This is a genomic window from Shewanella sp. 10N.286.52.E4 (genome assembly GCF_041468785.1).
Classification (GTDB): domain Bacteria; phylum Pseudomonadota; class Gammaproteobacteria; order Enterobacterales; family Shewanellaceae; genus Shewanella; species Shewanella electrodiphila.
This window is the reverse complement of sequence record NZ_JBFRJJ010000018.1, coordinates 1-57671: the sequence shown is the minus strand read 5'-3', so window position 1 is coordinate 57671 and position 57671 is coordinate 1. Positions and strand designations below refer to the sequence as shown.

Here is a 57671-nt window from a genome sequence, read left to right as displayed (position 1 = left end):
GCTGCTTCAGTATTGTCATGACTTCAGCAAAGTAAGGAGATGACAATAATTCTTGAGGGTTGAGCGGAATGGCTCCTGCAGCTAACACATCAACATTAGGCTTAACATCTCTCACAATGCAGGAATTAATATCATCAGCACCTGATAGCACATTTGATAACCCAGGTTGATAGTTTGGTAAACCAAACCGGCTGCCAATATTGGGCTTTCTCATATCAGCATCAATTATCAGCACTTTTTCCATACCTGAAAAAGCAAATGCTAAATTCATCGCTACTGTAGTTTTCCCTTCATTGGGAAATGAAGATGAGACTTCAATAATCCGAAGTTCTTGCCCCAACGCCATTAAAGAAAGCGATGTTCTAATCGTTCGTACTGACTCAGCATGCATCTTGGCGTTACTGTCAAAAAATGCAAAATTAACTTCATCATAACTGGCTTTCTTATCCGCTTTAGGGATATAACCTAACGCTCGCTGCGATAGTACTTTTTCAACATCGTCAGTTGTTTTGATTGTATCGTTTAACGCATCAAGCACTAAAACAACCACCATAGCAAAAATAAAGCTGGCTAAGAAAGCAGCCACAACAATGAGTTTCTTGTTAGGTTTAATAGGGTTGTAAGGTGTTACTGCCCGATCGGTAAAGCGTGCGACAGGCGAGTCAAAATCACCTGTCACTTCTGTTTCTTTTTGGCGAGAAAGAAAGCTTTCAAATAATTGTTGATTAGTATTAACTTCACGAACCAAGCGTTTGTATGTGGTATCAATGGTACTTAAATCCTGAAAGTCACCTTTAGAACTATTAAACTGTTGCTCTAACGCTTTTAGGTTTTGAGTCGCTGTTTGCGCTTCATCTTCGATACCCTGCACCAAACGGCCAATTTGTATGCGCAAGTTTTTTTCAACTGTGGCTAATTCTGCGTTAGCTGCAATTAACTTTGGATGTTTAGGGCCATATACTTGCTTTAATTCAGACACTTTACGTTCGACAATACTGACTTCACGTTTGACATTTTGAATAGAAAGATGAGAAGTGACTTCTGGTAAACTTTCTAATCTGCCAATGTCATTTGCACCATACTTCTTAACAACGGCCATGAAACTGTCAGCTTGCGCTTTACGAGATCTCGCAACGGTAATCTCATCACTCAAACGCTGCAACTCTTTTGCATCTAGCGCTGTAACCCCTTCAACATCCACTAGGCCGTTTTTAATTCTAAACTGCTCTAAACGATGTTCTGATGCATCAAGATTGACACGTAGGTCTTCTAATCGTCCACCTAGCCAAATATTGGCTTTTTGAGTCATCCCAGCTTTAGCTTCTAATTGACTCAAAATGTACGCATCGCCTACAGCATTGGAGACTAAGGATGCGAGCTCTGGGTCGGGGGTTTCGTAACTAATATTAACTAACTGAGTTTTACGAATTGGTCTAATAAAAATGTTACTTGCAAAACCACTCACTCTTTGTTGATACACTTTATTGTGATCAACTGGGGCACTTTCTTCTTTTGGCAGAAAATCAAAGTTATTTTTAAATTGCTTGAATAACGATGGCTGTGGCTGAAATTGAGGATGATTCTCCAAATCTAGTTCGTTAAAAACCCTTTCAGCAATGGAGCGGGATTTAAGGATTTCGAATTGAGTTAAATAATATTCCCGTTGCCCTGAATTAATGCCATACACTTCATCAATTTTAATCGCACTCGCTTGTTCAGACTCTATCAATAGCGTCGATGTGGCTGAATAAATAGGCTTCATACTCATCACCACAAACACTGTCAGTGCGGTAACAAGAATAGAAAAAGCTAGAATGCGCCACTTAAAATACAGTAACGGCTTAAAGAGTTTTTTAAAGTCAATTAACTGCTCAGGAATAATAGGTGATGTTTTTTCGATAGGTGTTGTTGATATCATTAAAAGAATCTCTGTTCTATGGTTACCGTATCACCAGCATTGATTTTAGTTTTAATCTCCGCACTTTCAGACTGAGTTTTGGTCCCTTCACGAGAGATAAAGATTTTATCTGTTGAAGCTCTCTCTGTTAATCCTCCAGCCAATGCTACAGCTTGGTTTATTGTCATCCCTGGTTGATAAGGATACCCGCCAGGTTTTTTTACTTCGCCATGAATGTAAAATGGACGGTAATGCACAATACCTACATAAACACTAGGCTCGACAAAGTAGTCACCTTTCAATCCAGAATAAATTAAATTCTCAACTTCTTTCACTGTTAAGCCTTTAAGTGCTAACGTACCTAAAAATGGATAATTAACCGTACTACTGTTGGTCAATCTGGTTTCTAACGTTAGCTTTTCTTCACCATAAACTTTTATTACGATCGTATCGCCAGCCGATAACCTATGATTATCTTCATCATTTTCGGCAAAAGCATTAACGCTTGTAAACACAAGCGCTAATAACAACAGAACTAATTTCATAACCTTCCTTTACAAAGTCATTTCAGCATTGATGTAATACACATTTCTATCAAATTCGTATATATCACTCGATGAACGACTTTCATTAATATCAACGCCTGCTCTTAACATTAGCCAACGCGCGACTGAATATCCTATCGCGGCTTGGTACGTTGATGTTTTATCTTCCCTAATAATGCCAGTAAAGTCGTCCTCTACTCTTTCATAACCTAGTTTAGTTGAAAAAAGTTCTGTCCAATTATGTTCCCATGAAGCCCCGTAACTTGTCTCACGTACATAGTCTCCCAAAAGGTTAGGATCTTTACTGCTCTGCCCTGTTTTTAGCGTCAATGCACTATAAGTTAATGGCCTCCACGTGATATCTACATCCCAGGTTAAACCGCTAAAGTCATCACGAATACCATTATCAAAACTTTTCTGCTGATAACCTACTCTCACTTTACCTTCTGTAGAGGCCGTAGCTTCCCAGTCTGCTCCGAGTAAATAATTGGTCGTTACACTGTCTCGATTTTGTAATTCAATGTCTTGTGGACTCTTTTTATACTCAGTATCAATGCTTTGAATGCTTGCAACTAAGCTCGCTGTAGGACTCACATCGTAATAAAATGAACCACCGAAAGTTACATCAGTGTAGTTTTTATATTGAGTTAGCTCTTCATATCGCTTGTATTCTTTTTCTAAGTATTTAGCATTAATTCTTAATCTTGCTGGCGTACTTCTTGCGCCATACTCGTAATAACCGCCAATGGCATATACATCATAGGTATTAGGTTCTACCTGCAGGTTACCTGCACCTTCGAAAATACCTGTACCCCTATCTTCATGACCCGCAATGTATGAACCAATGATATTAAACCGATTGGACTGGTTAAGTTCCACATCTGCTTTTAATCGAAATAAACCATCTAAATAGTTATCGTCACTGCTGCTGAAATATTCAGCATATTCAATACCAGCTTCGGCGGTATAAGAACTATTGCCACTAAGAAGTTCAGCTTTAAGAGCAGGAGTTACCACTAAAATCATACTGTCTTCAGTATCAAGGTTTGCACTTGCGATGTTGTCATCATACTTCACACTCGCATTTAACCCTGGGGTGAAGTCGATCCCTGAATCAGTTTTAATCACGACGGCATTTTCAGTGTTCTGAGCCTGTGCAACAGGGACAAATAATGCACCAACTAACACTGCTATTATATTTTTATTGCCTATCAAGGTTCTCATTTTACTCTCCATGTTAGTAAGCATTATTTCCAGTAAAGCCTTTAAAAATTGTTTTAAAAATTATTTTAACGTCCCACCAAAGAGACCAATGGCGTATGTATGCCAAGTCGTATTCGACACGTTTTTCCATTTTATCAATCGTGTCTGTTTCACCACGCCAACCATTAACCTGTGCCCAGCCTGTAATGCCGGGACGAACTTTATGGCGCAACATGTAATAAGCAACCAGCTGGCGGTATTCTTCATTATGAGCAACCGCATGAGGCCTAGGCCCAACAACTGACATAGTGCCTAGTAAAACATTAAAAAACTGAGGAAGTTCATCTAGTGAAGTTCGCCTTAGGAACCCCCCAATAGAAGTCAGACGGCTGTCATTTTTCGTCGCTTGGGTGACCTTGGCTGCATTTTCAGTCACCGTCATTGATCGGAATTTAAATACTTTAATCCTCTCACCACCAAGACCATACCTATCTTGTTTAAAGATCACAGCTCCCGGGGAGGTCAATTTAATCGCTATTGCTATCACCATTAAAACAGGCGAAATAGCAATAATCGCCAACGAACTAAATAGAATATCAAAAGTTCGTTTATAGAAGTTTTTCATCCCGTGTACTGGTGATTCAAAAACACTAATCGTATCTAAATCACCAACATGGCCTATACGTGCATGCATCAAATTTTTAAGTAAAAAGTCCGGTAAAATTAAAACATCGACTGTCGAATCGCCCAATTGATGAATAATATTTGAAATTCTTTTTTCTGCTAACATAGGCAAACAGATATAAAGCTTTTTCACTTCACCTTTTTTAGCCATTGCTACTGCTTTATCAATAGAGCCATTTAGCAAATTTAAATATTCACCGTTAATTCTATCTGGCTCTCTATCATCGTAAAAACCTACGCACTGAAGACCCAACTCAATATTTTCATTAAGTTCTTGGTATAAGTTGGTGCCAGATTGAGTCATGCCGATAATGGCAACTTTCTGTAAACTATAACCATTACGTCGCATACTTCGCTTAACAATTCGAACTAATAATCTCCAACCAACAAGAAGGATCATTGATAAGCTAAACCAACCAAACATCACTACTCTTGAGTAGTAGTCTCCTTGTTTAAATAAAAAAACAGCTGTGATTAGTATAAAAAACGAAACGACTAATACTGTGGACATCAATCCAAGGACGTAAAGAAAACTACTTAATCGCCAAGAACGGTATATTGATATCGATTCTGCTAGATACAAGTAGAAAAAGAGTTCTGCCATCAGTAGCAAAAAATACTCTCTATCAAATGCAACTTCGTGAAAAGAAAGCATGATAAAAAATGCTGCAATGAGAAAGCTCACATCTGCCAGACGAAAGGCAAAAGCTAAGCCATTTCGTGCAACATGGAAGTTTGAGGGCTTATCCACAAATTACTCCTTTAAAAAAGTGAATATTGAATTGTAATAATAAATTTGGTTAATGATTTTAAAAATACACAAAGGCTTAATTGAAACTTTAGTTGGATAGTTATTATGCTGAATAGCCTTTAGTGCTAGACACAAATCACTACATATATTTATTTTCTTAACGCTACATTCGCAAAGAAAATTGGAATGCCTACCACATACCGAGAAAACATCCTTTTTGGCTCTTTACTTAATCGGTACAGCCACTCTAAACCGTTATTTCGATAAAAATCTGGAGCTCGTGAATGGCGACCCGCTTGAAAATCAATGATTGCACCACCACAAATAATTAAGGTTCTTGCTGAGTTAGCGTGCTTGAGGAGCTTCGCGACTCTTTCTTGCTTTGGCATCCCCATCGCTAACACAACAATATTGAACCTTTCATCACTACAGTTATCTTTGAAATGGTCTAAATAAGCCTCATCGTCTTTGAAACCGTCTAAAGATTGATAGTCGTTGCCAAGAAAAAGCTTGTTTGCGCCTATGCTCAACCATGGCTCTACTGTGCCATAGACTATAAAGTTGATATCAGAGTGGATAAATTGCGCTTGCTTAATAATTGTAGGAATTAAGTCAGTACCATTTAAGTTCTCACCAGCTGAAATACGATTGTATTTACACGCTATTTTGATGCCTATGCCATCACGCAACACATAATCTAATTGCCTAAAAGATTCGTCAATCTCAGTGGACTTAGCGATTAGGTTATAGCCATGTTGATTCAAAAAACCCAAGCTCGTTGGCTGATTAACATTAATTAAATGATTAATGAAATCGTCGACTTTAGATTTTTCTATATACGAAACTTTTTCGAGTATTGAACTACTGTTCATATTTGTCATCTCGCTCTGTTCTTACCCATTCTTTTTGTCTTGCCGTAAAGAATTTTTTATAGATTGAAAACTTACTAAACACATACGCCAAAATGCCAAAAATATCTTTCAACTTAATGATACTTCGACCATTAAATAACCAAGAAATAGCTATGGCTCCAACTAAAACGAGTAATAAGGTCAAACTAATGTAACTGGCAGTAGGCAACCCGAGGAGTAACAATATTAAGGTTAGAAAATTAGTTAGCACTACGATAAAAATCCACAGCACTGTTGGTGGGATAGCTGCATCTAATGCCAATAAAAATACATTCACTCTCCCTTTAACCAATGCTGTCAACATCATGTGAGGCAATATAGACATGGCGCTAATATGGCCATGCTCCCAGCGAGTTCGTTGAGATTCGGTGCCAAAAGAAGACTCAGGAAAATAACTATTAACCACAGCATGAGGATAGAATTTAGCTTGTTCATCAATACTAGCAAGCTTTAATCCTAGCTCCAGATCTTCAACAATACTGCCGCTAGCAAAAGACACCTTTGTGAATAATCGCCATGGAAACGCCATACCCGAACCTTGCAGATGACAACCTATTTTCATTTTTGCTAAACCGGTAGGTCTAATCTTGTTTTTAACTAACCAAGCAAATTCGGCAACACGAGTTTTAATCGATGCGCCAGTAGGAGACTTCATTAAATAAAGAGATTGAATAACTGAATTTTGAATTTGGCTTTGATTAACAAGTTTATCAAGACTTCCTTGTTCAAATTCACAATCGGCATCTAAAACCACCAAGGTTTGTGGAATATCCACTGATTTATTTAAATGTTGTACCCCATAATCAAGTGCAAACCCTTTACCTGCTTGATGAAGGTCATGCCGCTCAATCACTTCAACTGAATGAATTTGACAAATACTGACTGTATTATCGGTACAATTATCTGCAATGACGATGAATCGATCTCCCTCAATTAGCTGAGGTAAAAGCGCCAGTATAGTTTGCTCAATAACGAGCTCTTCATTATGGGCTGGCATCAATATTGAGCACGGTTGTCTATTTATGCTTTCTAACTTATTTCGACTGAATCTCTGGCCTATGAGCAGCTCTAGGCTGATCATCAATGTAGGTACACCGATGATAATCAAAACCAAAAACGAAATTATGTTATCTAGAGTAAACATCTTCTATCCTTGTCTAATGTGACAAGCTAATTTTGCCGCTTCGACATTAATATTATGCCTTGTCGCAACACTTGAATAAGCATTATGAATGAGTATAGATAAAGCAGCCTCATCTAGCTCAATGAAGTCTTTCATTGCTTTTGTCGTGGCACTTACATCGCCAGCAGGAAATAGAATCGCATTTTCATTTGTTGTCAAAAGCTCAGGTATGCCTGCTATATAAGTCGTTAATACGGGGGTACCAATTGCCATAGCTTCCATAATCGCAACGGGCAAACCTTCAGCAAAACTAGGTAGAATCATTGCATCTGAATCAGTTAATAAACGCTTAACTTCGCCCGAACTTATCCATCCAGTTATGTCGACATGTTCGTGTAAACCAAATTGACTAATGTATGACTCAACTTGAGGGCGCATATCACCGTCACCGGCTAAAATCAGTTTTACATTCGGATCAACCGCCACTAAATCCTTAAATGCTTCTAGTAACAGCAATTGTCCCTTCTGTTCACATAAGCGACCAATGCACAAAAATTGTCTCGTGCTTGAAATACTAGGATCTGTTACCTGGCCCTGTAAAAACGTTTCATCCAGACCACAATGAACAATTCTAATTTTTGACCAATCTTCATAATCTGCCCAGCGAAAAAGCTGCGAACGACAATAAGATGTAATTGCTGATACAAACTTTGAATTGGCAATTTTCTCATTTAAATGAAGACTAAGTGGTTTATCAAATTCTTCAGGTCCGTGAACAGTAAAGCTGTAAGGTGTATTGATAAGCAAATTGGCTAACATCACAACTTCTGTAGAGTTAGTGCCAAAATGAGCATGCACATGACGACTATCAAACTGCTCCATAAAGCTGGCTAACTTGCAAGCTTCAAGAAGATAAACCAAATGATAAGGTAAACTCCGTTCTGACATTTTTGATAACTTAACGGCACTTACTATTGCACGAATGATAGAGGCAGGCTGTTTCACTAATCGCTTAACAAAAAATGGAACAAGCGATTTCACCCCATCTTTGAGTAAATATTGCGTCTTAGAACGTTCTATCTTATCTGTTTCATCAGCGATATCAGCATCCCAGCCACGAAGAGCAATGCGTTGAATCTCAAAACCTTGTTGCTCTAGCGCTATGATTTCACGTCTTATAAAAGTGTGACTGACTTGAGGGTACTGATTAATAAAATAAGTAATTTTCACTTAGAATGGCCTTTTGAAAACGATTTTTTTGAAAACTGAATAAATTTAGATCTTCTTTGCCAGCACTCAGACATGATAATCCCTGTCAATAACGCAAATAGCACCACGGCAAATGCTGGTAAATTGGGGATCAATTTATCAATTAAGGACTTAGCTTGAAAATGAACTAAATAGATAAATAAGGATGACATGGCGATAATATTAATAGGCCAATGCAATACCTTTGGAATTGAAATTCTGTCGACCCAAACCGTTGCAATAGCTCCCAACATTAAAAATAATACTTTGCTATTAAAATCAAACAAAACAAACTCTAGGGCTATCAAGCATAATATAGCTGAAGTAATTACTTTCTTTTTAGTCTCAGTACTAAAAGCAACTAAAGCACCTGCAAAAAATATATACATCATTAAGTGAGGAAATCTATCTAAGTAAAAGCTTGTGTCCCATATCATTCGGCACACAATGGAAAGTATGTAAAACATAACAAATCCGAACAAAAATGATTGGTAAGGCTTTTTACTAATCCAAAAATAGAAATAATTTGAAATCATAACTAAGCCAAACAAAACATATATTTGAACCAAAACCTCAATAAACCAAAATGTTAAACCATCAGCATAGTTAGGGCCAATAAAATTAGATACAAGAAAAACGCCACCAAGGTAAAACCGACCTAAAAATGTGTAGATAAAAAATGTATAGAGTAAAACAGGAACAATTATCTTGATGATGAACCCAAAGTAAATTTTTACAAAGGAAACAATATCAAAGTAATCCTTACCAGCATTTGCCCGTTTAACTTTAGGGTAATTAAATCTAACGAAATTATAACCTGACAGAAAAATTAAATAGAAAGAACCACCAGCTAAATGAATAAACCCCAAATGACCAGAAACAATTGCAAAAATTGAAAATGCTCTTAAAACAATCGTCAAATCTATTTTAGACATTAACTGCATGTAAACTCCTATGGAGTGAACTCGCTTCCAATCTTGAAAGATAATAAAAAGAACCCATAACTAGCCAAAAGTACCAATTGTAAGATAAGTAAAAAAACATGTTATCCGAATAGCAAACGAGCATATAAGATAAAATAACACCCAACAGGATAGCCGTACCGGGCTTATCAAACTTATAGTAAGACAACATCTCTTTGATGATAGACAAGAAAATGGTTAAGAAACCTATAACACCTACAAAACCCATATCGAAAGCTATTTGAACATATGCATTATGGGCATCAAATTTGCTGGAGCCCTCTAATGGAAAAAATTCGAGGAAATAGTAAGAAAAAGTATCATAACCATGGCCGAAAAACGGCTTAGCAATAATATAGTCCCATGAAGCAATCCATACAATTTGACGCCACGCATAAGAGTTTAAAACCTCCCCATAAGCTAAGTCATCAGCAGTAACACCGCTAAAAATATCTACTACTCGTTCTTGTATCGAAGGGATGAACATAGCAACTGCACCAAGTACAAACAGGTACAGTAAATATCGCCTTTCAGAAAGGAGACCATAAAAGATAAAAACAAATAAAAGCGCTGCCCAAGCACTTCTTGTTTTTGTTATTAACAAACAGATAATACCGAAGAATAAAATGAGTTTCGCATGCTTTATAAATGATGCTTCAAACATAATAACTTTAGACTTCATCGCATAAAAACACATTGAAATAACTAAAACCAAATAAAATGCAAAGATATTAGGATGCGAAAATGATGCAAACAATCTAAAACCATCTTTTGTATAACTTGCCGCAGGCAGCGCAAACTCTTTAAATACAAAACAAAATGGAATTACAGCTGAATAAACCACTAACTTTATTATACTTGCGAAGTCCTCTCTACTTTTTATAAAGTAAAATGATAAAGAGAAAATTGAATAATAAGTTAATACCGCAAAAAAAGATCTAGCCGAACCAATTTTATCAGGAGATATAACCAAAGAGATCATCCCAGTAACAATAAAGAGTGACCATACCTTGAAAAAACTGCGTGGCAATTCAAACTTTTTAATAAAACATACAATTACAAAAAAACAAACGACAAGTAAATTAAGAACGGCCCCCATTCCAATACCTGCAACTTTAGTCAACTCAAGAACAGGATCTAAAGAAGAACGTAAGAAAACGATATAAAATAGCAATGGAGAAAAAATATAAAATGAATTAACCATTCAACATTTTCCATTTTAATACTTGTGCAATTTTTCTAAACTTAAAACCTAATAGCAGAACAAAGATCTCATTAATATTAATGTCTATCTGCTTATAACGGTAAAGAGCATCTGTCACACTGACCTTTTCCGAGAAGCTCATTGGATGTAATTTCTCTTGCAGCAGGGAGAAAGCACCTCTAATACGCGCACTTTTCTTTTCAGAAATTCTCACTTCTCCATGGATTTGATCGATAATATAAGAAAACTTCTGAATATTTATCAGTTCCCCATATTTTTCAGTTAGTCTAATCCATGTATCCCAGTCTTGTAATGCTGGCATTTTTTCATCAAACCCAGCAATCGCTTTAAGATATTCTGTCTTGGTAAAAACTTGATTACCTACAGCATTACTGTGTCTTAACTGATCATATGAAACGAAACTAGTTTCATTGTATTTATGCTTGCCATCACTTCTTAACTCAATAACACTATCAAATAGGCCTGCAATATTTTTATTGTCTACCTTTTCTTTATTCCAGTAGTCTAAGAAAGCTTCAATTCGCCAGTTTTCAAAGTAGTCATCATCATCGAGACCGGTGATGAACTCACCTTTCGCTAATTCAATGGCTCGGTTCCTACCGTAACAAGCACCTTTTGATTCACCCGCGTTTATTATCGCCGTTAGTTTTCCCTCGGCTTGCATGTTGCGGAGATAATCATGAGAACCATCGGTTGAACCATCATCTGCGACAATAATCTCAACATGAGCATAGGTCTGAGAAATGACGGATTCTACAGCTCTTTTTAGTAGCTCAAGACGATCTTTGGTGGTGATATAGACACTGACTAACATCAATACTCTTCCGTAAACAATGACAATTAATCAGTTTTAAAAACTGATTCTGATAAGATTTTAGTAATTTTTTGCTTCTTATCTTTAAAAATACTCTCGACACAGAGCCCACTAAAGATGCTTTCAACTAACTGTAAGTGTTCATTAATGTCAGTTGGATTTGCGATATCATATATCACATCACCCAACCCAATATCTTCAAACACACCTGTCACTTTCGTATGTCGACTCCTATCGATATACGGAATGACCATCGCACCTCTAGATAAAGCGAAAATTAACACATGTAGCCTATTTGAAATGACGAATTTAACATTCTCATATGCACTGAATATTTTGTCTGCGTCATGGTCAAAAAAAGTAATACTCGCTGTGTCTAGCTCTATTTCATTAGCAAGCAAAGACATGTAATCATCATCGAGGTTAACTTGAACTATCGGTGTTAGCTGATAAGACTGCTTGATGGTGTTTAATGCATCACAAATTGCTAGCGTGTTTTCAGCATTATTAGCATTTGATGAAACAACTCCTGAACGAAAAGAAAACCCAACGCCACACTTTTCTGTCTTGTCACCTGATGAATAATCTAAACATAGACCAAAATCTGGAAAGTACTCAAACTTATTAATCCCGACACTCTTTAAATATTGGTGACTATATTTTTCACGCACGCCAGTATAAAAATAGGCTCTACTCTTTTGCACCTCAAGTGCTAATGCAGAGTCACCATAGGGCCCTAATGAGACACCGAGACGAACATAACGGATCCCCAATAAGCTAAATAAGCGCATTTTAATGAACCTAAACCAACCACTTCTATCCGCAGCTTCATAAAAAACATGCCCAGGAACATCTAAAAAGTAAGTTTGTTTATGACTGAATATTGATTTAATCACTCTTTTATAAAAAGGTTTTTTTTCAGTTAGAACCTGTTCAATCTTGATATCTTTAATCAAGGCTTCAACGAACCATGTTGGTACACCTTTGGCTTCTATCACTACAGAAGAATTTACCGGCAATGCTTTCAATAATTCTTGGTTGATCACTAAATCACCCAAGTTCTCATATTGAGTAATCGGTCTAAAAAAAACAGTGCTATCCATGAATCCCTCTGTGAAAATTCCATCTAAATGGGTTAAGTAAATTTGATGCTATTCTAAAAAATGGTCGAGTTTTTCTCATCAGTAATACGCCAATGTATCCAGAACAAACTTGAGCAGCAAAACTTGCCCATGCAGCGCCTGTAATTCCATACTTAGGTATTAATATAAGGTTCAATAAAATATTGATACTCATTCCAATAACGACATAAACAATGGTGTACTTCTGAAGTTTTTTCATCGTGACCCAACGAGAGCGAATCATCCCTAGAACAGTAAAAATTGCACCCCAAATCAAAATATTAAGTACAGAGCTCGATGCTTGATATTGCTCACCAAATAATAATGGGATAAACCAAAATGAAGTCAAAGTAACAAATATTGCAATCGATATAGCCAATATTATGGGTATTTGGAAATAACGATTAAATGCTGTCGCAATATCAGTTTCTTTCATCGCATTAACCACTCTTGGAAAAAAGCTCACTATAATTGCTGTGGGTAAAACAATTGCTGCATCATAGAGTTTCACTGCTACTGAGTAGTGTCCCACAGCCTCTTTACCAATCATTTGCATTAGCATGAGTTGATCTATTCTGGAATAAACCATCACAGCTAACATTGAAAATATTAAAGGCCAAGACTCCAAAAAAACACGTTTTGCAAAGCTATAATCAAAGGTGTATTTAGCGGCCATTTGTGGTTTGAAGCGAAGAAACACGATTAATAATGCAATTGCGATATAAATTGAATCAAGTAATAAAGCAAAAGCAAACCAACTCAAAGGAGCATTAATTAAAATAAACGTCACTTTAGTTAAAGCAGAGAAAGTAAAAGCAAATGAATTTGCGATTGCTGAGAACTTAATTTTCTCAACAGATTGAAAGAATAAATTCACTACAATAGAACTATTGAACATCATAGAAACTGAAATAATTGCAACTAATACAGCCATGTCAGGGCTAGGGGCAATTATCCAAGCTGTCACAGTTGAAAGGCAGGCAGACAAAGCGCCACCACTCAATTTCATTATGATAGCCGAAGGTATGATTCGGTGAACATTATCTCTATCTTGGGTTAACTCTCTTACGATAACATTATCGATCCCCAAAGCTGCTATTGCAGAAAACATCATCACTAAGCTTTGGCTATAACTCAGCACCCCATAATCCTCAGGGCCAAGATAACGCGCAACATAAATAGCGACGCCTAAACCAAGAAACAACTGCAACACTTTCTCGATAAGTAACCAACCAGTATTGGCAAAATTATATTTCGATTTCTTATGTTGGTTCGACATACTTGTAGCGCTCTTCAAACTTATCATCCATGGTAAAAGTCTTAGTTAATTCTACGGTCAACATTTACTTACGCAGTTTATATTCTTCTAATTCATCTGCTTTGGTGTACGGCCAATACTGTAATACTTAATGCCTTTTTGTTGCATACGCTGCACATTAAATAAGTTTCGACCATCGACAATGACAGCTTCATTTAAAAGTGACTTCATGTTATCGAAATCGGGTGCTTTGAAGCTTTGCCACTCAGTGCATATCACCAATAAATCAGCGCCATTCAATGCAGCTTCTTTTGTCCCCATAAGGCCTAAATCGTTGCGATTACCATATATCCGCTGCGCTTCTTCCATTGATTCTGGGTCAAACGCTTGAACCTTAGCCCCCGCTTGCCATAAAGAATCCATAAGCACTCGGCTGGGAGCTTCACGCATATCATCAGTATTAGGCTTAAATGCTAAACCCCATACCGCCACAGTTTTACCTGTTAAGCTTTTATTTTCTATAACAGCTTGATGATTCAATTCAGGAAAATAATGCTGACAAATATATTCAAAAAGTTTATTTTTTTGCGAGTAATTGACTGCTTCTACAGCTTTAAGTATTTGAGATTCATACCCTATCGCATCTGAAGTTTTCACTAATGCTTGTACGTCTTTAGGAAAACATGAACCACCATAACCACAACCAGGATAAATAAATTGAAATCCAATTCTTGAGTCAGATCCAATACCTTGTCTTACTTGCTCGATATCAGCGCCAACTTTTTCAGCAATATTAGCCATCTCATTCATGAAACTAATTTTAGTCGCTAACATACAATTTGCGGCATATTTGGTTAATTCAGCGCTTTTGACATCCATCACAATTATTTTTTCGTGATTTCTATTAAAAGGCTCGTACAGTTCACGCATTAAATCTTCTGCATATTTAGAATGGGTTCCGATGACAATGCGATCGGGACGTTTGCAATCTGATACAGCTGAGCCTTCTTTTAAAAACTCTGGATTAGATACTACTGAGAATTTAGGTTGAGACTCACGGCTTAAAAAACGTTCATTAAGGACATTTGTTATCATCGCTTGTACTTTATCAGCCGTCCCAACTGGAACCGTTGATTTATCAATCACAATTTTACTAGAACTCATATGGGTAGCGATTGTTTCTGCCACTTTCAAAACATACTTAAGGTCAGCAGATCCGTCTTCATCAGGAGGAGTACCAACCGCAATAAACTGCAACTCTCCAAAGTTAACACCAAACTCCGCGTCCGTTGAAAACGTTAAACGCCCTTCGGCATAGTTCTTTTCTACTATAGAGCTCAAGCCAGGTTCATAGATTGGGATGATGCCCTTTTGCAAGTTATCAATTTTATTCTGGTCAACATCAATACAGCATACGTCGTGACCCGCATCCGCTAAAATTGCACCCTGCACTAACCCAACATAACCAATACCAAAAACAGTGACTTTCATCTAAAACCTCTTACATATATTCCATTAATAGCAAGAAAAGACACGCTACCGCCCCTGAATTTCAGCTTCCAGATTGCTGCACATCTCTTCCATAAATCCTAATTTCTATATACTCAATAAACTTGAACTAAACTTAACGTAAGCCGCCCGATGCACCACAACAAAGCAATAAACACACAACATCTCTAAAACAAACACCAACTTTAGCTTGGTTTAGGTTAAAAATTAATGACAATGGCTATTTAACATTTCACTTTTACGCCACCATTCGATATTAAACCCATGTTTTAAATAACTAAAATTTATTATGAAAATTTATTACATGTTAAAAGCAAACGAGAAAACACATCAATACAAGCAAAAATCAAACCAAGTTGAAATTATCTTAAACCAAACGAGTGTCAATATTATGACACTCGAGCGGCACACTTACAACCATTGATATAACAGGTTTTTTATTTTAAAATATGCAAAACGTCAATAAGTACGTCACATATTACCTATACCTCATACACTTACACGCTAAAGCGATAGATACTTGAAGGACGAGGTAAAAAAACAAAATTATTACGTTTTCATTACAAGGGGTAATTATTTTGAAATTAAATTACAGTTAGAGTAAAAATGACTTCCGATAAAGCGGCTGGTAAAGTAAACGAGATATCAACTCAAAGTCTACGCCCTAAGTTAGTTCGTTTTTTAATCATAATTGCGATCATTAATGATACCTAATCAATATCTAGCATTATTTATGAGTGTTTATATTGTTTCTAATAAGCGGAACATGATAAGCCGACTTCCAATAGCATTATTGCTGTTTAGCTTTTGCTGCTTTTCTTTTATTTCAGAAAAAACATTTAATATAGAATTTTATGAACAGCTCAAGAGTCGTTACACCACTGAAAGATTGGATATTTTTTATAAATGGGAAGCGTTAATTAAGGCAGAACAACAATCCGAGATTCTGTCAAAATTAAATCTTGTAAATCAGTTTTCTAATCGAAACATTAGTTTCAAATCAGATATCAAGCATTGGAAAAAACAAGATTATTGGGCAACGCCTATAGAGTCTTTAGGTACAGGATCCGGTGATTGTGAAGATTTCGCGATTTTTAAGTACATGACTTTATTAGCACTGGGTATAGATGAATCAAAGTTAAGGTTAATGTATGTCCGTGCACTAACGATTAATGAACCTCACATGGTTCTTATTTATTCAGATACCCCCAGTTCAATGCCACTGGTATTAGACAACTTGAACACTAGAATTCTCCCAGCAAACAAACGTCGTGACTTGAAGCCAATTTATTCGTTTAACGGTCAAGGATTATGGTTAGCTAAAGCTCAAGGTTTAGGTAATAAAGTAAAAAGCGGAGCAGGTTCCAAAGATTGGACTGCATTAATGGAAAGAATTGAGCAAGGCCAATAATAGGAGCAAAGTAGTGAGCATTAAGAAAGGGTTATCTTTAAAAACACAGCTTTATTTATTAATTGCTTGTTTAACTATTTTTACCTTTAGTGCATCTCTTTATAACAATATAACGAGTATGCAGACCTACCTCGAAGACCAACTTTCCTCACATGCACAAGACGCTGCACATAGTTTAGGCCTCTCTATTTCGCCTTATATGGATGAAGAGGAGTTAGTTATCGCAAAAACGATGACAAACGCACTATTTGATTCAGGTTATTATCAATCGATAGCATTTTATGATCTTAATGACAAAATAATTTTTTCAAGAACTAACCCACACGGCACGCAACATATACCCAACTGGTTTATCAAGCTATTTTTATTATCACCACCAGTAATGACAAGCGAAGTATCTAATGGCTGGGTTATAGCTGGAAAAATCAAGGTTCAATCTCACTCAGGTTCGGCCTACAACACCTTATGGAATCATAGTAAAAATATTTTATGGATAACCTGCATGCAATTATGTATCGCATTAATTGCAGGTTTCTTCATATTAAAAGCGGTTTTATATCCTTTAAAAGGAATTGAAAGACAAGCAAATGCTGTTGCAACAAAACAATTCGAAATTAATTCTGAAATTCCTTACACCACGGAATTAAGAGCTGTAGTCAATGCGCTTAATAAAATGGTCGAAAACATTCGCCAAACTTTTCAAGAACAAACACAATTGGCAGAATCGTTATCAAAACAAGTCTACTTAGATAGTCAGACTGATTTACCCAATCGCAGAGCATTGTTAAAAAGGTTTGACTCTTACATTGTCGAAGCGAATGAAACCGGTTCGGCTTTATACATGAACCTCATTTCAATGACATCATTGAAGCAAATCAATGATTCTGAAGGTTACAGCGCTGGAGACAATTATATTACAGAAGCGGCAAACCTATTTAAAAAACAAATAACGCCTTTCAATCAAATTACGATGTTCAGGGTGTCAGGCTCAGAATTTATTATTTTATCGCTAATGTCATCCAATGAAGCAGAACAACTAAACAGTTCATTAAATGAGTCAATCAGCCTTGCAAGTAATACACAATATCCTCAAGGGTTCGCTAAACATGTGTCTACGAAAGTAGACTTATCAGAGTCATTTACTTGTGCTGTTCAACGATGCGATACAGAGATTGCCACCCAGCAATATTATTTAAATACTCAAAACAATCAAATTACAGCATCTGATAGTCAAGGTCACTCAAGAATCAAATGGTTAGAAATTTTAAAGCAATTTATCGCTTATTCATCATCTAACAATACTCAACGAAATCTTGAGAATATGCACGAACTGGACAGTATTTTCGAACTAATGCTGCAACCGATTATTAATAACCAAAAAGATCTGATGTATGTTGAATCGTTTCTGCGATTTAAACTAGAAGATGAAGTTTTCTCCACTCCTGAAGTTTTCGCCATGGCAGAGCGATTACACTTATCTAGCGAGTTAGAGCAGGCTGTTGTGAGCTTTATTTTTCATAAATTATTAAAAGTTAAACAGGCTAAAATTGCCATTAACATTGGTAATAGCGCTATTCACGATGAATCATTCACCAATTGGTTATTTCAAATATACCAACAACATAAAGCACAGCTTCCTCAGTTAATTTTTGAAATTAATGAATCAGCAGCAATGGCATCTGTTGAGTCTACCAAGCAGTTTATCAGTCGAGCTAAACAAGTGGGCATTGAAATAACCCTTGAACGATTTGGTGCCAACTTAAGCTCTTTTTCTTATATCAAAAACATGGATATTGACTATATCAAACTGGATGGCGGTTATATTAGAGATCTGGAAGAAGCTGACTCTCGCTTTTTTGTCCAAACCGTAACACAAATATGTCACGGTATTGGAATAAAAATAATTGCTCCCCACGTTGAAAATATAACCATTTCAACTCACTGTTTACAAATGAATATTGATGGTTTGCAAGGGAATGGGCTGTACCCTGTGAGTCATTATAATACTATCGTCTCTTCCAAAGAGGGCGAAATAGAGACTATACTTTTACTTAATAGATTTAATACTTCGACACAAATTAAGGAATAATGATGCGTAACTTAAAGCTAAGTTTATTACTTTTATCAGCAATGGTTTCCAGTAATGGAATAGCTGCAGTAACCGAAACCGAATTCGTAGCCGGTGTCACTCAAGCAAATGAACAAGGAGTATCACTTGCGGAGTATGCATTAGCACAATTTAACGCAACCCCTGAAGATGCTGGTGAAATTCTTGCTTTAGCGATACAAGCAACCGATGGCAATGAAGAAATGATAATTCAGGTTCTTGCCTCTGCGGCGGCTTCAGGTATGGACCCAGATGAAATACTGGCTATTGCGCTTGCGAATGGTGTCGACCCTTCTATCGTTGCCAAAGCGGTAGAAGAAACATTAACTGCCGGTGGTGGTTCATTTGGTTCAGCTCCAGCACCTGGTGCCATTGGTTCTGGTGGTGGTTCTGGCGGTGGTGCAGAAACCGTTTCTACCAACTAATTAACCTGAGCCTTATTTAATATAAGCCGTGTTCAACCTAGGCCGCAGTTAACTTAAGCCAAATACATATAAGCCCGCTAATAGCGGGCTTATTTATTTCAATTACCTTTAATAAATGCTTGCTCGATATCAGCGATCAAATCTTCCACATTTTCTAGTCCCACAGAAATGCGTAATAAGTTATCAGTGATCCCAGCTTCTTCTTTGGCTTCAGGAGAGTATGCACTATGAGTCATTGATGCAGGGTGTTGCACTAATGATTCAGCATCCCCTAAGCTGACAGCTATTGTGAATAGAGATAAAGCGTTAACAAAATTAATCGCTGTCTTCATGTCACCGTTTAACTCGAATGCGATCACCCCGCCTGCACGTTTCATTTGTTTGCCAAGATACACATGTCCTTGATGAGATTTAAGCCCTGGATAAAATACTTGGCTAATTTGAGGATGATTCTCGAGAAAGTTAGCGATTATTTCAGCGCTATCACAATGTCGGGTCAATCTTACATCAAGGGTTTTTAAGCCCCTTAAAATGAGCCATGCATCGTGGGGAGACATAACACCACCAAAATCTTTCAAAATGTCGTGCTTTAGTCCATCAATATGTTCTTTACTACCACAAACAATGCCAGCAATAACATCCCCATGACCATTTAAATATTTGGTTGCGCTATGTACCACCATATCAATCCCCATGGATAATGGCTGCTGTAAAAGTGGTGTCATGAAAGTATTATCTACAATACTAACCAGTCCATTACGCTTAGCAATATCTGCGATAGCGCGTAAATCATAAACTTCTAAATGTGGGTTTACTGGTGTTTCACAAAACACCAGTTTTGTGTTTGGCTGCACTGCTGCTTCCACTGCCAATGTATCCGTAAAATCCACAAAGCTGACATCGATGCCAAATCGGGTTAATTGAGTGTTTAATAATGCAAAGGTGCAGCCATATACAACATTTGATGCAACAAGATGATCGCCAGCTTTAAGATGTGTCATTAATGCAGCAGAAACAGCTGCCATACCAGATGCGCATGCGGCCGCGCTTTCTGCGCCTTCAAGTAAAGCCATTTTGCGTTCTAACTCATCGGTTGTCGGATTACCGAGTCGTGTATAAATATATCCAGGTTCTTCACCAGCAAAACGTGCTCCACCTTGCTGTGCATTGTCGAATACGAAAGTGGCGCTTTGATACAGTGGTGTCACTAACGCGCCAAACTGTTCTTTTTTATGCCCACCATGAATTGCTAACGTGGCTAAATCCCATTTTTTTTGCATCTTGCTCTCCCTGCCCGCTATTCATTAGAATATTATTTGTGTAAATTAGCGGTTAAGAATTTAAGATACATTGGTTGATAATTTAACCAATCCTTGGAGTTGTTTTTTCATTCAACAATATCGTAAATTATGTGTTACAGTCGCTCCCAAAGCCAATCAATCCAGTCTTTTCCAAACTTCAATCTCTGACAACACTCCAGCTTCAAAGCGCTCGGTATGCCACTCATTACCGACCAATTTATAAGAAAAGGTAAATGACTCCCCTTCTTTAACATTGAAAGAATTTAACGATGGAAATTCGGTATAATGCTGCTGAGTCAGTTGATACTTACCTGTACCTGCAGCCCAAAACGTTTTCACGCCCGAAGAGGTTTGCATTGTGGTAAAGCTAAAATAATTCTGCGAAATCACTTTTATCGCGCTGAGGTTTAAGTCCTGATAATTGATCCACTTTCCTTTATCGTTGAGATACTTTCCAGAGCTCAGGGTCCAACTTCCAACCAGTTGATTTTGGTAATTTGCGCTTTCACTTTTAATAGCATCATCTGAATGATCTTCAGCACGAATGTGGGGACTGGCGACAATCATTGCCAAACTGAATATCAGTTTAACTATTGGTGTAAACCCGCGTTTAGCTGCCATTAATTTTTCCTTTATAACTAATTCAAAGGCATCATGTTAACGTTTCGCCCGCTTAGGTATAGCCGACTTAAGTCTACTGGCATGATCCTAATGCTATAGAACTGCTTAAGTGTATGGAATGACAGGCAGAAAGGTTCTAAAGTTGATATTCTGCAACAATAAAATATTCGCCCTGCAGCTATAGTCGATAAGTTCATAAGTCATCGCTAAGTTCTTAAATCATCACTAAGTTCATAAAACATCGAGAATGGAGTTCACAATGAAAGAAAAAGAAAAGATGCTTGCAGGTCAGTCCTATGATGCTTGGGAACCTGAGTTACTTGAATTAAGAGCCAATGCAAAAAAGCTATGCCATCAATTTAATCAACTATGTCCATCAGAAATAGAACAGCGCGCAAACGTATTAAAAGCATTAATATCACCTAAGGGAAAATGCCATATAGAAGCGAACTTCTTCTGTGATTACGGCATAAACATTGAAGTAGGCGATAATTTCTATGCAAACCACAACTTAGTCATCCTAGACGTGTGTCAGGTCAAAATAGGTAACAATGTAATGTTTGGCCCCAATGTAATGTTATCTACTGCAACTCATCCTCTGGATGCCATTGCAAGGCGCACGACTGAATATGGAAAGCCGATAACGATTGGAGATGATGTATGGTTAGGCGGCAATGTATCTATATTACCGGGTATAACCATTGGCGATAACGCCGTGATCGGCGCAGGAAGTGTCGTAACAAAAGATATTGCCGGCAATGGCGTTTATGCCGGCAACCCTTGTAAATTTATTAAAGCACTCACCTAAGCAAGTATTAAAATTTTAGGTCAATTCGTCATTAAATCATTCTGCTCATTTTGATTTATAATGATTCTTTAAGTCGTTTCATCCCTTCATCAATATTAATTAAGGCTTGATAACCAAAATCTTGTTTCGCTGCACTAATATCAAAATAATGGCTAGTTGACAGTTGCCTTGCCACAAAACGCGTCATAATCGGTTCTTGTTGTTTGTTGAGCAAACCATAAACGGTTTCTAACACCACGCCAGCAGTATAAGCAACGCCTGCTGGCACTCGTTTTGAAACGGGGCCGATATCGACACAAGCAAGAATTTTGTTGAGCATTGAAGCCATTGTAATTGGCTCATCATTACTTAAAAAATAGGCCTTACCTGCGGCATTTGAAGCAGCATTTAAATCATTCGCGGCCAAAATGTGGGCATAAGCGGCGTTATCAACGTAAATGGTATCAACCAATTTATCCTGTTTACCGACTAGTTTAAGCTTACCCATTTGAGCTCGCGCGATGACACGTGGCACAAGATGAGGATCTTCTGGGCCCCATATCAAATGAGGTCTTAATGCTGTGGTCTTAAACTCAGTATTATTAGCGTCTAACACCATTTTTTCAGCTATGGCTTTTGAGTGACCGTAATAATTCAAATAGGATTTGGCATAAGGGGCTGATTCATCAATACCTGACTCATCTTCACCTGCAAAGGTCACACTTGGGGTGCTGGTATAAACTAAGCGTTTAATATTTAATGCCTTACAAGCGCGAATAATATTGGCAGTACCATTTACGTTGGGCTCAAAATAGCTGTCTCTGCTGCCCCAAACCCCAGCTTTTGAAGCAACATGAAATACTAAGTCGCAATCTTGCATTGCAGACAATACACTTTCATAGTCAGCTATATCCCCCTGAAACATGGTTACGCCCATGTCAGTTAACGCGGGATAATCACCGCGGGCAAAACCCACAACTTCGATTTGTGCGGCACGTAATCTTTTACAAATGGTTTTACCTAAAAAACCACCAGCACCGGTCACAAAAACCCGTTTAGCTGATGCTTTAAGCGCTGTTAACGCTTGTTGTTCTTGTACTAATAAGTCATCAAACATTAATGGGCTCTTTTGATTTTTATCTGAAGATAAAGACGGTTGATTAACAGTCACAAGTTATTCCTTCCATTGCTTTTGTGCCCAGACACTGAGCTTTTCACGGAATATTTTTGCGTTATGACGCACATCAACCGGAAAGTCAGGATGAATAAGGAAGCGATGAATTCCTGTTGTATGAGGGTATTTTTCAGCGATATCAAGCAACTCTTGATAGAGTAGTTTACTGGTTGAGCAGACAATCCCTTTATCAAGTTCAACACATAATAACGGCACAGTGGCGCCATTAACTTCAATAGCAACCAGTGCAGAGCGTTTGACTTGTTGATGAGTGTTAAACACTCGCTCACAAGGAATCGAAAAATAACGTTTATTGCTATCTACCCGATGGGCTTTACGGCCACACATCCATAAATGACCTGCATCATCAAGATAACCCACGTCGCCCATTCGGTGACGAACAATATCGCCATCGGCAATTTTAGCCGAAGCTGTTGCTGCGTCTCGCTGGTAATAACTCTCACTGACCATTGGGCCTTTTACGACAATCTCACCGATTTCACCACTGTTCAGGGGTAATGATTCATCCCACTGACTGATCACATCTTCGGTAATATCGATAATGGCAATATCAACACCATCTATTGGCTTGCCAACACAAATCCCTTTACCGTTATCAGTGGACTCAGTGGTATCAAATAACGCTGAGCTCGGCATCATACTGATAGGTAAAGACTCAGTCGCGCCATAAGAGTTTAACACTTCAACGCCTTCAGGTAACATCTGACTGAATCGTTTAATGGATGAAATTGTCGCTGGTGCGCCGGCTGAAATAACTCGCTTAACACTCGGTAACTTATGCTCTTTTTGCTCCCCCGCTTGACCTAATCGTTCTAGTAAAGCTGGGTTAACAAACATATTTGAGCATTGATACTTTTCAATCGCAGCAAAAAGATAATCAGGGTTAGCCGTTATCGGTTTACTGGCATCCATGGCAGGTACAATAGACGCCATACCAAGTGCTGGCCCAAATAACGAAAATAATGGGAAGGTCGCTAAATCTCGCTCGCCAGGTTTAATGCCATAATCATGCTTTAATGCCTGAATTTGCGCCTCAAACATTGCATGGCTGTACACCACACCTTTAGGCGTACCAGTGCTGCCACTGGTGAACAATATTGCCGCCATTTGACTGTTATCAAGAAGCTGTATTGGATATGGCGTATTAAGCTCGGCTTTAGGCAAGCTATCAATATTTTTTGCCCCCGCCAACCAGCGCTCTAGTCCACTGCCACCAACATTCAAACAATGCTTTACAGAAGACTTACCCCAACCTAATACCCTACGGGCAATATTCGCTTTCGAAATACCAATAAAAACGTCGGGCTTGGCTTCTTCAAAGCATTGCTTTAAGTTCTTAACCCCCATTCCAGGGTCCACCAAAATCGGAATAATCCCTGCTTTAAATAGCGCAAAAGTAAGCACAAAAAAATCGATACTCGGCGTCACCATCAATACCGCTTTCATCCCCGTTTGAATCCCAGCAGCATTTAGCCGATAGGCCATATCGTCAGAGTCAGCATCTAAGGCTTTAAAGTCAATTTCTTGATATGAAAGTGAACCGGATTGAGCCGTTTGTACAGCAACAGCAAGTTCAGTGGGAATGTGTTTCGCAGCATGAGATAAATGCTGGCAGATATTGGCTGTATTTATAGTCATAAGCTCACTGTCATGAATACGATTTAAGGTTCACTTTTATAACATTATCATTGTTAACTGATTCATTGCTTAAGTATCACTGTATTAAGAGTAATGACGCGCGAAGCTCAGCTAACGCTATAAAGTAAAAAGGCATCATTACGATGCCCTTACTTTATTCACTCTGACAAGTTAAGCCTTTGGCTGCTCTGCCATAAAGTGCTGAATAAGCCCAATCACATCTTCAGTCGCATCTTCCAGAATATAATGACCACAATCATCAAACTCTCGCACCTGCGCATGAGGCATATGTTGACGCCACTTGTCTAAAAAGTGCTTATCAAAAACAAAATCCTGAAGTCCCCAACAAATTAAGGTCGGTACATCAGAAAACTTAGTTAAGCTGTCACTGATGTCAGACACTAACTGGTAATTACGGTCTTCAGGCTTTAATGGAATATCCTGTACAAAACGTAATGTTGAAATACGGTTTTTCCAGTTATTAAACGGCGCAACATAGGCTTCACGCACTTCTTTTGACATCGGTTTACGCTTAACACCCACATAAGAGGCAATGGATGAAAAAGCATTAAAGCCTCTTACCAAAAATGTACCTAATATCGTTTCACGGCAAACCCATAATGCCCAAGGAAAAGGCTTGGTTTCAGGTAAATGAAACGCTGCAGTATTTAAAAAGACTAAACGTTTAATTCTTTCAGGGTAACGAGCTGCGTAACCCATACCGATCATGCCACCCCAATCGTGCACGACTAGGGTAATGTTTTCTTTCACATCGAGACTATCAAGCAAGGCTTCTAGATCATCAATACGATTTTTTAAGGTGTAATCGTATTGTGGATCGTCAGGCTTATCTGATAAACCACAACCAATGTGATCAGGTACAATACACTGATGGGTTGGGCTTAATGCCGTTACTAGGTTACGGTAGTAATAACTCCAACTCGGATTACCATGAACCATAACAACTGGCTCACCTTGACCTTCGTTGACGTAATGTAATTTATTACCATTTCGGTCTAAATAATGGCTGTCAAAAGGCAACAGATTTTCTAACATGATGCTTCCTAATAATTCTTATAATACTGTTAAATAACCAGTTAGATGACTACCACTTGATGCCAAGCATCATACAGTTCAATCCACTGCCTATTCCTAGAAAGCTCACTTGATCGCCGAGTTTCAAGAACCCTTGATCATGGGCAATCGCTGCGGTCACAGGTAAAGACACTGTGCCCATATTGCCGAGCGTTTCATAGGTAGGAAATTCTTTTTCATGAGAAATGTTGAGTGCATTTAAAACTTGCTTGCGATTAGATGCGCCAACCTGGTGACAAATCACTTTATCAACTTGTTCTACAACCCAATCACGTTGAGTCAAGAAGTGCTCCCAAGTATGCTTAGCCAAATCAACACCCTCTTTGAGCAGTGTAACGGCATCAGTGCGCATAAACTCACGATACAACTTCTGGCTCGTTTCCTGAAGGCCCCATTGACATAACTCATGGTGCTCAGGAGCAGATAAATGACTCGCACCTAACAGTTGATGCTGACGGGTATTTTTAAGCGGTAAGCTGCCATCGGTTAAAATAACCGCAACAGCACCGGAGCCACCAGTTAGCGTCGCCAATGATTGAGCAAAGTTTTGCATCGTCGGCTCATTCAACATATTGTCGATAGTGACTTCAACGATATCGCGGGCAGATTCACACGAAACCACCATGCCAGCTTTGATTTGTCCTAACTCAATGCGGTTAGCAATATCTAAAATGCCTGATAGCACGCCAAGACATGCGTTACTGATATCGTAAATTGCAGTATCTTTAGAAACACCTAGTTCAGCCGCAACACGACAAGCCGTAGCAGGTTCATGTTGGTCGCGACAGACACCGGTGTAAACCACAGCACCTAAATCACTCACGCTGATACCTGTTTCATCTACAGCTTTACGCGCTGCACATAATGCGCCGTCAGATAATCGATAGCCTTTTGGCCACCAACGACGTTCTTTGATACCAGTTAATGCAGCTAATTGCCCCATTGGAATACGAAACTTTTGATAAAGCGGCGCAAGACGAGATTCTAGGTCTAGGCTAGACACCACTTGGGGTGCTAACTCATAAGCCATACTATTAATAAAAACGCGGGAATATTTCATGAAACCGTATCAATCGCTCACTTTAAGGTCGCTTACAGCAACCATATTTATTGGTATTTGTTATTAACCCGCCATTTGAGCAAGAAAAACCCAAATATTCAATATAAAACCACTTTTAGTCGTAGATAAATCTACCTACGCCACAGTTTATGGCAGTTAATTTTGTGATGGCATGAGTTTGTTTAAGTCTTAAGCTAGCAATTTAAAACTATATAACAGCAAGTTAGCTAACTATTCGAACAAACAAAAAATCAATTATCGTTTTTTAGCCTGAATAAGGCTATTTCTTGGAGTAATACTGTTCGAACAAAATTCAAGCACATCCACTTGGTAGTTATGTTGTTCTAAAAAACACATTCTATCTAAAATTAACCACTGCTCTAAAACGCGTCTAAACAGGTGTGCGACCAAATCAATTCTCTGTGTCAGTCTTTGTCTTTGCTTACCGATTTCTAAATAGTGTTCAATATCTGCAACCGAGGTTATATCGACCTGTTTTTGTACAGCTGCCCAATGACAAAAGTCCACAAAACGACCTGAAAGCTGACTACGTTTAATGCTTGGGATAGGTAAGTAGCATTTATTACCTGATGCGGCTCTTTGCAGGCTATCAAAGCCCAAACGCCAAGCAACTTCTTGATGCCTTAACGTTAACTGCCTTTCATTGGCGATAACGCTTTGCTGCAGAGGCAACTGCAAATCATGGCGAGAAAGCGTAAAACCCACTTGCTTAGCCACATCAGAAAGTGGCTGATATTGCTGCGCTTCAATTAAATGATAACAACAAGGTGAAAATGAAATGGCTTGTGTAGATGACTGAACGGCCAAATCAATTAACCTCACATGTAAATCACCGCATGCATGCAGTGCAATGGCATGTTGCTCAGCCTTTAAAGGATTCTCAGATAACTTAAATACATCGGTGCAACGAAACTGCTGTTGTAATTGCCAATGTTGAGCAAACTCATGACCTTGATCGCACAAGTTTTGTTGCCATTCTAAACTGGTCACCGGCAAGTTACGGGTTTTGGCGAGATAACGCCCTAAATGTCCTTTACCTGCACACCACTCTACAATCGGTAGGCGATCATTTGGAACATGTGCTGCAAACTGAGTGATCTGTTGCCATTTACGGCCTTTAATATGGGCACTAAAATGACTCAGCTCTGTTTCAGTAAGTTGTAAGTCAATCGGCTGATGGCTCGATGTCTCGCTTTGATTAGTATTATCGATACAACTAGCCGTAATGCCTTCAGTCAACAACGCGGCAAGCTCTTGTTCACTCCATTTTAAACAAGAGTTTGACGATAAATCTTCTATTAAACTCGGCAGTAAATAATTAACTAAGTTTTGTTGCTCAAGATCTAGTGTCTCAATATCAGCGTCATCTATTTGCCATACCGTTTTTGCTAACTTCGGAAACGCTTGTTGCCAAGGCAAAACCTCGCATTCAAACGCTTTTACTTGCCACAGAGCCTTGAGTGACGATAAACATTCACTGATCTGCGCAAGCTTAAGCGTGTTAGCTGAACAAATAGACAATACTGAACCCTTTTATGCTTGTTTTTTAACAGCCATTCGTTTGCCTAACCAGACACCGAATCCTAATGGCGCAAAAAATACCGCGATTAAGAACAAAATGAAATACAAAATCAAACTTTTAAGAGTTTCAGTGATTTGCTTAAACACTTGCTCAACTGTTTTCTGGGTCAAGTCATCAATATCTTGCACTGCAGCAATCCGTTCTCTGGTGACCATTTCGACTAAAGCTTCACGCTCATTAGTCAGTAGCAGAGTTAAGGTTTCACGCTCTTTACTGAGTTGCTGTATTTTATCATCGGTTAACTCACTTAACTCTGCCAGTAAAGGGCTAAGTTCAGTGCGCATATCCGTCGCCAACATGGTCATCATCTCAGGCGTTTGCTCCATTAACGCTTGAAATTTAACAGTAGTCTCACTGATGTTTTTAAGGGCTTGTTCTACATCTGCTGCATTTACATCAGCATGCAAAGCATACAGCTCCGCTTTCCAGCCTAGAATTTTAGGCATTTGCTGAGTCGTCATGGCCATTCTATCGGACATATCACTCATCACTTCAGGCATCGAACCAAAAGTGGTTATGGCTTCAAATTCAGAAATATTGCTATAAGTTAACCAATCTTGAAAAGCAGAAGAACGGCTAAAACTGATATCTTTAATTGGATTATCAGCAACATATTGTTTTACAAATGCTTGATGCTTTCTAAAGCTGCTTGGATCAACAAAGCCTTTTACGGTTTTAGCAAATTTAGTCGACAGCATCTGGCTAGCTTCAATGGCGATTGATTGTTGCTGTCCAAATACATCGCTACCTGCGCCGTCAGAAAAGTATTGATTCATCTGCTCGGTAAACACCCATGTATCTACCATTGCGGCAACTGGAGATGCTTGAAAAATAGCACGCTGAAGGTTTTGCTCAGAGTAAATTTTCCACATCAAAGTATTTGATTTTATAGCAACATCGTCAGTGCCATTAGCAATCAAATCGGCACTCGCCTCCACCTGAGTATAGAAACTATAACTAAACTCTCGGCTAAACATTCTCATGTTAATTTGCTCTTTAGGAAGCGGCTCTACGCCACTTTCAAGCTTAACTTCAAGTAATGAACAACCTGTCATTAACACTAAGCTTAAACTCATCAACAACATAAAAGAGCCACGTTTTACTGCTGAACATAGCGATGATTTCATGGTATTCTCCACACCAATTCTTAGCAATTTAGTTATTCCAAGCTAACAATAATTAGTCTAATGTGTTTACATCAAACACAATAATTAGACAAGCGAGCATTAAAAGTAACTAACTGATATATAATATATTTAATTTCACACGAGACTAATTTTTATGACGTTTAGTGTCTAGTGTTATTCATCAATATATCAGCGTAATTGCGCCTTTAACTGTTAATTATAGGATGTTTATATGCACTCACCATGTGTTGCCAAGTGCGGGCTGAACGATGATGATTTTTGTATGGGGTGTTTTAGACACATCAATGAAATTGTTGGCTGGGGACAAGCCAGTGAAGAGAAAAAACAAGCTGTATGGCAACAACTACCACAGCGAAAAGAGCAAATGAAAGGTGGTAATAATAGCCAGATCATTAGCCGTGATAAGTGGATAAAAGCCCAGACTGAAATTGAACAAGCTTAAAGATAGAATAACGAACAGATTTAAATAGTGAACGGTTAGATTAATAAAAAGTTTAGCTAATTATTGTCATGTTTACCTTTTACTCATAACTAAACGTTAGATATGTAAAAAAGAGCATGAATCAACATTAATTGCTCATGCTCTTTTAAATGACTATTTATTTTTTAACTGTTCTAAGTTATTAAATAACGTATAGAAAAAACCAATTGAGCGACCGTACTCTTTAACTAAAATACGCTCATTAACGCCATGAAAGCCTTTAAACTCTTCAGTATTTTCTAATTGAATCGCTGTCATAGTATATACATCTGGTGCAAAGCTTCTGGCTTGAAAATGTTTAGAATCAGATCCACCGACCACAAAAAATGGTGACACGATTAAGTCATTCCCCCAAGTTTGGCGAATGGTTTTTTCCAGCATTTTGTAACCAGGGCCACCTGCATTGGCAACATTGGTAGCAGGTGTTGACGCTGAAATATCTTTAATTTCAATGCGTTCGTCTGCTATTGCTTTTTTCACATGAGCAATAATAACTTCTGGAGTATCACCCGGCATTGGCCTGAAATTGACTATAGCTGCAGCTGTTGGTGGCAATACATTATCCTTAATCCCTGCATTAAACATAGTAACTGCAATGGTGGTGTGGATCATGGCTCGTGTCAGTTCATTCTTTGACATTAGGTCAATGAATTCTTGCTCCAACGGGGTAACTTCGCCATCTTTACCAAATGCTACAGCCGAGTATAAAGGCTGATTCGCTTTATCTAATTCAGGTCCCATGTAGCGATACTGAGCCCGCACAGCAGGGTGAATTCGGTAAGGGAATTGGGCTTTCTCTAATTTGGTTATCGCTTCAGCGACAATACCAATATTTGACTCCTCTGGTGGCATTGATGAATGTCCACCAATACCATTAATCGACAATTCTAGACTTATGAAGCCTTTCTGGGCAATTCCAATAAGTGCGGTATTTTCTTTAATCCCAGGGAAAATACCCGGTGTAATTGGTGCAGATTCATCCATTACGAATGCAAATCTTTCAATACCACGTTTTTCTAAAACATCGGCAATGTACCTAGCACCTTCAGGCCCGCCTACTTCTTCATCTTGTCCAAATACAAAATATAACGTGCGTGATGGCTGCCAACCTTCTGTTATCTTCATTTCAGCCGCTTCTAAAATGGCATGGATCTGGTTTTTATCATCTAATGATCCCCTTCCCCAAATGTAGCCATCTTTAATGGTGCCGGCAAAAGGATCCGCTTTCCATTGTTCTCTTGAATCGGCAGGTACAGGTACTACATCTTGATGAGCATAAAAAAGTGCCGGTTGTAATGTTGGGTCTGTGCCTTCCCATGTATAGAGCAAACTGTAAGGTCGAGGATCTCCTAACACTTCCTTTTTCAATTTGGCATGTACCTTAGGATAACTTTTCTCGAGGTACGCGTGATAATCGGTAAAAGCTTTGGCATCAAAATCGTTTCGATCTTGATTAGAAATGGTTTTAAAGGTGACCGCCTTTGATAAACGTTTTGCAGCGCCATCGAGGTCGACTTTGACCTCAACTTTTTCAACATTTTTCATCTGCATTGATGAAAATTCTTGTTCGCTAGCTGCGCACACTGAAACTCCGGCGCTCAAGGCGATTGCTGAAATAAGCCCAGTAAAAATTTTAGTATAACTAAACATGCATATTCCCTTATAAGTTGAGTAGTAAGTCCATATTTATCTGATCAGTTTGCGATGTCCAAATATATTGCTTTCAACAATTATCGCGATATCCAGTGAAACCATAATGACGCACTAGACACTACAAATATAGTCAAATTTTAACCATAAGTCTGAGATTTACTTGCCAAGCGGGCTGTTGGCTAACTCCTTTTCAAATAATCACCATTAACATGGTTAAGCCAGGATTATGATGCAATAGCTGAGTTAATCCAATTCAACCATTTATTCGTTAATTCAATACCTTGGATGAATATGAACACAAATCAGGTTCGCAATAAAATGCAAAAAAAAAGCCCATATAAATATGAGCTTTTTGTTTAGATATGAGCAAACAATACTACTTTTTCATCATTGCTTTTAAATCAGCAAACGGATTATATGTCGCCGCTTCTTGCTTAACTTCGGTAGTGCTGCCGTAACGGATCAACTCTTCAAAACGAGAATGTTCATTATCGTGGCAATACAAACACAATAACTCCCAATTAGAACCATCTGATGGATTGTTATCATGGTTATGATCCACATGATGCACTGTCAGCTCTGATAAATTTTTATGGGTGAACTCACGGGTACAGCGGCCACACACCCAAGGATACAGTTTTAACGCTTGCTCGCGGTATCCCTTTTCACGGCTGGCTTTATACTCTCTTGCTTCCGCTAATACTTTATCTAATTTACTTTGTGTGCCCGACATCGACTTTCCAACTTTGGTTGATGAAACATTGATTGATGAAACAACATTGATTAGTTCTAAAACATTACCCCAAGAATAATCTCAGTTAACACTCGGGGCAATGTTTTCTATCACAAACTGAATTTAATGATGACTGACAAACAAAATGGCCAACATTTTCTTTCAAGCTGAACGAGATTGAGTTAATGAAAATAAAATGACACTTATTAGTGCGGTTTATTTTTGAAACCGGTTATTGCATATTTGACGACATTTTCTTGTTCAAAAAACACAGCCACCCACACTGGATAAAAGCCTATAGAGGCGAATTAACATTAATGACAAAAGGTAATACTTTAATCATTAATGCTATAAATTATGAATATTGTCACAAGCTGATGATGACAAAAAATAAGTGGTTATTGCGGTTTATCTGCAGGGGCATCTTGTTCAGAATTAGCCGTTTTAATGGCTTTTTTGTCATTCACAGCCGTTATCGATTTAGCGGAAATCCCTGCTGTTAAATTAAAACGCATCGCATCTTCAAAAGACCAATCCACTTCAATTAAATCTTCACGTTTTACTAAACTAGTGACACCGGCCATTTGGTAACTTAACTGGAATAAAACCGGCACCCATTCCCCTTCAGGTAGCGCATCAGTCAATGGTTTTGGCGCTGTTTGATTCATAATAAAGCCAACGACATAGCCACCATTTGCTTGTTTAATTAATACCGTCTTTTGGTTTTTCGGTTTTCCGTCGCGTTTCATCAAACCTGCAATATCTCGGATACTGCCATATACAGATTTAAACAAAGGAAACTTCATTAACTGCTGTTCAAGCCAGCCGTAAAGCCAAGCGAATGGGCTAAAAGAAAACAGCAGACCTGAAATAAACACTAACACCGCAACTAAGATAAACCCCGCACCGACAAAAGTGTTATCAAGCTCAACAATATCCAGTAGTAAATGGCCTAATCCATCTAACGAAATGAATAGCGACCAAAATAGCCAAAGGCTTAACACCATAGGAAGTAAATTGGTCAAGCCACGGGACAGGGTATTTTTCATTTAGCTCACGGAAAAGAAGAATCAAGACGAAAATGTTAACACAGTTTGCTCATTAGTCACTTCGCATATACCCCATGACTAATTAAGCAAACATGACATTGTGATCACTGTCACGCACAGAACCTACTAAGCGGCTGAACTGCTAAGCCAATAAGCAACGTCATTTTGTCTTTGGCGTGGATAGTGATTGCCATTGGTGACGTCCTAGCTCTAATACGACACCAACTGCTAAACCTGCTGCTGTATTAATCGCAAGGCAAGCTAACGCAGTGGTAAAAATTACGAATATACAAAATGGTTTGCCATCAATGAATCGTTTAGACCAGGCTAATTGGGTGCCAGCAATTGCAAGTAAGCTACCAAGCACAGCAAGTGGGATTAACGAAAGAACAGTGGCAATCCCCTGCCCCCAAAAAATAGCTATCAGCACACAAGTGGCGCCAAATATTGCTGGTGCTAACCAGGTACGCGCACCAAAATGATACTGCACAGCTAACCCGCCAGCGCCATGGCACATTGCTGCACCGCCAAATGGCGCCATTAATAAATTGGTCCAACCCGAGCTTTTTGCAAAAGCTTGTGGGGTAAACTTATCGCTATCTTCAGGAAATTTATCTTTTGCCATTGCAGAAATCGCAATCACCGCATTAGTTAAGGTGAGTGCTAATTGCGGCAAGACCAATAGTACAGCTGCCGAGCTCCATTCATAGCTCTCTGGCCAGCTAAAATGCCAAGGCGCTGCCTGTGCGAAATTAAAACTAGGGGCACTTTGACTCAGATACTGCCAAACTATGCCAAAAAAGATAACCAAGGGCATGACAATGTATTGCATTGGCATAAATCGACTTAAAAATAATGCCGCGAAAGCAAGTAAGCCTACGCCCCAAGTTTCACTCATCATAAAGCCACCCATCCACATTAACTGAATGCCAATAGCTAATTGGATGCCAATACTAATCGCGGGTGATAGTTGCTTTGCCATCCATTGAATGATGCCACTGTATGCCAATATCAGTAATATGACGCCCATTAACATTGCCGAAGCTTGTAACATCCCAGGCGTCAGGCCTTCAGCAATGACCAGCGCACTGATGACTTTCATCGGCTGAGTTGGAATGGGCCTTCGATAATAAAATGCGGTAAAAAGCGCAAAAAAGCCAAAGCCAAGAAATATGCCTTGGGGTGAGAATTGATTAAGCGCAATCAGGCCTAATACAAGTGGAAGGAAGGTACCTAAGTCAGCGAATGCACCGCTTAACTCTCCTGAAAGTTTGTTGACGTTATTTAAGCTATGGGTCTTACATCTCATATATCTTGCCGCAGGGATTGGATATATAAAGATAGCAATTTAAATGCCAATTATTTCTGTGATCGAATTCAAAAAATATCGTGATGTTAGTGACTTACAAAAAATAGTGCGACAAAGTGACTCAATTTTAATATTCAGACAAGGTCATTTTGTCCAACTCTAACTGTATTTTATTTTGCTTTGGGTATGTGCTTATTGCTTAAGATCTCTTATTTAAGGTTTACTGCAAATGTTTATTGCTGCTGTTTAGGGTTATTGATTAGGGCTTGTGTTTAGGGCTGTTGCTTAGTGCTTTTGTTTAGGTTTAGGTTTAGGCTTAACCGACAAAAAAGCCCCTAATTTTCATTAAGGGCTTTGAGATGCAAACCAATCAGTTTACATGTTTAAATCTTTTTCCATGTCTTCATAAGAAGTATGGCGAACATCCTTACCTTTCACGAAGAAGATAATGTACTCACAGATATTCTTACAGCGGTCACCGACACGTTCAACCGCACGAGCAGCCCAAAGTACGTCTAATACCGCTGGAATAGAGCGAGGATCTTCCATCATGTAAGTCATTAACTGACGGATAATGCCTTCATATTCTTTGTCTAGCTTAGCATCTTCTTTGTGCAGCTCAAGTGCATTGTCAGCATCCATACGCGCTAGCGCATCAAGTGTTGCATGGAGTGTGCGCGTTGCATGACGCCCCATGTTTTCAATGCTCACAAGTAATGGCTGTTGATTATTTAAACGCTTATCTAAAGCAGCCTTTGCAATACGTACACAAGCATCGCCAATACGTTCTAGATCAGTAATGGTTTTGCCAATCGTAATAATTAAACGTAAATCACTGGCAGCAGGTTGGCGCTTAGCAATAATACGGGTACATTCTTCATCAATAGACACTTCCATGCCATTGACTCTGTGATCGCCGTCAATCACCTTTTGCGCAAGCTCTGCGTCAAGTGATGCAAGTGCATCAAGTGACTCTTCAAGCTGACGCTCAACTAAACCGCCCATAGCTAAAACACGGTTACGGATATCTTCTAATTCAGCATTAAACTGACCAGAAATATGCTTATTTAAACTTTTGTTTTCCATTACTGTATCAACCTTTATTCTTTAAAATATTGACCGAAGTCTCGGCTATTAATGCCTGTACTTTTAGCCGTAACGACCCGTAATGTAATCTTCTGTCTTACGTTTTTTTGGCGTCGTAAAGATAGTATTGGTATCAGCGTACTCAATTAACTCGCCCATGTACATGAAGGCAGTTTGATCAGATACACGCGCAGCTTGTTGCATGTTGTGCGTAACGATAACCACTGTGTACTTTGATTTTAGCTCAGTAATTAGCTCTTCAATCGTTAATGTTGAAATTGGATCCAATGCTGATGTTGGTTCATCAAGTAACAAAACTTCTGGTTCAATAGCAATTGCACGGGCAATCACTAGACGTTGTTGCTGACCACCAGATAAACCAAAGGCGTTATCATGTAAACGGTCTTTCACTTCATCCCAAATTGCCGCGCCGCGCAGTGAACGTTCAGCTGCTTCGTCAAGTTCACGACGATTACTTACACCTTGTAAACGTAGCCCGTAAACCACATTTTCATAAATTGACTTAGGAAACGGGTTAGGACGCTGGAACACCATACCAACATTACGACGAAGCGCAGCAACGTCGACTTGCTTGTCATAAATATTTTGACCGTGAAGTAAAATCTCACCACTTGTATGACAGGTTTCAACTAAGTCATTCATACGGTTAATACAACGTAATAATGTTGACTTACCACAACCACTTGGGCCAATAAATGCTGTCACTTGGTTTTTCGGGATTTTCATGCTCACATCGAATAGAGCTTGTTTATCACCATAACGTAAATCTAAGTTACGAATTTCTAGCGCAGTATCCTGTGCAGGTAGGTTAGCTAAATCGACAACTTCAGATTTAATAGCGCTTTGATCAATAGAAATCATTTTTCTTTTTTCCTCAGGATATCGCTAATTAATGTTCTAGCGAACGGAATTTTTCACGTAAGTGATTACGTACACTAATAGCTGTTAAGTTAAGTGTCACAATCACAGATACTAATAAGAATGAAGTAGCGTAAACCAGTGGTCTAGCCGCTTCTACGTTAGGACTTTGGAAGCCAACGTCGTAAATATGGAAACCTAAATGCATAAACTTACGTTCTAAATGGATAAACGGGAAGTTCATATCTATCGGTAACGTCGGTGCAAGTTTTACCACACCCACTAACATCAATGGCGCGACTTCACCCGCTGCGCGAGCTACAGCCAAAATAAGGCCTGTCATAATCGCAGGACTTGCCATTGGAATAATAATGCGCCATAAGGTTTCAAACTTTGTCGCACCTAACGCTAAACTGCCTTGACGTACTGCACTTGGGATACGGCTTAAGCCTTCCTCAGTAGATACAATCACAACTGGCAATGTCAAAATAGCTAAGGTCAGTGCAGACCAAATCACACCTGGCGAACCAAATGTCGGTGCAGGTAATGCTTCAGGATAAAATAGCTGATCTAACGAGCCACCAAGCATATAAACAAAGAAGCCTAAACCAAACACACCGTATACGATAGATGGCACACCCGCTAAGTTAATCACCGCAATACGGATCATCTTAGTAATTGGGCCCTTTTTAGCATATTCATGTAAGTAAATCGCGGCAATCACACCAAATGGCGTCACAATCACAGCCATCAGCATCACCATGAACACGGTACCAAAGATAGCTGGGAATACCCCACCTTCAGTATTCGCTTCACGTGGGTCGTGGCTAACAAAGCGACCTATTCCCACAAACCAATGAACCACTTTATCAAAGCTGTTCATTCGGTTGACATAACTCACATCTAAGACTGAATCTAACTTCAAGGTAACTTCTTCACCGCGCATATCACGGATAATGACAGAATCTCTTGCTGCTTCATCACGCAATGCAAACAAGTCTTTTTCCATCACTAAGTAGTCTTGGTTTAACTGCTCAGCTTGTGCGTCTAAATCTGCTTTTAGTTCAGGGGTTAACTTGCCGTCTAACTCTAATCCACGCTCTTTTAAGCGAAGACGCTCTAGCGCATAGTTAACTGAACCAATTTCAGACTTTTGTAGTTTAAGCGCTTGCTCACCGATATCAACAGAACGTTCAATATGTTCTTCTAATGACGTTTCGATTTGCTCGCCATCAAGCGATAAACGTTGGCCATCTTCGATAACAGCAACAGGGTAACCATAAAAATTACCATTTTTAGTTCGCTCAAACATCGCTATATCTTCAGGCTTTTCACGACTAACAATGTCAGTTGCTAAAATCCAGCGGAAATCTAAGCCTACAAACTCACGGTTACCTGTTTTCACAAGGTAGCGAGTGACAAACTCACCCGGATGTTCATTAAACTTGTGACCCGCTGAGATTAAGCGTTCAGTGGGCACTTCTTCACGGTCGTAGATCTCGCCTATTAGTGTTGATTTAACTCCATTGTTATCTTCAAGTTGCCATTGATAAATGTCAGCAGGCCAGAAGTAACTTAAGCCACGCCAAGCAATCAATAACAACAAACCCAGTACTGCAATCAAACTGATACTTACTGCACCACCAGTCATCCATATCCATGGAGATCCTGATTTAACCCACTTACCCATTGCTCGAACCTCTCAAAGCGATTGGCGAAATATTAACTATTGTTTTCATCTTCATTCCTTAAAGTGAGCTGTAACGTTCACGTAGACGTTGACGTACCACTTCTGCAATGGTGTTAAAGACAAAGGTAAATACAAACAAAACGAATGCTGCAAGGAACAATACGCGGTAATGCGAACTACCAATGGCTGATTCAGGCATTTCGACAGCAATGTTCGCGGCTAAGGTACGCATACCCTCAAACACACTCCACTCGAGGATTGCTGTATTACCCGTTGCCATTAATACAATCATGGTTTCACCTACTGCTCGCCCTAACCCCATCATCACTGCAGAGAAAATACCAGGGCTTGCTGTTAATAAAACCACCCGTGTTAATGTCTGCCAGTTCGTTGCACCTAGTGCTAATGAACCATTTGATAGATGACGTGGCACTGAGAAAATCGCATCTTCAGCAATCGAGAAAATCGTTGGAATCACCGCAAAGCCCATCGCAATACCGACAACAAACGCGTTACGTTGGTCGAAAGTAATCCCTAGCTCATTAGTAATAAATTGACGGGTGTTACCATCAAATAAGGCGATTTCAATCACTGGGCTGATTTCAAATGAGAACCAACCTACAAACAAAATCACTGGGATCAACATGATCTCTTGATATGTTTCAGGTAAACGCTGCTTCCATTTAGCTGGTAACTTGCTCCAAGTAAATGCGCTGACCAAGATACTGGTTGGCAGTAATGTCAGTAACACTAATATGCCAGGTAAATGGTCTTCGATTAATGGGGCTAACCATAAACCCGCTAAGAAACCTAAAATTACTGTTGGCAATGCTTCCATAATTTCAATGGTAGGCTTAACAACACTACGCACTTTCGGTGCCATAAAGTAAGCCGTGTAAATCGCACCTGCGATAGCAATTGGCACAGCAAATAACATGGCATAAAAAGCCGCTTTCATGGTGCCGAATGCTAAAGGCATTAAGCTTAGTTTTGCTTCAAAATCATCAGAACCAGATGTTGACTGCCAAACGTACTGTGGCTCAGGGTAACCTTCATACCAAACTTTTTGCCACAATGCGCTCCATGACACTTCAGGATGGTCATTGTCGACAGCAAAAATATTCAGGCTGTTATTCGCTTCAACGATTAATGCATTTGAGCGAGGGCTGAAGGCCATTTCACCAGGTTGCGCAATATTGAATGTTTCAGTAAATAAGTTACGTTGACTGGTGGTATACAGTAGCGATAATTCGCCCTCTGCACTGACAACAGCAAAACTCTTACGATAAAATTCTGTGGCAATGGTTTGCACAGGCGAGTCAATTTCGAAGTCACGAATTTTCTGGTACAAACGACCGTTGCGGCTACTTACCTGAAAATACTGGCTAATTGTGCCATCTTCATAATTAACTAATACCGAGCTCGCACCCGCTAATAAACTGACGTTAGATACCTTATTGCTGCCATCTTTTACATCAATCACTTGCAGCAAACTTGGCGTATCAGTATCGCGGATGCTGTAGATAAATATTTTACCTGACGTCGGTAAGATCAATTGGCGATGGTCTGGCGTCATTAATGCAGTGAAAGCCTCTTTTGGTGCATCTTCAATCACCGCTAAATCTGAATACCATTCAATTTCTTCGGTCATCATGTTTTCTTCGCCCTCAAGGCGATTCAATTTCCATGCACCGTCATTATCTTGATACGCAAAGCCAATACGACTATCGATATAATCAAACACCAAATTGTTCAATGGTTGACCTTCGTCGACCATTATCGGTGTTTCACCAAGTGGATAACGTAAACGAGGCGTAATTGTGCGGACGTTGTCTGGATAAGTCACACCAAAATCAACACCTACAACCAATGCTTCCCCTGAGCTTAACCCCAGTGCAAAACGTTGTTCATTCGGTTTTGCTTTAGTACTACTTACCACGGTTGCACCCGCTGGTAGAGGAGGATTAAAACTTTGGATTAGTTGTTTACTTGCAACTGAATAAAAATCAACTTGTCCATCAATTGTCACGCGATAAGCGATTTCATTCTGCTCATCACTACCGACCATTAATGTTGCTACATCCGTATTTTGATAGCTAATGGTTGAAACAGGCTCAACATCTGCACCATCAAAAATAGGTTTGATAACATACAATAAGTAAAAGAAAATCAACAACAAAGCGACAAAAACCATGGTACCACCCACAGTTACTCCGACTTCAGCTGCCTTATCCGTAAATGCTCTTCGATTCGTACGTCTGCTGACAAGCAAACTTTTCGTCTCAGAACCAGGCTGACTTACCTGACTTTCCATTCAGAACCTCTATAATTAATCGTCAGCGAAATTTCGCTATGATTGTTTAATCCGCTGTGTTACTAAATAAATAGCTGTTTTATTTACCTAAACTGACTGTTTTTCATTCCCAAGCGAATCGCTGGTTTAAAAAGTTGCAGTTTAGCGAGCTTATATGACATTTTTTGGATGCCAATTTTAATTGGCTGAATTATATGACGTAAATATGACAGTAGTGTTACAGCAGATTTATTTGTTAATAATTTGGGAGTTTCAATTATGTTGCGTTATCTCGTTACCTTGCAAGCCCCTGATAGAAAAGGACTAGTTGAGCAAATAGCAAATGTTATAAGTCGTCACAATGGTAATTGGCTTGATTCAGAAATGCGTCATATAGATGGTATCTTTGCCGCTATATTACAGTTAGAAGTTTCTGCATTAAAATGGGACGCCTTGCTAGAAGCATTAGAGTGTATTGACGGACTTAATTGCACTTATTGTAAAACAGGCCATATAGCACAGCCAATCAAACGCTTAAGCTTTAATCTAGTTGCTTATGATCGCGAAGGCTTAGTACTTGAAATATCTAATAAAATAAACGCTCTTGGTATTAACATTGAGCAATTTAGCAGCCAACAGGAAACAGCAAGCCACAGCGGTATTGCCCTCTTCAGAGCAACGATGGGCCTAGGCTTATCTGATCCTAGCCAAGAAGAACAGTTAACAGAATCACTTTATGAACTGGGTGATGATGTTGTATTAGATAAACTGAGTAAAAGCGCATAAAGCTTGCATTATCTGATGCGCAATCACGACTAATATCCTGTTCAGCCATTCATCATCAAGCTATATCACCAGCGTATTGGCCAATGCATTCGCTGGTGTTATAAGCATGATTCCAACCGCTTTACCCTCTACTCACTTCTATACAACCTCGTCTATAGACAAACTTAAAGTTTCATATAAGTGTCATAAACATCAACTGCACTTAACGGCTTATTCAATCTAAAAAACCGTTTAAATATCCCTACAAGCATCTGTTAGACTAAGCTCAAATGATAAAAACAATGAGTAAATGATGTTAGGAACGCTATCAAAAATGCACACTCAGCTTGATGAGCAGAATGAAGTGCAATACCAACTGCCTGTGGGCGATGAAACCATTGACCTTAACCCTTTGATTGGTCAATCACTGACACTAACTCACACGGGCAATATCTTCTGTTGTAGTTGCGGTAAAAAAACCAAAAAAAGTTATTCACAAGGCCATTGCTACGTTTGCAAGTCTAAGCTTGCCAGCTGTGATTTATGCATCATGAAGCCTGAAACTTGCCACTTTGATAAGGGGACTTGCCGCGAACCTGAGTGGGCGCAAACTCACTGTTTTGTTCCTCATTATGTTTACCTATCAAATACGTCAGGGATCAAGGTTGGCATCACCCGCTACACTCAAATTCCAACGCGTTGGATTGATCAAGGCGCAACCCAGGGCTTACCTATCTTTAAAGTTTCCACTCGCCAACTCTCTGGTTTAGTGGAAGTTGAGTTAGCTAAACTGATCAACGATAAAACGAATTGGCAAGCCATGCTCAAAGGCAATAATGAGGATGTGGATCTCATCGAGATGGCGAATCAATTAATCCCAGTTATTGAAGAGCGCTTATTAGAAATTAAGCAACAGAACCCAGATTTTGTCATTGAACGTTTGGATAACTCAATTCAAGGAATTAAATTCCCAATCACTGAGTTCCCTAAAAAAGTGAAATCACATAACTTTGATAAAACACCAGAAGTCACTGGTATTTTGCAAGGAATTAAAGGCCAATACCTGATCTTTGATACTGGTGTCATTAACATTCGTAAGTTTGGTTCTTATGAAGTGGATGTTACTGTCTAGCACAAGTCAGTAGATGCTAAAAAGGCCGTTGATAACAATCAACGGCCTTTTTATTTTGTTGCATGAAACCAGATGATTTACCCGATAACATTACATAATATGATTCGGGATTGAATTAAGCATCATCGAAGTGAGTTTATCAAAACGTTGCTCTCTATCTTCAACCGGTCTATCGGTATCAGTAAAGCCTTGCGCTAGGACCTTCCACACTGGTTGAATACTATTGGGATTGAATAACGCCACCAGCACAGAGCCTTTTTCATAATCGTCATCAACGCCTTTGGTAGATAAGCCTGCCACTAATCCCGCGCGTTTCATAATTTCTTTATCACTGATTTCTGACTCTAATGCCATCCCAAAGCCCAATATAAGACTTGGAGACTGATCAGCCGCCACATAATGATAACCCTTAGCATTCATTATTTTAGTAATCGATTGACGCATATGTCTGACTAACTCAGCATCATCTATCTTATTTGCACTATGGACAGTAAACATCGTTGGATGCCAACTAAAGGTTTTAGCATGTTCTGAAATCATGCCTAAATCACCTGAAGTCACCATAGTAATGCGACTTGGGACAGGATCGATTATTGTTTCATTACTTGCACAACCGCTTATTAATACGGCAACTAAGCTTATCCATAAACACCATTGTTTATTTATCATTTATCCGTTAATCCTATAATCAGAAACTGGCAAGTACCGCACAGGCAAGCACAATCGGTATAAAGCGCGAACTCTCGCATCAAAATTAATTTAACATATGAACCCTAACCTAACCTGACTCAAATTTAATAACAACAAATCCGAATATTTAAAGTATATTTTAAACACTTGAGAACAAATATTAAAAACACTTCCAACCACTTCGCCACATTTGTAACTCAGCAAAATCGATATAAATGCACTTTTTGCTTGTTCACTATGGGATAACGGCTAAAATGCAGGCCTGATAAAAAATTTCCGATTAAGAAAAACTCAATTTATGGAACTCGTCATTACCATTGCATTATTTGCCTTTTCTGCAGGTATTACTCCTGGTCCAAACAACATAATGTTGATGACTTCAGGGGTCAATTTTGGTGTAAAAAGCAGTATTCCACACTTATTGGGCATTATTGTTGGTTTCCCGAGTATGGTACTTGCTATAGGACTTGGTCTTAGTGCTGTGTTTCAAGCTTACCCTGTCGCTCACCAAGTCATTAAAGTAGCCGGTATTATCTATTTACTGTATCTGTCTTGGTTAATTGCCAATAGCTCAAGTAATTTAGAAGGCAAGAAAACAGCCAAACCGTTTAACTTTTTTCAAGCTGCCGCGTTTCAATGGGTTAACCCAAAAGGTTGGATAATGGCCGTGGGCGCTATCGCGACATTTACTAACATTCAGCAGCCGTTGGCACCACAAATTATCACCATTGCAGTGGTGTTTTTCTTTGTCGCACTCCCTTGCGCGTCCATTTGGTTAAGTTTTGGGATTGGACTGAAAAAATTACTTAAAAATGCTCGTCAGCAACGCATCTTTAATATCAGCATGGCATTATTATTAGTGCTATCCATCATACCTATGGTGCTACCTAATTAACGCGTCGCCAAATTGTCATCAATATATCAAGAGTAACCAGCAGGAAGTCAGATGTCAGAATTAACCGAATACCACATTGAAACGGCAAACTGGGTCAATAAAGTGATCATGAAATATAATATTTGCCCGTTTGCCCGCCGCGAAGTCGAGCGCAACAGTATTCGTTATTTTTGCAGTGAGCAGACCAAAGTCAAACAAGTGATGAAAGACTTTCTCAGCGAGTGTCAGTTTTTAGACAACAATCCAGACGTTGAAACCACATTGTTTATCATGCCTCGTGGCTTTGAAGGGTTTTACAGTTATCTTGATATCGTTGACTTAGCTAATGACAAATTATTTGAACATGAATATGAAGGGGTTTATCAACTGGCAAGCTTTCACCCTGACTACTGTTTTGAAGGCGAACCACAAGATAGTGCAGCTAATTACACTAATCGCTCACCTTATCCAACAATTCATATTATTCGCGAAGCCAGTATGGAAGCAGCACTAGCAGAATATGATGAACCCGAAACCATTCCTGAGCGCAATATTGCTTTTGCTGAGCGAAAAGGCAGTGATTTTTTTACTGCCTTATTAAAACAATGTCAGGTCAATAAATAACAGACATAGGTAGCCGATATAGGTAGCTGATATAGTTGTAGATATAGATAACAAGGATAAACCTAAAGAGAATGAGTCAGGGTAAGTAATCGGTGCAGTTCAACTTAAGAGTATCAAATTGAAAAATCCACAATCGATACTGGGTCGAACCGGTATGCTATTTTTTCTCGTCATTATTAGCGCATTTCCGCCATTGACTATTGACTTGTATTTACCTGCTTTGCCCACCATGGTTGAGGCGTTAAACACTAATCAATCTATGGTCAACTTAACCCTGAGTAGTTATTTTGTCACCTATGCCACGGGTCTACTTTTTTGGGGACCACTAAGTGAAAAGTTCGGTAGAAAACCCATTTTACTCATCGGTATCTGTGGTTACATTCTTGCGAGTATTGGTTGTGCGCTTTCAGCTAATATTGAACAACTTATTGGTGTTAGAGTCTTACAGGCATTTGCAGCCAGTGCTGTCACTGTGGTTGCCACTGCCATTGTAAAAGACAGTTTTACTGGTCGTGAGCGCGAGAAAATCATGGCCACCATAATGTCTTTAGTGATCATCGCCCCCATGGTTGCGCCAGTGATTGGCGCTTTTTTGCTTCAAATAGCCTCATGGCGGATGATGTTCGTAGTGCTCGCCATATATGGCACATTTGCAGCAATATTAGCCCTGTGTTACCAGGAAACCTTAGAGAAAAAATATGTTGGCTCAGTGCTTCGCTCTTGGGGAAGACTGGCTGTGATAATTAAAAACCCGAGATTTGCCATTTTATTAGTGGTCTTTTCGATGACATCAATGGCATTGATGGGGTTTCTAGCAGCGGGTTCTTACATCTATATAAATGACTTTGGCCTCACTGAGCAGCAATTTAGCTATGCATTTGCCTTTAACGCTATGTGCGCCGCATTCGGGCCAATGATTTATATGCACTTGTCACGCTATATCACTGTAAAAAGAATCATTACCCTGTGCTTTATTTTACTTACTATCGCTGGTGTATTAACTCTCAGTATCGGTCATATGTCAGCATTAACTTTTGCGGTAATTGCGGCCCCTGCAACAGTGGCCATTATTACCATGAGAGTACCAGGTACTAACTTAATGCTAGAGCAACAAACTCAGGACACTGGCTCTGCAGTCGCCCTGATCCAATTCAGTAGCATGATGAGTGGTGCCTTGGGGATGGTTTTAGTCTCATTAAGCCAAGCATCTTTAATTAGCAACTTAGGCATAATCCAACTCAGTGTCGGTTTACTCGGTGCTACTTTATGGATAGTTATCAAGAACAAACCCTTCGTTACTGATAACTTAATAAATAAACATTAAACAAGTTTAGCCGATTTAGTGCTGATCACTTCATCGGTTAAATTCATCGATTAATTCTTGAGTTAACTCAAGAATTAGCTCAACGTTTATATCAAGATTTATATCAAAGTTTCATTGGTAATTGTTTGGCTTAAGGATTTGATGACAAATTTTCAGCCATTTTTGCAGCTATATTTTCGAACAACGCAAGCTCCTCTTCTGTAATTCCATTTGTCATTTGCTCATGTATTTTTTTATCTATTAGAGCAATATCCTCCATTATCAACTGGCTTTTTTCAGTTAAGCGTAAACATTGGCTGCGTTTATCTTCTGGATTAGGTTCTTTGACAATTAATTCTTGCGCTATTAATCCATTCAACAGTCGAGTGACTTGAGCTTTGTCACGATTTAAAAACTGCGCAATGTCTATTGCAGTACAGGGGATTTTTTTATTAATCACCTTAAGTACCCGCACATTCATCGGCGCCATATCTAGATTAAGTTTCTCAATATTATTATGTAATTGACGCTTTAAGCCATGTACCAATTGAAACAAGCTTTCTAAGGATTTTCGATCTTGCATAAATTAGCTCCGAATAAATTAGTTGACTTTATCAACTAAATCTTTATAGTTGACATTATCAACCATAATGATGATTTTTTCAAGGTAGGAGTTACACAATGAACAATCAAACATCCATAACGTCGACCCTCGTCGCTGAAACTAAAACCCCGGTCTCTGTAAAAGTTCTGACAGTGTTAGGCATGATGACACTAATGGGTGGCACAATAACGGGGGTCATGACCTATATTAATCTCGGATATAGCAGCAGTTTTTTCAATCAGTGGTTAAGTGCTTTTTTACTCGCGACGGTAACTGTCATGCCTGCTGGTTTTATATTGATGACAGCATTGACAAAATTTTCTGAAAAGTTTCTACCTAAATTGGATAAGAAGTTTCAAAACATACTGATAGGTATCGCCATGGCGCTGATAATGGAATCAGGTTTAGCGCTATCGACGACCATCAATAACATCGGGATGACTGACCTTAATCAATTATTTTCAACTTGGTTTAATACAGTCACTGCCGCCCTACCATTTGCAGTAGCAATGATGCTGCTCGTGTCACTCACCATAAAACCTAAGGTCGAAGCTTTATTGAAAAGCTAAACAACCGTTACTTCATTGTCATATCAACATAAGGAATTCCCCATGAGTTCAATTATCCGCAAAAATCATCAATACCGTATTACCATTGAAGAAATCAACCTACCAGCACAACAAACTGGTCAGCAATTGGATTTTGAATTACAAGATAGAGAAGACTTGTTTAATGTCGTTAAAAACTTGCAAAAAGGAAGCGGCCTCGAAACATCGCTGGCGACCAAAGTTGCTGTTTCACTGCGTTTACTCGGACCTATAATGATGGAAAATAGAAAGCATCCATTATTTGTCGATTTTATGCCGCATTTTAAAGCTTTTATGCATAACCTTAAAAGCACAGTAAAAAGCGCCATCAAATAATCAAGCCAGACGTTACCGAAACACTCAACTTATATCTTTAGGAGCCAATCTATGAACATCGCTATTACTGCAGCAAGCGGACAATTAGGCAGCGCAATTGTTAACGCACTTTTAGATATCAATCCTAAAGAAAACATCATTGCTTTAGCGCGAACTCCTGAGAATGCTAAAGCCTTAGGTGTTGAAGTGCGTTCTGGAGATTACAATAACTCGGCGCAATTAGCCCAATCACTACAAACTGTAGACGTATTACTATTGGTATCAGGGATGGATGCACCAGATAAGCGAATACAGCAGCACCGTAATGTCATTCATGCTGCAAAAACAGCAGGCGTAAAAAAGATTGTGTACACCAGTGTTCAAGGTGCTGAAGAAAATACTGCTTTCTCACCTGTGATACAAAGTAACCGTCAGACAGAGCAAGACATTCGTGAAAGCGGTGTAGACTGGGTCATTGGCCGCAATGGGATCTATATTGAACCCGATATTGAATATATAGACAGCTACAAAAAATCAGGTGTGATTGCCAATTGCGCTAATAACGGAAAATGCGGTTACACCACTCGCAGCGAACTTGCCTACGCCTATGCCCGAATGCTTACCGAGAGTAAACACAATGGGCAAACATATAATCTCCATGGTGAATCAATGACTCAATACCAACTGGCTGATTATATGAATCTAGCCTTTGGCACCTCATTGATTTACACCCCAATGACGGTTGAAGAATATCAGCAAGATAGAGTGGCAGAGTTGGGTGACTTTATTGGGACTGTTATTGCGGGGATTTATCAAGGTATTCTTGAAGGTAAAGCAGATAATCCAAGTCATTTTAATCTAGCTGCAGGCAGAGCGCACATCGGCTGGGATAAATACTTTACCGACTTGAAGCAAAGTTTGGCTTAATTCAGCGTGCTATACAGAGTACTGATTGAACCAATAAAAAACGCCCTGCAATTGCAGGGCGTTATAATCAATGGAAGTTTTTTATTTACGAATGCTGAATAATTTCATAAAGCTTACTTCTTTCTTGCTTCTTGCTCACCCACTAAAGAAGCATTGCTAGCCCCTTCTGAGCCAATAACGAGTTTATCTTGCTGGACTAACCAAAAACCTAAGCCAACAAATACACCGCCACCGACAATATTGCCCAAAGTAACAGGAATGAGATTATTAAATACAAAGTTTACCAAGGTTAAATCGGCATACTGCTGTGGGTTAATATTTAACCCAAGATAAAAGCTCTCAGGTGCAAAAGCGTGAATCGCGACACCTAAGGGAACCATAAACATATTAGCAATACTATGCTCAAAACCACTACTGACAAACATAGCTACCGGTAGAATCATCAAAAAAGATTTAGTTAACAGATCTTTAGTGGCAAATGTCATCCACACAGCTAAACACACGAGCATGTTGCATAAAATCCCCAAAGTGAATGCTTGTAGCCAAGTATGATGAATTTTATGTTGGGCAATATTCAAAGCGTTTACCCCCCATTGTCCACCATTGAGCTCAAACATCCGCGACATCATAATCAACAACACCATAATCAATGCGCCAACTAAGTTCCCCGCGTATACACGTGCCCAGCACTGCAACTGCGTCGACGTTTTAATTTGTTTTTGTGCCCAAGGTATAGAGGTTAATACCGTACTGGTAAATAGCTCCGCACCGCATACCACAACAAGAATAAGACCTAAACTAAACGCAATACCGCCGATGAAACGCGTCATACCCCAACCACCGGTACTGCCCGTGGTCACAGTGACATAAAATACAAATGCAATTGCAATAAAGGCACCGGCAAATATCGACAAAATAAACGACTGCCAAGGACTTTTAGCCACCTTTGCTAAACCAAACTTTTCAGCTTGTTCATAAGTTGTTGGCGCTGGCGACTTATTTGTTAACTCGGTCGTTGAATTCGCCGAACTCTGGCGCTCTTCACCGGTTAATTTCTGCATATAAACCTCAAAACTTTTAACACTAAAATAGGATTAACAAAGTAAATCGCTTGTGCTATTTACCTAAACAAACTTGCGCTACAGACTTGAACTGAATCACTGCTTTATAACGTCATTTATAAATCATACAAATAAATTGGTAATACCAAGGTTTTTCATACGAACTTGGCTAAACACTTTCATATATTTGCTAAGTTTTCGCTAATAAATGATCAGCTTATCTAAAAGATGCTATAAAACAGTATAGCAAAGCTATATAGCGATAAGAAGGCAACACAAAGCTAGCTAACAATAAGCTGCAAGAGTAGTGACTAATGAGTGATTAAAAAACTTTTTGCGCAAAAAGTGTTAGCCAGATAACATTTTTGCCCATATCTTATTCGATTTTGATTTAATTAAGTGAAGTTGCATAAAACCTATGCTAATATTCTTTAGGTAAATTGGTCTTACCAATTTACATTTGATGAATTATTCGCTTCTACAGTAACGATTTTATTGTAAAAGCTAACAGATTAGATGCCCTATCAATTATCCATTTATAGGGGTCTCAATTTTTTGATATGCCAATTGGTTGTAACAGTTATCCACTACCATCATATGGCACATCAGCAGTCAATTAACGAGAAGGTAAATTACCATGACCGATAAAACAGAATTATTTGCAAACGCTTGGCAAGGTTTTGAAGCTGGCGATTGGAAAACTGAAGTTAATGTTCGTGACTTTATTCAGAAAAACTACACACCTTATGAAGGTGATGAGTCTTTCCTAGCAGGTGCTACTCAAGCTACTGAAACACTTTGGGAAAAAGTGATGGTCGGTATCAAGCAAGAGAACAGCACTCACGCTCCTGTTGATTTCGACACTAAAATGGTTTCAACCATTACTTCTCATGATGCTGGTTACATCAACAAAGATTTAGAGACTATCGTTGGTTTACAAACTGACGCGCCGCTTAAGCGTGCAATGCTACCTAATGGTGGTATTCGTATGGTTGAAGGGTCTTGTAAAGCATACGACCGCGTATTAGACGAAGATGTTAAGTACACTTACTCTGAATTACGTAAAACCCATAACCAAGGTGTATTCGATGTTTATACCCCTGAAATTATGGCATGTCGTAAATCAGGTATCTTAACGGGTTTACCTGATGCATACGGCCGTGGTCGTATCATTGGTGATTACCGTCGTATCGCGCTTTACGGTATCGATTACCTAATGCAAGATAAATTCGCTCAGTTCTCTTCTCTGCAAGCAGGTTTTGAAGCTGGCGAAGATTTATCAAGCACTATGCAACTACGTGAAGAAATTGCTGAGCAACATCGTTCATTAGGTCAAATGAAGAAAATGGCAGCAAAATATGGCTGTGATATTTCTTTACCGGCAACGAATGCTAAAGAAGCAATTCAGTGGACTTACTTCGGTTACCTTGCTGCAGTTAAAAGCCAAAATGGCGCGGCAATGTCATTAGGCCGTACTTCATCATTCCTTGATATCTTCATCGAACGTGACATCGCTAACGGCGTTATTACGGAAGAACAAGCGCAAGAAATGGTTGACCATTTCGTGATGAAATTACGTATGGTTCGTTTCCTACGTACTCCTGAATACGATGAGTTATTCTCTGGCGACCCAATCTGGGCAACTGAATCAGTTGCAGGTATGGGTTTAGATGGCCGAACTTTAGTGACTAAGAACAGCTTCCGTTTCTTACACACTTTATACAACATGGGCCCAAGCCCTGAGCCAAACATTACTGTTTTATGGTCGAATGCTTTACCACAGGGCTTTAAAAACTTCTGTGCCAAAGTGTCTATCGATACAAGCTCAATCCAGTACGAAAACGATGACTTAATGCGTCCAGATTTCGAATCAGACGATTACGCAATCGCTTGTTGTGTCAGCCCTATGATTGTAGGTAAACACATGCAGTTCTTCGGTGCTCGCGCTAACTTAGCGAAAACCATGCTTTACGCTATCAATGGTGGCGTAGATGAAAAAATGAAGACGCAAATTGCACCCGTTGCTGACAAAATCACTTCAGAAGTATTGGAGTTTGATGATGTGATGGGTCGTTTAGACGGCTTAATGGATTGGTTAGCGACACAATATGTGACAGCACTTAATTCTATCCATTACATGCATGACAAGTATTCTTATGAAGCAGCGTTAATGGCACTTCATGATCGTGATGTTCGTCGTACTATGGCATGTGGTATCGCTGGTCTGTCAATTGCTGCCGATTCATTATCTGCAATCAAATACGGTACGGTTAAGCCAATCCGTGATGAAGACGGTATTGCAATCGACTTTGATATTTCAGGTGACTACCCGAAATTTGGTAACAATGACCCACGCGTAGATGACATTGCTTGTGACTTAGTTGAGCGTTTCATGGCTAAGATCCGTAACAAGAAAATGTACCGCAATGCGATTCCAACACAGTCAATCTTAACCATCACTTCTAACGTTGTTTATGGTAAGAAAACAGGTACAACACCTGATGGTCGTCCAGCTGGTGCACCATTTGCTCCAGGTGCAAACCCAATGCATGGCCGTGACGAAAACGGTGCTATCGCTTCACTGACTTCAGTAGCGAAACTACCATTTGCTCACGCTCAAGATGGTATTTCATACACTTTCTCTATTGTGCCAAATGCGTTAGGTAAAGATGAGACTGGACGTCGTTCTAACCTTGCATCACTAATGGATGGTTACTTCATGAGTAACGCTAACAGCGAAGGTGGTCAGCACTTGAACGTTAACGTTATGAACCGTGAAATGCTTGAAGATGCGATTGTGAACCCTGAAAAGTACCCACAATTAACCATTCGAGTCTCAGGTTACGCTGTACGTTTCAACGCGCTAACACCTGAACAGCAACAAGATGTAATTACTCGTACTTTCACTAAAGGCTTGTAATACTTCTTAAAATTGGTTGTACTAATATACCGTTATGTTCATCCATAACATTTAGTACAACCATTTTTTTTTTGCTTGTTTGGAGACATCATGACCACAGGTCGTATCCACTCTATTGAATCTTTTGGCACCGTTGATGGTCCTGGTATCCGCTATGTCGCGTTTATGCAGGGATGTTTAATGAAATGCCAATACTGCCATAATCGCGACACTTGGGATTTAGACGGCGGTAAGGAAGTCACTGTTGATGAGCTCATGGGGCAAATCATCAGTTACAAACCTTTTCTACAATCTGGTGGCGTCACAGCAACAGGTGGAGAAGCCATTCTCCAAGCTGAATTTGTGACAGAACTTTTCAAAGCCTGCAAAGAAAATGATCTCCATACTTGCCTTGATACTAATGGTTTTGTACGTAAATACACTCCGGTGATTGACGAGTTACTCGATAATACCGATTTAGTGTTACTGGACATTAAACAAATGGATGATGCCAAGCACATCGATTTAACCAAGGTCAGTAATCAGCGCACGTTGCAATTCGCAGAATATTTAGCCAAACGTAACCAAAAGACCTGGGTAAGATATGTCGTTGTAGATGGCTTTACTGAAGATCTCGTTTCTGCGAAAGCATTGGCCGACTTTATTGAACCAATGAAGAATGTTGAAAAGGTAGAGTTACTGCCATACCACCAACTCGGCACCCACAAATGGGAAGCATTTGGTGAGACTTACTCATTAACTGATACCAAACCACCTAGTAAAGAAACCATGGAAGCCATAAAGGCTGTATTCACTGAGCGCGGTATAAAAGCTGACTATTGATAAATTAACCGAAACAGCGATTAAAGCTGTTCCCAGTAACTTTTATCTAAACGTTCAAACGCCGTTTTTAAAATAAGCGCCATATCTAAATAACACGCTTTAGCCCCTAAAGGTTGGCAAGTTATGCCCATGGAACTCATTTTGGTGGTTAATTGGTTGGTCCAATCAAACAGTGTTATTGGTAATGGGTGTTTAGCTCGTAAACCTAACCATAACAAGCCTTGAATAGGCAAACTGATAAAGAATAACAGTATCGCAATCGCCTGAGGCAGAAACGCCCAGCCATTGACATACACTTGGCTAATTGCAGCCAAGATAGCGAAAAATGGCATCAACATAATGCCAAGATGGGTTGCCCTAACAACGCGGTATTCAGGGAAATAAAACCCAAGTTGTCGAACCATAGGCCAAGCTTTCATATAACGACGGCCGTCACCTATGATTTTGAACACTTTTACGCTCAACGTTACGCCCTATAAGATTTGAAATATATATGCACCATAGCACACAGCGATAATTAGCCCCAAATTTACGGTAAATTTATCGGTTGTTTAGTCATTAATTAACTATGATTGATAGTTGAAATAACACATTTCACGTCAATTTAAATTTTGCACGACTCAGACGAAAAGGTCTCAACATGTCACAAAAACTCGTACTAGTACTCAACTGCGGTAGCTCATCTTTAAAATTCGCTGTAATTGATGCTGTTTCAGGTGATGATCACATATCAGGACTTGCTGAATGCTTCGGTTTAGAAGATTCACGCATCAAATGGAAAGTTAACGGCGCAAAAAATGAAGCCAAACTTGGCGCATTTACCGCTCACCGTGAAGCTGTTGAATACATAGTTAACAATATTCTTGCTGACCAGCCAGAATTAGCGGCTCAAATTGAAGCAATCGGTCACCGTATCGTTCACGGTGGCGAGAAGTACTCTCGTTCTGTGATCATTAACGAAGATGTCATTACTGGTATTGAAGATTGTGCTTCATTAGCACCGCTTCATAACCCTGCGCATTTAATCGGTATTCGTGCTGCAATGGCTTCGTTCCCGGCTCTGCCGCAGGTCGCCGTGTTTGATACTGCATTCCACCAAACCATGCCTGAACATGCATACATTTATGCATTGCCATATAAGTTATACCGTGAACATGGTATTCGTCGCTACGGTATGCACGGTACAAGCCATTTATTTGTTAGCCGTGAAGCGGCTAAAGTACTTAACCAAGACACAGCTGATACTAATGTAATTGTTGCCCATTTAGGTAATGGCGCTTCTGTTACTGCAGTTAAAGGCGGTAAGAGTGTTGATACTTCTATGGGATTAACCCCACTAGAAGGTTTGGTTATGGGCACACGTTGTGGTGACATGGACCCTTCAATTATCTATCACTTAGTTAACCAACTCGGTTACACCATTGATGAAGTGAACAACCTATTAAACAAACAAAGTGGTTTGTTAGGTATATCTGAACTGACTAATGATTGTCGCGGCATTGAAGACGGCTATAAGGATGGTCATAAAGGCGCAACCTTAGCATTAGAAATCTTCTGCTACCGTTTAGCGAAATACATTGCTTCTTACACTGTGCCTTTAGGACGTTTAGATGCAGTGGTATTTACTGGTGGTATCGGTGAAAACTCTGACATTATTCGTGCAAAAGTATTAGAAATGCTAGCTATCTTTAACTTCAACGTGAACGAAGAGAAAAACCTAGCAGCACGTTTCGGTAAAGACGGCATTATTACAGAAGAAGGCAGCACAGTCGCGATGGTTATCCCAACTAATGAAGAGTGGGTTATCGCGGAAGATGCAATTAAGTTAATCAAAGCTTAATCACCATTGCCCAAACGTAAAGCCTGCAAAGCGGGCTTTACTTACGCTATTTATAGAGGTCTCTATGTCTCGTAATATTATGTTAATCCCAATTGGTACTGGTGTAGGTTTAACCTCACTAAGTCTTGGGATGGTGCGCGCGCTTGAACGCAAAGGTGTTAAAGTTCAGTTCTTCAAACCAATTGCACAAATTCGCAATGGTGATAACGGCCCAGAACGTTCAACGACTATTTTAAGCCATTCGCCGACTGTTAACCCGCTTGAGCCATTTTCAATGGAACATGCTGAGAACTTAATTCGTTCTGAGCAAATCGACGTATTAATGGAGCAAATTATTGCTCGTGCAAGCGAATGTGCAGCGAATACTGAAACGATTGTGATTGAAGGTTTAGTACCTACTCGCACTCACCCTTTCTCTGACGATATCAATTTTGAAATAGCTAAAGCACTTGATGCCGATGTGATTTTCATTGCCACACCAGGTAACGACTCTCCTAACGGGCTAATGAACCGATTAGAAATCGCTTACAATTCATGGGGTGGTCACAAAAACAAACGTCTTATTGGTTCAATTATCAATAAGATTGGTGCACCAGTCGATGATGAAGGTCGTGCTCGCCCAGATCTATCAGAAGTATTTGATCATGCTGAAGCATCAACTAACGATACGTCTGCAATGTTCCAGCTTCCAGGTAAAAGCCCACTGCGTATTCTAGGCAGTGTGCCATATAACCTCGATTTAGTGTCACCTCGCGCATCTGATTTAGCCAAACATTTAAATGCTAAAATCATTAACGCTGGTGAAATGAATACTCGTCGTCTGCGTAAAGTGACCTTCTGTGCTCGTAGTATTCCAAACATGGTCACGCACATTCGAACAAACTCTTTACTGGTTACCTCTGGTGATCGTTCTGATGTTATTGTGTCAGCTTGTCTTGCTGCAATGAATGGCGTGAAAATTGGCGCACTTTTATTAACCGGTGGTTACGAGCCTGAGCCTGAAATCATGGCCTTATGTGAACGCGCTTTTGAAACAGGTTTACCTGTATTCTTAATCGACAGTAACACTTGGCAAACCTCGCTTAATATTCAACGTTTTGATCATGAAGTACCTGTTGATGATGCTGTTCGCATTGATAGCGTTCAAGAATATGTCGCAAGTCATATTGACCAAAGCTGGATTGAAAGCGTGACTCAAAACTCACCACGCGAGCACCGTTTATCACCACCAGCATTTAGATATAAGTTAACTGAGCTTGCTCGCGCAGCAAAGAAAACCATTGTATTGCCTGAAGGTGAAGAACCTAGAACCATTAAAGCTGCATCTATTTGTGCTGAACGTGGCATTGCCCGTTGTGTACTGTTAGGTAACGTTGAAGAAATTTTACGTATCGCTTCATCTCAAGATGTCGTGTTAGGTGAAGGCGTACAAATTATCGATCCTCTAGAGGCTCGAGGTCGTTACGTTGAAGGTATGTTGGAGTTACGTCGCCACAAAGGGCTAACTGAAGTTGTTGCTAAAGAGCAATTAGAAGACAACATGGTACTAGGTACTATGATGCTTGCTCAAGACGAAGTTGATGGCATTGTCTCTGGCGCGGTAAACACCACGGCCAACACGATTCGTCCACCACTACAACTGATTAAAACCGCACCTGGTTCAAGCTTAGTATCATCAATTTTCTTCATGCTAATGCCTGATCAAGTTTTGGTTTACGGCGACTGTGCAATTAACCCAGATCCAAACCCAGATCAACTAGCCGATATTGCGATTCAATCAGCAGAATCTGCAGCGGCATTTGGTATTGAACCACGTGTTGCTATGATCAGTTACTCAACGGGTACTTCTGGTACGGGTTCTGATGTTGATAAAGTACGTGAAGCCACTCGAATCGCGAAAGAGAAGCGCCCTGACTTAATCATCGACGGCCCTTTGCAATACGATGCAGCTGTAATGGAGAATGTCGCTCGCTCTAAAGCACCAGACAGTCCTGTAGCAGGTAAAGCCACAGTATTTGTATTCCCAGACTTAAACACGGGTAACACAACTTACAAAGCGGTTCAGCGTAGTGCAGATCTCATCAGTATTGGCCCAATGCTGCAAGGTATGCGCAAGCCAGTAAACGATTTATCACGTGGCGCTTTAGTCGATGATATCGTTTATACGATTGCATTGACGGCTATTCAAGCCGCTCAAAATGAGCAATAAAAGCTAGTTAACTACCCAACGCCATAAAATGGAAGCCTGGGAAGACAAAAAAGCACTCTCGTTAACACGTGAGTGCTTTTTTATTGTCTTTGATTCAAGCTGATTATAAAGAAGCTAAACCTAACAAGTTAAAGGCCAAAAACGAGAGTTAACAACTAGAGACTAGAGATTAGAGATTAGAGA

50 protein-coding genes (1 of these 50 running past the window's edge) are annotated in these 57671 nt (G+C 39.3%); 17 read left to right on the top strand and 33 right to left on the bottom strand.

Annotated elements, in window-relative coordinates:
* The 13 genes from AB4153_RS09655 to AB4153_RS09595 form a co-directional block, all read right to left on the bottom strand.
* Window positions 1–1918, bottom strand: the 5' portion of a protein-coding gene (locus tag AB4153_RS09655; RefSeq protein ID WP_303517793.1) for a polysaccharide biosynthesis tyrosine autokinase. Its footprint begins 293 nt before the window's first position; only the first 1918 of its 2211 coding nucleotides appear in the window; its start codon is at window positions 1916–1918; its stop codon lies off the left edge, out of view.
* Window positions 1918–2442, bottom strand: coding sequence for a polysaccharide biosynthesis/export family protein (locus tag AB4153_RS09650; RefSeq protein ID WP_102527057.1), 525 nt, complete (start codon window positions 2440–2442; stop codon window positions 1918–1920). The genes AB4153_RS09655 and AB4153_RS09650 overlap by 1 nt, the downstream gene beginning before the upstream one ends.
* A gap of 9 nt (window positions 2443–2451) precedes the next feature.
* Entirely contained in the window at window positions 2452–3666 is a 1215-nt protein-coding gene (locus tag AB4153_RS09645; RefSeq protein WP_371997210.1) for an outer membrane beta-barrel protein, read from the bottom strand.
* A gap of 13 nt (window positions 3667–3679) precedes the next feature.
* A complete protein-coding gene (locus tag AB4153_RS09640) occupies window positions 3680–5080 on the bottom strand; it encodes an undecaprenyl-phosphate glucose phosphotransferase (protein WP_303517801.1) in 1401 nt (466 codons plus the stop codon).
* Window positions 5081–5229: 149 nt separating this feature from the next.
* Complete coding sequence (locus AB4153_RS09635) at window positions 5230–5952, bottom strand: WecB/TagA/CpsF family glycosyltransferase (protein ID WP_371997209.1); 723 nt, start codon at window positions 5950–5952, stop codon at window positions 5230–5232.
* Window positions 5942–7135, bottom strand: coding sequence for a glycosyltransferase family 2 protein (locus tag AB4153_RS09630; RefSeq protein ID WP_371997207.1), 1194 nt, complete (start codon window positions 7133–7135; stop codon window positions 5942–5944). The genes AB4153_RS09635 and AB4153_RS09630 overlap by 11 nt, the downstream gene beginning before the upstream one ends.
* A 3-nt stretch (window positions 7136–7138) precedes the next feature.
* Entirely contained in the window at window positions 7139–8344 is a 1206-nt protein-coding gene (locus tag AB4153_RS09625) for a glycosyltransferase family 4 protein (protein WP_371997205.1), read from the bottom strand.
* The gene (locus AB4153_RS09620) at window positions 8341–9306 is read right to left on the bottom strand and encodes a hypothetical protein (RefSeq protein ID WP_303517807.1); all 966 of its coding nucleotides are present in this window, start codon (window positions 9304–9306) and stop codon (window positions 8341–8343) included. The genes AB4153_RS09625 and AB4153_RS09620 overlap by 4 nt, the downstream gene beginning before the upstream one ends.
* On the bottom strand, window positions 9290–10528 hold the full coding sequence (locus AB4153_RS09615; RefSeq protein WP_371997203.1) for an O-antigen ligase family protein: 1239 nt from the start codon (window positions 10526–10528) through the stop codon (window positions 9290–9292). The genes AB4153_RS09620 and AB4153_RS09615 overlap by 17 nt, the downstream gene beginning before the upstream one ends.
* A complete protein-coding gene (locus tag AB4153_RS09610; protein WP_102527064.1) occupies window positions 10521–11363 on the bottom strand; it encodes a glycosyltransferase in 843 nt (280 codons plus the stop codon). The genes AB4153_RS09615 and AB4153_RS09610 overlap by 8 nt, the downstream gene beginning before the upstream one ends.
* 26 nt (window positions 11364–11389) lie before the next feature.
* Entirely contained in the window at window positions 11390–12466 is a 1077-nt protein-coding gene (locus AB4153_RS09605; RefSeq protein WP_303517812.1) for a polysaccharide pyruvyl transferase family protein, read from the bottom strand.
* Window positions 12459–13763, bottom strand: a complete 1305-nt coding sequence (locus AB4153_RS09600; protein WP_229369913.1) for a flippase — start codon at window positions 13761–13763, stop codon at window positions 12459–12461. The genes AB4153_RS09605 and AB4153_RS09600 overlap by 8 nt, the downstream gene beginning before the upstream one ends.
* Window positions 13764–13850: 87 nt before the next feature.
* Window positions 13851–15233: a UDP-glucose/GDP-mannose dehydrogenase family protein gene (locus AB4153_RS09595; RefSeq protein ID WP_371997202.1), complete on the bottom strand. Its 1383-nt coding sequence runs from the start codon at window positions 15231–15233 to the stop codon at window positions 13851–13853.
* A 751-nt stretch (window positions 15234–15984) separates the two neighbouring features.
* Between AB4153_RS09595 and AB4153_RS09590 the strand changes: the two genes are divergently transcribed.
* From AB4153_RS09590 to AB4153_RS09580, 3 genes are read left to right on the top strand one after another with little or no spacing between them, the layout of a single operon-like run.
* Window positions 15985–16662, top strand: coding sequence for a transglutaminase-like cysteine peptidase (locus AB4153_RS09590; protein WP_371997201.1), 678 nt, complete (start codon window positions 15985–15987; stop codon window positions 16660–16662).
* Between the two features lie 13 nt (window positions 16663–16675).
* The gene (locus tag AB4153_RS09585) at window positions 16676–18751 is read left to right on the top strand and encodes an EAL domain-containing protein (RefSeq protein WP_371997199.1); all 2076 of its coding nucleotides are present in this window, start codon (window positions 16676–16678) and stop codon (window positions 18749–18751) included.
* Between the two features lie 2 nt (window positions 18752–18753).
* Window positions 18754–19194, top strand: coding sequence for a hypothetical protein (locus tag AB4153_RS09580; RefSeq protein ID WP_102527069.1), 441 nt, complete (start codon window positions 18754–18756; stop codon window positions 19192–19194).
* Between the two features lie 98 nt (window positions 19195–19292).
* On the opposite strand, the gene megL is transcribed toward AB4153_RS09580, so the two are convergent.
* Both megL and AB4153_RS09570 read right to left on the bottom strand, forming a co-directional pair.
* A complete protein-coding gene (gene megL, locus AB4153_RS09575) occupies window positions 19293–20474 on the bottom strand; it encodes a methionine gamma-lyase (protein ID WP_371997197.1) in 1182 nt (393 codons plus the stop codon).
* 156 nt (window positions 20475–20630) lie between these two features.
* Window positions 20631–21116, bottom strand: a complete 486-nt coding sequence (locus AB4153_RS09570) for a hypothetical protein (RefSeq protein ID WP_371997195.1) — start codon at window positions 21114–21116, stop codon at window positions 20631–20633.
* A gap of 259 nt (window positions 21117–21375) precedes the next feature.
* Here AB4153_RS09570 and AB4153_RS09565 point away from each other — a divergent pair, with 259 nt between their 5' ends.
* Window positions 21376–21924: a sugar O-acetyltransferase gene (locus AB4153_RS09565; protein WP_371997193.1), complete on the top strand. Its 549-nt coding sequence runs from the start codon at window positions 21376–21378 to the stop codon at window positions 21922–21924.
* A gap of 55 nt (window positions 21925–21979) precedes the next feature.
* Here AB4153_RS09565 and oleD read toward each other — a convergent pair whose 3' ends face one another.
* The 6 genes from oleD to AB4153_RS09535 form a co-directional block, all read right to left on the bottom strand.
* On the bottom strand, window positions 21980–23020 hold the full coding sequence (gene oleD, locus AB4153_RS09560; protein ID WP_371997222.1) for a 2-alkyl-3-oxoalkanoate reductase: 1041 nt from the start codon (window positions 23018–23020) through the stop codon (window positions 21980–21982).
* Between the two features lie 57 nt (window positions 23021–23077).
* Window positions 23078–24736: an olefin beta-lactone synthetase gene (gene oleC, locus AB4153_RS09555; RefSeq protein ID WP_371997192.1), complete on the bottom strand. Its 1659-nt coding sequence runs from the start codon at window positions 24734–24736 to the stop codon at window positions 23078–23080.
* Between the two features lie 171 nt (window positions 24737–24907).
* Window positions 24908–25792, bottom strand: a complete 885-nt coding sequence (locus AB4153_RS09550; protein WP_102527074.1) for an alpha/beta fold hydrolase — start codon at window positions 25790–25792, stop codon at window positions 24908–24910.
* 49 nt (window positions 25793–25841) lie between these two features.
* The gene (locus AB4153_RS09545) at window positions 25842–26891 is read right to left on the bottom strand and encodes a 3-oxoacyl-ACP synthase III (protein WP_102527075.1); all 1050 of its coding nucleotides are present in this window, start codon (window positions 26889–26891) and stop codon (window positions 25842–25844) included.
* Between the two features lie 255 nt (window positions 26892–27146).
* Window positions 27147–28433, bottom strand: a complete 1287-nt coding sequence (locus tag AB4153_RS09540) for a methyltransferase (RefSeq protein ID WP_371997191.1) — start codon at window positions 28431–28433, stop codon at window positions 27147–27149.
* Between the two features lie 12 nt (window positions 28434–28445).
* Window positions 28446–29621 (bottom strand): chemotaxis protein, encoded by a 1176-nt coding sequence (locus tag AB4153_RS09535; RefSeq protein ID WP_102527077.1) that lies wholly within the window; start codon window positions 29619–29621, stop codon window positions 28446–28448.
* Between the two features lie 232 nt (window positions 29622–29853).
* On the opposite strand from AB4153_RS09535, the gene AB4153_RS09530 reads away from it, so the two are divergent.
* Window positions 29854–30084, top strand: a complete 231-nt coding sequence (locus tag AB4153_RS09530) for a DUF1289 domain-containing protein (RefSeq protein ID WP_102527078.1) — start codon at window positions 29854–29856, stop codon at window positions 30082–30084.
* A gap of 153 nt (window positions 30085–30237) precedes the next feature.
* Here the strand turns inward: AB4153_RS09530 and AB4153_RS09525 are convergent, their stop codons facing one another.
* The 8 genes from AB4153_RS09525 to AB4153_RS09490 form a co-directional block, all read right to left on the bottom strand.
* Window positions 30238–31773, bottom strand: a complete 1536-nt coding sequence (locus AB4153_RS09525) for a M20 family peptidase (protein WP_371997189.1) — start codon at window positions 31771–31773, stop codon at window positions 30238–30240.
* A gap of 379 nt (window positions 31774–32152) precedes the next feature.
* Complete coding sequence (locus AB4153_RS09520) at window positions 32153–32509, bottom strand: YajD family HNH nuclease (protein ID WP_102527080.1); 357 nt, start codon at window positions 32507–32509, stop codon at window positions 32153–32155.
* 398 nt (window positions 32510–32907) lie between these two features.
* Window positions 32908–33558 carry a DUF502 domain-containing protein gene (locus AB4153_RS09515; RefSeq protein WP_229369940.1) on the bottom strand — a complete coding sequence of 217 codons (651 nt, stop codon included), beginning with the start codon at window positions 33556–33558 and terminating at the stop codon, window positions 32908–32910.
* A 160-nt stretch (window positions 33559–33718) separates the two neighbouring features.
* Entirely contained in the window at window positions 33719–34867 is a 1149-nt protein-coding gene (locus AB4153_RS09510; RefSeq protein WP_102527082.1) for a putative sulfate/molybdate transporter, read from the bottom strand.
* 375 nt (window positions 34868–35242) lie between these two features.
* A complete protein-coding gene (gene phoU / locus AB4153_RS09505) occupies window positions 35243–35953 on the bottom strand; it encodes a phosphate signaling complex protein PhoU (protein WP_102527083.1) in 711 nt (236 codons plus the stop codon).
* Window positions 35954–36016: 63 nt separating this feature from the next.
* Window positions 36017–36835, bottom strand: coding sequence for a phosphate ABC transporter ATP-binding protein PstB (gene pstB / locus AB4153_RS09500; RefSeq protein ID WP_102527084.1), 819 nt, complete (start codon window positions 36833–36835; stop codon window positions 36017–36019).
* Window positions 36836–36863: 28 nt separating this feature from the next.
* Window positions 36864–38522 carry a phosphate ABC transporter permease PstA gene (gene pstA, locus AB4153_RS09495; RefSeq protein WP_102527085.1) on the bottom strand — a complete coding sequence of 553 codons (1659 nt, stop codon included), beginning with the start codon at window positions 38520–38522 and terminating at the stop codon, window positions 36864–36866.
* A gap of 58 nt (window positions 38523–38580) precedes the next feature.
* Window positions 38581–40836, bottom strand: a complete 2256-nt coding sequence (locus AB4153_RS09490) for an ABC transporter permease subunit (RefSeq protein WP_371997188.1) — start codon at window positions 40834–40836, stop codon at window positions 38581–38583.
* A gap of 258 nt (window positions 40837–41094) precedes the next feature.
* On the opposite strand from AB4153_RS09490, the gene AB4153_RS09485 reads away from it, so the two are divergent.
* On the top strand, window positions 41095–41601 hold the full coding sequence (locus tag AB4153_RS09485; RefSeq protein WP_229369949.1) for a glycine cleavage system protein R: 507 nt from the start codon (window positions 41095–41097) through the stop codon (window positions 41599–41601).
* 292 nt (window positions 41602–41893) lie between these two features.
* Window positions 41894–42712 carry a DUF2797 domain-containing protein gene (locus tag AB4153_RS09480; protein ID WP_371997186.1) on the top strand — a complete coding sequence of 273 codons (819 nt, stop codon included), beginning with the start codon at window positions 41894–41896 and terminating at the stop codon, window positions 42710–42712.
* Window positions 42713–42802: 90 nt separating this feature from the next.
* Here AB4153_RS09480 and AB4153_RS09475 read toward each other — a convergent pair whose 3' ends face one another.
* The gene (locus AB4153_RS09475; protein WP_371997185.1) at window positions 42803–43381 is read right to left on the bottom strand and encodes a DUF4136 domain-containing protein; all 579 of its coding nucleotides are present in this window, start codon (window positions 43379–43381) and stop codon (window positions 42803–42805) included.
* A gap of 319 nt (window positions 43382–43700) precedes the next feature.
* Here AB4153_RS09475 and AB4153_RS09470 point away from each other — a divergent pair, with 319 nt between their 5' ends.
* The 3 genes from AB4153_RS09470 to AB4153_RS09460 all read left to right on the top strand — a co-directional run bounded on the left by AB4153_RS09470 (window position 43701) and on the right by AB4153_RS09460 (window position 46224).
* A complete protein-coding gene (locus AB4153_RS09470) occupies window positions 43701–44297 on the top strand; it encodes a LysE family translocator (protein ID WP_102527090.1) in 597 nt (198 codons plus the stop codon).
* A 51-nt stretch (window positions 44298–44348) separates the two neighbouring features.
* Window positions 44349–44900, top strand: coding sequence for a DUF1415 domain-containing protein (locus AB4153_RS09465; RefSeq protein ID WP_371997184.1), 552 nt, complete (start codon window positions 44349–44351; stop codon window positions 44898–44900).
* Between the two features lie 118 nt (window positions 44901–45018).
* Window positions 45019–46224, top strand: coding sequence for a multidrug effflux MFS transporter (locus AB4153_RS09460; protein WP_229369956.1), 1206 nt, complete (start codon window positions 45019–45021; stop codon window positions 46222–46224).
* 130 nt (window positions 46225–46354) lie between these two features.
* On the opposite strand, the gene AB4153_RS09455 is transcribed toward AB4153_RS09460, so the two are convergent.
* Entirely contained in the window at window positions 46355–46786 is a 432-nt protein-coding gene (locus tag AB4153_RS09455) for a MarR family winged helix-turn-helix transcriptional regulator (protein ID WP_102527092.1), read from the bottom strand.
* 98 nt (window positions 46787–46884) lie between these two features.
* Between AB4153_RS09455 and AB4153_RS09450 the strand changes: the two genes are divergently transcribed.
* From AB4153_RS09450 to AB4153_RS09440, 3 genes are read left to right on the top strand one after another with little or no spacing between them, the layout of a single operon-like run.
* Complete coding sequence (locus AB4153_RS09450; protein WP_303517863.1) at window positions 46885–47376, top strand: DUF2798 domain-containing protein; 492 nt, start codon at window positions 46885–46887, stop codon at window positions 47374–47376.
* 42 nt (window positions 47377–47418) lie between these two features.
* Window positions 47419–47730 (top strand): DUF3861 domain-containing protein, encoded by a 312-nt coding sequence (locus AB4153_RS09445; RefSeq protein ID WP_102527094.1) that lies wholly within the window; start codon window positions 47419–47421, stop codon window positions 47728–47730.
* A gap of 51 nt (window positions 47731–47781) precedes the next feature.
* On the top strand, window positions 47782–48636 hold the full coding sequence (locus AB4153_RS09440) for an SDR family oxidoreductase (protein ID WP_248955984.1): 855 nt from the start codon (window positions 47782–47784) through the stop codon (window positions 48634–48636).
* 113 nt (window positions 48637–48749) lie between these two features.
* On the opposite strand, the gene focA is transcribed toward AB4153_RS09440, so the two are convergent.
* Window positions 48750–49697, bottom strand: coding sequence for a formate transporter FocA (gene focA, locus AB4153_RS09435; protein ID WP_248955985.1), 948 nt, complete (start codon window positions 49695–49697; stop codon window positions 48750–48752).
* A gap of 637 nt (window positions 49698–50334) precedes the next feature.
* On the opposite strand from focA, the gene pflB reads away from it, so the two are divergent.
* Window positions 50335–52617: a formate C-acetyltransferase gene (gene pflB / locus AB4153_RS09430; RefSeq protein ID WP_102527097.1), complete on the top strand. Its 2283-nt coding sequence runs from the start codon at window positions 50335–50337 to the stop codon at window positions 52615–52617.
* 87 nt (window positions 52618–52704) lie between these two features.
* Entirely contained in the window at window positions 52705–53439 is a 735-nt protein-coding gene (gene pflA, locus AB4153_RS09425) for a pyruvate formate lyase 1-activating protein (RefSeq protein WP_303517881.1), read from the top strand.
* Between the two features lie 20 nt (window positions 53440–53459).
* On the opposite strand, the gene yfbV is transcribed toward pflA, so the two are convergent.
* Window positions 53460–53903, bottom strand: coding sequence for a terminus macrodomain insulation protein YfbV (gene yfbV / locus AB4153_RS09420; RefSeq protein WP_102527098.1), 444 nt, complete (start codon window positions 53901–53903; stop codon window positions 53460–53462).
* Window positions 53904–54079: 176 nt separating this feature from the next.
* On the opposite strand from yfbV, the gene ackA reads away from it, so the two are divergent.
* Window positions 54080–55279, top strand: a complete 1200-nt coding sequence (ackA, locus tag AB4153_RS09415) for an acetate kinase (protein WP_229369965.1) — start codon at window positions 54080–54082, stop codon at window positions 55277–55279.
* A 64-nt stretch (window positions 55280–55343) separates the two neighbouring features.
* Window positions 55344–57488: a phosphate acetyltransferase gene (gene pta / locus AB4153_RS09410; RefSeq protein WP_102527100.1), complete on the top strand. Its 2145-nt coding sequence runs from the start codon at window positions 55344–55346 to the stop codon at window positions 57486–57488.
* The last annotated feature ends 183 nt before the right edge of the window (window positions 57489–57671 follow it).

Bases quoted from the DNA above. Each gene is read 5' to 3' on its own strand.
- AB4153_RS09635 (WP_371997209.1), bottom strand. From the start codon at position 5,952: ATGAACAGTAGTTCAATACTCGAAAAAGTTTCGTATATAGAAAAATCT.
- AB4153_RS09480 (WP_371997186.1), top strand. From the start codon at position 41,894: ATGTTAGGAACGCTATCAAAAATGCACACTCAGCTTGATGAGCAGAAT.
- AB4153_RS09465 (WP_371997184.1), top strand. From the start codon at position 44,349: ATGTCAGAATTAACCGAATACCACATTGAAACGGCAAACTGGGTCAAT.
- AB4153_RS09470 (WP_102527090.1), top strand. From the start codon at position 43,701: ATGGAACTCGTCATTACCATTGCATTATTTGCCTTTTCTGCAGGTATT.
- oleD (WP_371997222.1), bottom strand. From the start codon at position 23,020: ATGTTTGATGACTTATTAGTACAAGAACAACAAGCGTTAACAGCGCTT.
- AB4153_RS09620 (WP_303517807.1), bottom strand. From the start codon at position 9,306: ATGCAGTTAATGTCTAAAATAGATTTGACGATTGTTTTAAGAGCATTT.
- focA (WP_248955985.1), bottom strand. From the start codon at position 49,697: ATGCAGAAATTAACCGGTGAAGAGCGCCAGAGTTCGGCGAATTCAACG.
- AB4153_RS09590 (WP_371997201.1), top strand. From the start codon at position 15,985: ATGAGTGTTTATATTGTTTCTAATAAGCGGAACATGATAAGCCGACTT.
- AB4153_RS09580 (WP_102527069.1), top strand. From the start codon at position 18,754: ATGCGTAACTTAAAGCTAAGTTTATTACTTTTATCAGCAATGGTTTCC.
- AB4153_RS09595 (WP_371997202.1), bottom strand. From the start codon at position 15,233: ATGAAAGTCACTGTTTTTGGTATTGGTTATGTTGGGTTAGTGCAGGGT.
- AB4153_RS09440 (WP_248955984.1), top strand. From the start codon at position 47,782: ATGAACATCGCTATTACTGCAGCAAGCGGACAATTAGGCAGCGCAATT.
- AB4153_RS09490 (WP_371997188.1), bottom strand. From the start codon at position 40,836: ATGGAAAGTCAGGTAAGTCAGCCTGGTTCTGAGACGAAAAGTTTGCTT.
- AB4153_RS09550 (WP_102527074.1), bottom strand. From the start codon at position 25,792: ATGTTAGAAAATCTGTTGCCTTTTGACAGCCATTATTTAGACCGAAAT.
- AB4153_RS09600 (WP_229369913.1), bottom strand. From the start codon at position 13,763: ATGTCGAACCAACATAAGAAATCGAAATATAATTTTGCCAATACTGGT.
- AB4153_RS09445 (WP_102527094.1), top strand. From the start codon at position 47,419: ATGAGTTCAATTATCCGCAAAAATCATCAATACCGTATTACCATTGAA.
- AB4153_RS09650 (WP_102527057.1), bottom strand. From the start codon at position 2,442: ATGAAATTAGTTCTGTTGTTATTAGCGCTTGTGTTTACAAGCGTTAAT.
- megL (WP_371997197.1), bottom strand. From the start codon at position 20,474: ATGCAAAAAAAATGGGATTTAGCCACGTTAGCAATTCATGGTGGGCAT.
- AB4153_RS09545 (WP_102527075.1), bottom strand. From the start codon at position 26,891: ATGAAATATTCCCGCGTTTTTATTAATAGTATGGCTTATGAGTTAGCA.
- AB4153_RS09610 (WP_102527064.1), bottom strand. From the start codon at position 11,363: ATGTTAGTCAGTGTCTATATCACCACCAAAGATCGTCTTGAGCTACTA.
- pstA (WP_102527085.1), bottom strand. From the start codon at position 38,522: ATGGGTAAGTGGGTTAAATCAGGATCTCCATGGATATGGATGACTGGT.
- pta (WP_102527100.1), top strand. From the start codon at position 55,344: ATGTCTCGTAATATTATGTTAATCCCAATTGGTACTGGTGTAGGTTTA.
- AB4153_RS09475 (WP_371997185.1), bottom strand. From the start codon at position 43,381: ATGATAAATAAACAATGGTGTTTATGGATAAGCTTAGTTGCCGTATTA.
- AB4153_RS09615 (WP_371997203.1), bottom strand. From the start codon at position 10,528: ATGGTTAATTCATTTTATATTTTTTCTCCATTGCTATTTTATATCGTT.
- AB4153_RS09565 (WP_371997193.1), top strand. From the start codon at position 21,376: ATGAAAGAAAAAGAAAAGATGCTTGCAGGTCAGTCCTATGATGCTTGG.
- AB4153_RS09455 (WP_102527092.1), bottom strand. From the start codon at position 46,786: ATGCAAGATCGAAAATCCTTAGAAAGCTTGTTTCAATTGGTACATGGC.
- AB4153_RS09605 (WP_303517812.1), bottom strand. From the start codon at position 12,466: ATGGATAGCACTGTTTTTTTTAGACCGATTACTCAATATGAGAACTTG.
- AB4153_RS09515 (WP_229369940.1), bottom strand. From the start codon at position 33,558: ATGAAAAATACCCTGTCCCGTGGCTTGACCAATTTACTTCCTATGGTG.
- ackA (WP_229369965.1), top strand. From the start codon at position 54,080: ATGTCACAAAAACTCGTACTAGTACTCAACTGCGGTAGCTCATCTTTA.
- AB4153_RS09630 (WP_371997207.1), bottom strand. From the start codon at position 7,135: ATGTTTACTCTAGATAACATAATTTCGTTTTTGGTTTTGATTATCATC.
- phoU (WP_102527083.1), bottom strand. From the start codon at position 35,953: ATGGAAAACAAAAGTTTAAATAAGCATATTTCTGGTCAGTTTAATGCT.
- AB4153_RS09530 (WP_102527078.1), top strand. From the start codon at position 29,854: ATGCACTCACCATGTGTTGCCAAGTGCGGGCTGAACGATGATGATTTT.
- AB4153_RS09645 (WP_371997210.1), bottom strand. From the start codon at position 3,666: ATGAGAACCTTGATAGGCAATAAAAATATAATAGCAGTGTTAGTTGGT.
- AB4153_RS09525 (WP_371997189.1), bottom strand. From the start codon at position 31,773: ATGTTTAGTTATACTAAAATTTTTACTGGGCTTATTTCAGCAATCGCC.
- oleC (WP_371997192.1), bottom strand. From the start codon at position 24,736: ATGACTATAAATACAGCCAATATCTGCCAGCATTTATCTCATGCTGCG.
- pflB (WP_102527097.1), top strand. From the start codon at position 50,335: ATGACCGATAAAACAGAATTATTTGCAAACGCTTGGCAAGGTTTTGAA.
- pstB (WP_102527084.1), bottom strand. From the start codon at position 36,835: ATGATTTCTATTGATCAAAGCGCTATTAAATCTGAAGTTGTCGATTTA.
- AB4153_RS09520 (WP_102527080.1), bottom strand. From the start codon at position 32,509: ATGTCGGGCACACAAAGTAAATTAGATAAAGTATTAGCGGAAGCAAGA.
- AB4153_RS09450 (WP_303517863.1), top strand. From the start codon at position 46,885: ATGAACAATCAAACATCCATAACGTCGACCCTCGTCGCTGAAACTAAA.
- AB4153_RS09510 (WP_102527082.1), bottom strand. From the start codon at position 34,867: ATGAGATGTAAGACCCATAGCTTAAATAACGTCAACAAACTTTCAGGA.
- AB4153_RS09570 (WP_371997195.1), bottom strand. From the start codon at position 21,116: ATGGCAGCTAAACGCGGGTTTACACCAATAGTTAAACTGATATTCAGT.
- AB4153_RS09535 (WP_102527077.1), bottom strand. From the start codon at position 29,621: ATGAAATCATCGCTATGTTCAGCAGTAAAACGTGGCTCTTTTATGTTG.
- AB4153_RS09485 (WP_229369949.1), top strand. From the start codon at position 41,095: ATGTTGCGTTATCTCGTTACCTTGCAAGCCCCTGATAGAAAAGGACTA.